Genomic DNA, 49,223 nt, shown 5'->3' with positions numbered 1-49,223 from the left:
CGAGGCATTAGCAAGGAATTCCTTCTTCCAATTGCGGAGGAGATTTGGTTGGATATCATTTTCTACGGCAAGAACATTTAATTCTTTCTCGCCTTTGAGCAATTGGAGAACTAGGTTGGTTTTAAATTCTGCACTGAAATTTCTTCTTGATCTGGACATAATAAGTACCTTCTTTCTTGGTTTGATTATAGTATATCAGATTCATTAAGAAATGTCTTTTTCAGTGTCTTAATTTATGAGACCATTATAGGGCATCTCGGCGAATGCCTTCTCCGGATATCCGTTCACGATCTGCGTTATCTGCTCAAACATCTCCGTCCGGAAGGACGCAAGCTTCCCTATCGCCTCTTCAAAGGTCGCTTCCTTTGTCAGCAGTTTCTGAATCTCCTTATTCTTTTCTGACCAAACTTTATCCATCTCATTACCCTCCTATTTCCCAATGCCCATATCGTTTTCCGCCAACAATCCGCCACATTGTTTTTTTTATTAGTCCGGTTTAGTTTTGCTCCTTGAGCATTTTCTTTACTGCCTTATCAAAATCTGATTCAATAGGCTGGGTCTTGTTAAATATCTCATATTCGGCATTGGCCTTATCCATCGCCTGCTTATGAGATATTCTTCCGTTATCCTTAAGAATCTTATACTGACGGAATTCAAGAAAAGCATTTACGCTCTTTTCAAACTCTTCCATCGTGAATACATTCTCACGCTCAATCAAATCCTCGATATAATCAAAATATCCTGTAACAGCACGTTCCAACCTTCGAATCTGCTTTTCGTCCAGATAGTTCTTTGCAACTGAAACATCTGATTTCAGTATTCTGCCATCCGGAGCATTCTTCCAGGTTGTAAGTCCCATATGCTCTTTTTCATGATCTGCTGATTCGTATACTATCTCTGCAGCGGTATGATTTGTGATTGCATAATGAAACTTGTTCTGTATCGTTGCATAAAAATGATAAGCCACTTCGGAATCCTTTGTGTAATCAATGCTACACTCAGCAAAAATATCTGTAATCTGCTGCCAGATACGCCGCTCGCTGGCACGAATCGAACGAACTCGCTCCAACAACTCGCGGAAGTAATCTTTTCCGAAAGCAGTTTTTCCTTGCTTCAGTCGGTCATCATCCAGAACAAAGCCTTTCGTCATGTATTCCTTAAGAACTGTAGTAGCCCAGATGCGAAATTTTGTTGCCTTAATTGAATTCACACGATATCCAACAGAAATAATTGCGTCTAGATTGTAAAAAATCGGAGTTCTCTTTACATCTCTGTTTCCTTCTCGTTGAACTATTTCCATTTTGGAAATAGTTGCCTCTTTCGTCAATTCACCTTCATCATATATATTGGAAAGATGTTTCGATATATCAGGCACATTGACGCCAAACAGCTCTGCCATCGCCTTCTGTGTTATCCAAATACTCTCGTCTTTAATGTATGCATTAACAGAAACATCTCCTTCATCTGAATGATAGAGAACCATTTCCATTTGCTTATCAAAATCTCTCATAGAAGGTTATCCTCCTTCCCTTTCACCAATTCCTCATACTTCAACTGGTAAGCAATAAGTCTGGGAATGTATTCCGGTGGTGTTCTCCTTCCCGCTTCCCAGTCTTCCAAAGTGCGAACAGGGATCCCCGTATGCTCTGAAAAGTCTTTACGCGACATCCCTGTGCTTTCTCGTAGTTCTTTTATCGATTTAGCTATATCCATATTCTCCCCCTCGCATTGCGTGTTTATATTCAAAGTATATCACATATTCATTCGAACCACAATATGCATAATCCAATGTCTGGGAAACGACATTTGGATAAGGCTGCGGATATCTTTATTGCACCAATAATCTATAAGCCCTATTGCCCTCTCTATAACAATCTGTTTCAAGAATTGATGACCCATTCTCCCTTCTTGTTTGACCCAATACGACGTATAACATTTTTCTGTACCATAGATCCTAATGCTCTCTTTATAGTCGCGTCGGAACACCCAAGAATTCCCGCCATCTTAGCTCTAGTCAAAGTCGGATCCTGTCTCAAGAGTTCAAGTATCTTTTTCTCTCTTTCACTAAGCTCAACTATGTTTATTGGGTCATTTATTGGGTCAATTCCCCGTTTTATTGGGTCAATCCCCTTCTTTTTCGAAAACATGCCACCCACATGCATTTCTCTGTTATGGAGTTCATTTTTCCCGTCAAGCAGCAGATTTTGCAGGAACAGCTCAAGGAAATCCGTCGTTTCGTAGATTCCTTTTTTAATATTACTGTAATTAGCGCGAACCAATGCATTTCTAAAATACCACGAATGCTCAGCAAACATATCATTATCCGCTTCAAACCCCAATTGCCTCAAATACTTTATAAAGAATACTGCTGTAGTTCGCGTATTTCCTTCGCCAAACACATGAATCTGCCAAAGTCTGGAGATAAAAACCGACAAATGATGGATTACTTCTGTCATTGTTAGCCCATTGTAACGGAAGTTCCTTTCCTGTGAAAAATCATATTCAAGAGTCTCCTTAAGATCAAGTGCATGCCCATATGACACAGTATTTCCATCCAGAACCCATTCTTTCTTAGTGATATTATAATCTCTGATTTTTCCTGCATGAGAATAAATTCCTTTGAACAGTTCTCTATGAATAGATATGTATTGAGCCGGAGAAAATACAAATGCCTTATCTGACAATAATTTTGCAATTCTCTGAGCCACCTTGTCGGCTTCTTCGGTCCCGTGCTCTTTTCTTCCCTGTCTGATCTCGTAATATGAATCAATTAGCTCGCCAGCCTCATCAATGGATATTTCTCCATCAATGTTTTTCCTGGCTGTAGCATAAAGGTATTCGGATGTTTTTAATCCGTCCACATCCTGAAGTCCTATTGCGGCAGACCAGGCCTGACCCATCTCCTTCCTTGAAGGAGGCAGATTCTTTATATATTCCTCAAAAGGATCTTTTTTTATATCATCCATTCGCTTCACCACCTTCTGCATCTTTAATCCGATAGTAATCTTCCATCTTCACATTCAGTTTCACATAAGAATCTGCTTTTCGGTTGTTCACACGCTCGAGGAGCACGCAGCTTTCGACGTTCGGTTCTGTGAGCAACAAAAAAACTATTGCTTTACAAGCGCATACATTTTCATATCGACGATGTTTCCGTTCTTGCCTGTTGCGTGAGCAAGAATTTAACAATATTGAATCAATCAAACATTTTCTGGCCAAGAATAAAATCTATGATATCTACATGTTTTATTCCATTTCTTTTTTGTATCAGATCTCTTCGTGTAATCAGATATTTCGGATAGCCGTCTGCTATGTTTTCAAGAGGCCTGTACTCTCTGTCTTCTGTATTTTTGCTATCCATGATCGTTAAGGCTACTTGTACATAAGCATATTCATTCTGTATGCTGCGCAATACAAAATCACATTCCAAGTTACCAATCCTTCCGACGCTCACCTTATATCCCATTGACCTTGCATATTGATAAACCACGTTTTCAAGCACCGGTCCATAATTTATCCTGTTATCAGTGTTGATCGAAAAGTAAATACTAAGATCAGCCAGATAATACTTCTTTTCATTCTTCATAGAACGTCTGGATTTCATGTCAAAGCGGGTACATTCACTGATGATCTTGGCATCACACAGCGCCTGTATATATCTGGTAATCGTAGGACGAGTAATCGCTATCCCTGTTTTCTTAAGATCATCGCATATGTTACTAATGCTGACAGTTGAACCAAAATTATTTATCACATAATTTCTTACAATATTGAAAGCCTCAACATTCTTGATCTTGACCCGCCCTTTTATGTCCTTATTGAATATGTCGTCAAGAACTGTTTTTACATACAACTGCCTATCATTCAGTTCATCATAAAATAGCGCTTTAGGGAAACCACCGCCAATCAGATATGAGTCAAATTCTCTTAGCATATCTGTGTCGATCATCTTTCCATAAAATGCCTTCATTGCTTCATACTCATCAAACCCAAGAGTCTGAATCTCAAATTCTAAATATCGTCCGGTAAGTTTGGTCGCCAATTCGCCGCTCAACAGGTAAGAGTTAGATCCTGTGATGAAAATAGAATAATCCTCTTCCAGTCTAAGCGCTTCCAATACCGGCTCAAAGCCTTCAACGTTCTGTATCTCATCGATAAAAACATACTTAATTCCCTCGGAGTGTTCACCACCAAACAGTAATTCTTCCAATGCTTCCGGAGTTTTAATATTTTTATAGCCGTATTTGTCAAGGTTATAAAAGAATATATTATTTTTACTCACGCCGCTTTCCATCAATTCTTCTACAACAGTTTGCAGCAGACTCGACTTCCCTGAGCGTCGTATTCCTGTTATAACCTTGATTATGTCAGTATCATGTAAAAAAGGTCTTATTCGTGATATATACTTTTCTCGCCTAAACAGTTTCATATAAAAATCACCTCACGTATATTATACGAGAAGTGATTGAAATATGCAAGTTATTGCAACATTTTTTCACATTTTTGAATTGTTGTATTGTTAACAGGTCTTTTTCTATGTGTGATTTCTGTCCGTCGGACCAGAGATTTGCTTACAGCTTCCTTCAGATTCCACTTCACGATGGACACCCTTGCTATTCGGTCGGCTATACACTTCCCACTATCTGGGCGTGTTCGGGACTTACACCCGTTAGAGCGCGCCCATGGCGCGCAAACGAAAAAGAGATTATCTCTCCAAGGGATAATCTCCTTTTCTTCGTTCTGGTGTTTTTGCAAAATTCCTCCGAGGAATTATTGCAAAAAGAAAGCACCTTAGATTTCTCTAAAGTGCTCCTAATCCTGCAACGTATTCATTTTCCTCATATATAAAATTTTTCAACAAACTTCTCCGGTTGATAAAAATACTCTATATTTTCTCTTATTTTTTCGTCTGTCCAATCCCACCACCGAATTGATAATAGTTTTTCTATCACGTCATCTGAATATCTTTTTCGTATTGGTTTTGCAGGCACACCACCTACTATTGTATACGGTGGGACATCATGAGTTACAACTGCTCCAGCAGCACAAACCGCTCCATCATGAATAGTTACACCTGGCAAAATAATAACATTTTGTCCAATCCATACATCATTTCCAATATTCACTGGGGGATTCTTTCTCGTTGGCTTGTCATAATAAGCCCAACAGTTATCATGGTGCTTTCCATATTTACTTACATATTCGCACTTTTTTTGATACTCCATTTCTGACTCCCATGCTCTATATTCTAATAATCCACTATGTATTGATATTAAATCTAATGAATGATTAAGCACTATTCTTGCCGTGTAATTTATGTTACAATAGCGTCCGATGTTTTCCGCAACTGCAAATGGTGTTAATAATGATTTATACTGTGAAGTTCTTTTACCAACCTTGCAATGCTTATAAAAAATATCAAAATCCATGTTATCTGTGAGACACTCTTCCCATACATTTGCCAAAGCAAAGGTTACTTGGTCAGACTTTATAAACGCTGGTAACGACTTTACTATAGATTTCATAATATTTCCATCTTCGGAAGATACAATTATAACACTTTCCGAGTTTAAGTCTTTCTCTTGTATATCCGATATCTTTAAAACATTATTTCTTATATATGATAACTTGTTATCTATTACACCTTTTTCTGTTATTCCATATCGACCATTCAGTATTTCTTTTACTTGTGTGCCCACAGCCCCAAAAGGGTATATGTAGAATTCTTTTTTTCCATGAAAAATGCAATCCTCTATCTCTGTACATATCATCCTAAATCTGTCATCTATATGCATAATCATCCTCTCCTTTAAAAATGTGTACCTTTTTGGATTTTTTTATTTACAATTACTATTGTATCAAATATCGTGAATTCATGCACATTTTTTCTTTATTTATATTAGTTGAATGCTACAAAAAGCATCATCTTAAAAGGTACACCTTCTTGGATTTTTTAAGTCATCTAAATATGTGGAATTCTTGTACACCTTAGCTTTGTAGTAGAATGTGGATCTTGGCATATTGCACTCTCTGACTGTTTCTGCAACAGATAGCTTCCCCGATTTCCATTTCTGATATACTTCATGGAAGTTCTCGGGCAATTGTTTTGGTGGTCTGCCAAACTTAAATCCCCTTGCTTTTGCTGCAGCGATACCTTCAGCCTGTCTTTGATGAATAGTTCTGTACTCGCTCTCTGCCACATATGAAAGCAAAGCGAGAATCAGATCACTGATAAAGTCGACGCCCGCTCGATCGCTATGATGTTAATAACCGATAGGACACTCAAGCCCTACTCAGGTACATCATACCACAATGAAGAGCTAAAGTCACTATCTCGTCACAGATTTGAATTGGTAAGACGTCGTGCGAGGCTTAAAACCGCTGTTTCAAGGCTGATAGATATTTTGTTTCCTGAGCTTGAAAACCTTGTTCCGACCATCCATATGTCATCTATCTATGCTTTGCTCAGCGAAATGCCCAGCGCTTCACAGATAGCAACGTGTCAACAGAATCCATTTATAAAGCATTTATGACACAAACTTTGCCAAATCCATATATCGCCACAGTATACTATCTGGAGAAGGTTCCTCATACTCCAGATTTTGCCAATAGTATCGTATAACTGTTTCTTTAAGCAAAGGTGCACACTTATCACACAAAACAGCAGGTTTTCTTCCTTTCAAATAGCCTAAATGTGCCGTATCTCCTTCTATAAATGGCTTACCACAATTTGAACAATTACTCCTGTGCTCATTATAAAAAATATCAAGTTCCCTTTTATTTCAGCATCAGAAGACAACTTGTATCTCTTTTTATTCGCATTGTTTTAGTTTTTCACAGTTTTCACACAACCCACTACAATCTTACATTTCAAATTGCGTTATTCCCATATTCCATTTTCAGGATTCCATTTTGCTTTTACTGCTCCTTCAAGCAACGGACAGACAAATTCTTTTACCCTAACCATCATATCTGTCATGGATACCTGGATAAGCGCCTTTTTCTTTTTCAGGAATGAATTCCATCTTGTCTGAAGCATCGGATCATTCAGGAACTCATCTCCGAATGCAGCAGAATCCATCGTCATCTTTGTTTTTCTGTTCTTAAAGGTCTCAACAACAGCATTTCGAAGTTCCTCATATGAGAATTCGTACTTTTGGGATAGAACATAGATGTCATAAAAATCCTTATATCTGCTGTTCAGATAACCGTTATGTATAATAGCTTCCAACTTCTCCGCAATAGATGATTCCAGCGAGTAGGCGTTTACTCGCGGCGGATCCATATTGAGTATAACGGGGAAGTCCATTTTCACTGCATCAGGATAGATCACATCCCCAAAACCGATATCAATGCCAACCGGAATCTTTGTTCGATCAAGATATCCAACGGCTGAGATGTGAAGACCGTGATATCCCTTAAACTCCGTTATGTCCTCCACAGCTATAGAATCTGTATCAAATACAAGCGCATCATCGATATCCTGAGAGAGAATATCTCGGAATACGCTCTTCATCTCTTCACCACTATTGGAAATACGCCTTGCAAGTAAATCCACATCCGTCGTTGCCCGTTCATATTTGCGGTTAAATATCGCATACAAGAAGATGCCGCCTTTTAAAACAAATTGATCCGCATATTTGGACACGGAAATGCGGTAAATTGTTCTCTCCAACCCGTAATAAGTAAGGGCTTCCTGAAAAGTACAGCCGTTTTTTACTGCGAAGTTCTTAAGTCTCGCCTTTACTGAATCAGCATTCATTACACAAGCACCTCCAGATACGTTCTTACAATCTTCTCGCAGCGCAGACGTTTTGCATAAGCATAAAGCCTGTCAATCTGCCTGTCCCTGCGTTTCAGGTAATTCCTGAGCACCTCAGCTGTCTCCTCAATACCGATTTTGTTCCTGTAGTAAATGATATCGACCACGGTTTTCTCGATATCGAAGATGTGGAAGCAGTTATCGCCATCCCTGACTTCAGTTACTCCGAGATCCATCCGAGATGGATCAAAATAAAAGAGCCTGATCACCGGCCATTCCGGTAGCGTATTAACCTTTTTCTTTCTTTCAATAGCAACATCCACGGCATCAGGAAGGAAATTGGTAAGTTCGTAATACCGTGCTGCACTCATCAGACATATAACACCATTCGGTACAAAAGCTTCCGCGCTGAAAAAGTCGTTCTCATCACCCGTATATGTGAGGTTTTCATAAGTGCTCCGGTTTACCCGTGACAGTATACCTTGTTCTTCAAGCTTACCAATCTTGTAATATGAATAGCCCAGATCCTTCAGTTCGCTAGTTGTGATAAACTTCTTGTTTTCAGCGAATATGTTCACATGAATCACCTCCGCTTATATTATACACGATTCGAAGAAATATTTCAACTAAATTCGGCAGTTATTTTTATTAGCCGAACTAAATCAAAGGTCATCAAAGTCCGGTAGTAAGATTAATGATATAAAATGAGCTACTGATAATTTTATGCATCAGTTATGCACCTTTGCATCCGCTTTTCGGTTGCTCACCCGCTCCAAAAGTGCGATACTTTCCACATGCCCACTCCACGGAAACATATCTACCGGCCTCACCTTTTTCACAGAATATGCCACTTCCCCCTCTCCCTCACACAAAATCTTCACGTCCCTAGCGAGGGTTGCCGGATCACAGCTAACATACACGACTCGTGCGGGTGCCATCTTTAGAATTGTGGCGAGCAGTGAAGCGTCGCATCCCTTTCTCGGTGGATCAACTACAACCACATCAGGATGCATAACTTCCTCGCCCTCGCGCTCTATTATTTCACGAGAGCCCACCACATCCTCTGCTGCCCCGCAGTAAAAAGCTGTGTTCTTGAGACCATTTAACCTTGCATTTTCCTTGGCATTTTTGATGGCATCCTCAACGATTTCCACCCCAATAACTTTTCCCGAAGCCCCGACTTTATCCGCCAGGAAAAGAGAAATAGTCCCGATGCCGCAATACATATCCCAGACCACCTCACCACCGCGGATTCCTGCGAATTCAAGGGCGGTATTATAGAGTTTTTCCGTTTGCACCGGGTTCACCTGATAGAAGGAGTGAGGGGAAATCTTATACTTCATATCTCCGATGTTATCAATTAGATTTCCGTCGCCATAGATTGCTCGCATCTCCCTGCCAAGCACCACGTTAGTGCGCTCTGTATTGGAATTCACCAGAATCGTCGAAACCTTGTCTGACATCTCCCTGACAATCGCCTCGCCGTACTTCTCAACAAATCCATCGATGTCACTGTTCACAACGATACAAGCCATGACATCCCCACTTATATGCGCACTTCTGATATATATATGCCTGACTATTCCCGTGTGGTTTTTCTCATCATAGGGAGCGATTCCCATATCCCTCATTATACTTATAAATGTTCCGACTACGGGTCTAAAGCTCTCATTCTCCAAAAAGCACTCATCCACAGGGATGACGTCATGTGTCCGACCTGCAAAGAAGCCCGTCACAATCTGCCCATCCTTTCCCATCCTAACGGGAAGCTGAACTTTATTGCGATAATACCAAGGCTCATCCATGCCTATTATGTTCTGGAACTGCGGAACATTTTCTACTGCCGTAGAACCACTTTTGCAATCCTCTTCTACCGGGGATTCAAAGCAAACTCCCCCGATTCGCTCTAGACAGTCTTTTACCTTTTTCTCTTTATATGCAAGCTGCTTTTCGTAAGTCATATGCTGCAGAGAGCATCCTCCGCACTGCCTGGCGACCTCACATCTTGGCTGAATTCTTCCGGCTTCGGCTGGGCTCTCCAGCACCTCCACCAGCCTTGCAAATCCATAGTTTTTCTTGCACTTCATTATCCCCACTCTCACTCGCTCTCCGGGGAGTGCACCAACTACAAATAGGGCATAGCCATCAATATGGCCAATGCCCTCTCCGTTAGTTCCTAAATCGTCTATATACAATTCAACAATCTGATTCTTTTTAAATGTCATTTCTCCACCATATCAGCTCTTGGTTCCTATTCTTCCCTAGAGGTCTGTCTGACATTGCTGTCGAGAACTCTGCTGAATCCAAGCCAACCCATGTTATCTCCGGCCTTCTCAAACATCTCAGTCATCGTCTGGAGTTTTGCATCTGTATTGTCCGCCATATGGAGTGCCATAGCCTCAACCAATGCCGGCACCTTTGGCGAGCCAAATTCAAGCTTTCCATGATGAGCCAAGATGCAGTGAATCAGCTCTGTCTTCAACTTTTCCGGAAATCCCGGTATGCTAGATGCCGCTGCGTCAACTTTCGAAGCACCTATGTAAATATGTCCCAAAAGCTGTCCTTCGTCTGAGTAATCATTCTTCGGAAACTTTGTAAATTCTTCAATCTTTCCGATATCATGGAACAATGCTGCTGCAATCAATAAATCTCTATTAATCACAGGATAATGTTCCGCATAATACTGACACATATTAGTCACGCTGAGAGTGTGCTCCAAAAGCCCACCCCAGAATCCGTGATGCACACTTTTGGCCGCCGAATTCTCGGAAAATGCCTTGACAAATTTCTGATCCTCAACAAAAAACATCTTCAAAAGCTTTGACAGATATGGGTTTGTGACGCTTTGAACGTATTGATTAATCTCTCCCAACATCTGACCTCTATCCTTCTTAGTTGTAGGAATATAGTCAGCGGGATCGAATTCACCTTCATCTGCCACTCTCACTCTGCTAATGTTTATTTGAAGATTTCCCTGATAACTAGTCACGAATCCCTCGCAACTGATATAATCAAGCTCCTCAAAATTATTAATGGCATTGGTCAGATCCCAAATCTTGCCATCAACAGCTCCTGTCTTATCCTGAAGCATAAGTGAATAGTATGTTTTTCCAGCCTTTGACTTCAGTATCTGCTTCTGCTTACACAGATATACTCCTGAAAACTTATCTCCTTCGCGGTAGTCCTTAATGTAATACATAAATCGCCCCTCCTATTTGGCCTTTGCTGTAACCTTCACAAAATCGCCGTAAACTTTCTTCTTGCCCACCTTGCAGTACCCTCTTACTTTGTAGCTGTACTTCATTCCTCGGACAAGCATCTTGCAACGATATCCTGTAATATTATTCTTCTTCAGAGTCTTCACTCTGTTAAAACTCGTCTTAAATCCTGAAACATGGACTTTCATATATACCTGGTAACCCGCCATCGACTTGTTGCGCGCCCACTTGACATAGATTCCTCCACTCACGCCGTAAGCCTTTACTTTCTTGAGTTTCCCGGGCTTTGTGGTATATGTGCCTGTCTTCGTCACAGTTGACTCGATTACCTCATCGTCCTCAGCCTTATACTTGGCTGCAACCTTGTAAGTATACTTAGCTCCAAGACCAAGCTTTGCATCGCTGTATGTCGCCGCTTTTACTGTGGCTATCGCGGAATATTTTCCCTTTCCTTTTTTTCTGTAAATAGCATAGCTAACTGCACCTTTTACCCCAGTCCAAGTAACTTTTGCCTTCTTCCATGAGCCATTTTTCTTGGTAGTCACCTTGGCCGTTGCCTGAAGCACGTGGTACTTAAGCCCCTTTTCTGTGGCGTACTTCTGCGCTTTATATCCGCTCTTGCCCCAGAACTGAATCTCTGTATTCTTGGAAAATGTTCCGTCACCGAGGATCTCCGCATCACTTGCCAGAACCAAGTTCTTCAAGAAAAGGCAGTCGGCGAATGTATTATCTGCGATTCCTGTGACTTTTTTCCCGTCAACCTTTGCCGGCAAATATAGGGTTGTCACATTTTTATCACCTGTATATGCAACGATCTCGCACGACTTCCCGTCAGTGCTCTTTGCCACTCTGTAGCAATCCTTGTCTTTGACAACTAATCTCTTACTTGGTGTCACAATTGGGGACACTGCCGGAGTAGCTGAACCGGGAACAATACTAGCATCCGGACTCTCTACTGATGGGGTCTCAGAATTCAAACCACTCTGTCCTATTGTGGGAATTTGTTCCGCTTTTAAATTTCCGGGCACATATATGCTAGAAAGCGCAAGTGCCACTATCAATAATGTTACGATTTTATCTCTCATTTTTTTTCTTCCTTCCTTTTACATCTAGCTTAACAACAAACTGTCAATACATTTTAACACAAACCGCAAAAAATGTAAAGCTGGGGGCAAAACGAGCCTTATTTTTCTTGACACTTTCCCCCTTATCATATATAATTTTAGTTAGATGTGAGGTGTGATGGAATGATTTGTAAACATAGTTTTTATGCTATATTTATGTCCATTCGTTGGCACCCAAAAAAGTATAGGAGGTCTTCGTAATATGAAGGAAAGAAACATTGCGGTATGTGTAATACTAAGTATTGTAACATGTGGTATTTACGGTATCTACTGGATGTATTGCCTCGTAGAAGAGAGTAATACAATGACAGGATGCGACGGTCCAGGAGGAGTAACAGTAATCTTGCTTACTATCGTAACATGTGGTATCTATGGTTGGTACTGGTTGTATTCTGTAGGTAAGAGAATCGACGAGCTTCAGGAGAGCGAAGGTTCAGCAGGTGGAAACAATGCAATTCTCTACCTCATCCTTGCAATCTTCGAGTTGGCAATCGTTGACTACTGCTTGATTCAGAATGAGATTAACAAGCGTGCATAATTACGCTTCTTACGTAAAAGGAGTTTTATGATGAAAAAAAGAGCATTACAAGTTATTATTTTTAACCTGTCTTTGCTCTTTTTTTTATTGCTATATTATAAGATTGCATCTATCACGGGATTCTACATCCCCTGCATGTTTAAAAAGATAACCGGACTCAAGTGCCCCGGTTGTGGAATGACGCATATGGTTCACAGTACACTCCACTTTGATTTCCACCAGGCTTTTCTTGACAATCCGGTTGTATTTATCATCTGTTTGATTGCCGTTCCATTTGTCATACGAAAAATCATAATCTACATACGCACCGGCGAGCTAGGAGAGACCAAATTCGACAAAATAATCATGTTAGTTGCCGTCATCATCCTGCTCATTTTCGGCGTTGTCAGGAACATAATTGGCATATAATTGGTTGCAAAATACTACTTAGATTTCTTCTTTTTCTTGGAGTTTTTCTCCTTTTCTCTCTTCGATCCACCATGTCCGGAGATAGCCGAAACACTAACCACCGGATCGATATACTTACTTGCATAATAGCGGTAAAGTGCCTTATACTCATCACTATGATTATCTGTGGCATGGCCGTGCATCTCGTCAAACGAGCTGTCATCTTTGGCTTTTTTGATGACATGAAGGGATACATTGGCAGCATGTGCTGAGATTCTCTCAAAACTATTAATCATATCAAAGAGCGAAACACCGCCCTCACTACTACAGATACCCTCCTGAAGACGCTCTATATGGCGCTCCTTGATGACTTCCTTCAGGTCATTTACTGCATCATACAGCGGCTCTACCCTCGTGGCAATAGCCATATCTTCATCTCTGAAAGCACTCATCGTAGTCTCTAATACATATTCCACTGCAGATATAATAACTCCGACCTCATCGTGTCCGCCCTTAGAAAAGCTGATTCCCTGCTCATTCTTCTCCTTGGCAACATATGCTATATTCATACAGTAGTCGCCCATTCGCTCGAAATCTCCGATAGAATTCAGTATCTCATGCATAAGGAGCTTATTCTCATGGGTAAGTCTCTTGCGATCGATTCGAATAACATATGCAGACAAAGCCGTCTCGCACTGATCTATAAAACTCTCATTTTCCTCCAACATCTCCATCTTGCTTTCATCATACTCATATATGAGTCCGACTGCCAGCTCGTAGTTGGCGATAATGGCATCGCTCATCCTTCCCATCACCTCGCGACACTGCTCTAGCGCAACTGTCGGTGTATTAAGAAGCATGTCATCAAGCGCAACAAACTCGCCATCTGACTTCTTGTCCACTCCGCCGACTATTTTCTCTGTGAACTTCGCGATGGTCTCCGAGAAAGGAATCAATACCAAACTGGCAATGAGGTTGAACAACAAGTGAACTGTCGCTATGCTTCCTCTGTTTGTGATATCGCTCATAAATGCAAGTCCAACCGTATTATTGAGAATCAAGATAATAGCTGAGAATATCACCGCTCCCGCCAAGTTAAAGAGAAGATGTCCCACAACTAATCTCTTGGAATTCCTGTTCGAACCAATACTTCTAATAAATGTGGCGGAACATTTTCCAAGATTTTCACCGATTATGATGGGAATAGCTACCGAATAGCTTATAATTCCCGTAACCGTAAGCGCCTGCAAAACACCCACTGACGCCGTTGAACTCTGAAGCAGGATAGTCACGATTATTCCCAAAACTACGCCAAGAATAGGATTTCTCAGATAGTCGACAAACACGCGAAATTGTTGGATGTCGCGAAGCATCTCAAAAACCTCTTCCATGAGGAGCATTCCGTAAAACAGCAAACCGAGCCCCACTAGCACACCCGCTATATTCTTCATCTTGTCGCTCTTGATGAAGAGAATGATAAATGCTCCGATACCCGCAAGCAATGGCGCAATGGCAATCGGGCTAACCAACTCCGCAGCAATACTTCCATCACCCACGTCTCCAAGACGCAGAATCTGGGCTGTCATAGTACTTCCAACATTAGCACCAAATACAGCCGGGAGAGCCTGAGCCACCTTCATGATACCCGCATTGATAAATCCAACCAGCATAATCGTCGTAGCCGCCGAGCTCTGAACCACAGCTGTCACGCCCATTCCAAGCCCCCATCCCTTTATGGGATTCATTCTTTTTTTCTTATCTGTCGTCACTCTCTCAAGTCGTCTCTCAAGAGCTCCTCCCGCAAATTTACCTATGGATGAATCTAGGAGATTCATACCGTATAAAAACATTCCAATTCCGCCTAATAGCTTTAATATCGACATTATATCCATGTCTATTCTCCTCAAATCTCTAGTCTGTAGGGCACATCACTCAGACTATCTCTTCACTAACCTAATCAAACTACAAACAACGAATATTCCTACATTTGCCGCCACTATAGTAGAACCGACAGGTGTTCCTGCTATGATAGAGATAAACATCCCCACCAATGCGCATATAATGGCGAAGATCCCCGAACAAATCGTAACTCTCTTAAAGCTGTTAAATATTCTCATGGCCGAGAGCGCCGGGAATATAATCAAGGCCGATATCAGAAGTGATCCAACCAGGTTCATGGCCAAGACAATGATAACCGCAATTATCACTGCCAATAGCAGATTGTAACTCCCCGTCTTTACTCCTGATGCTTTCGAGAAGTTCTCATCAAAGGTGATGGCAAAAATCTTGTTGTAAAACAAGACAAAAGCGATAATCACCACAACCGAAAATGATATACAAATCCCCACATCAATATCGCTCAGCGTCAGAATCGCCGATGAGCCAAACAGAGTAGAACACACATCTCCCCCTAGGTTCGACGATGTGGAGAAAATATTCATAAGCAAATATCCAAATGCCAATGCACTGACGGACAACATGGCAATTGCCGCATCACCCTTTATCTTAGTATTTTGACCGGGTCTCAGCAAAAGCACAGCCGCGAGAACCGTCACGGGCATAATTATCAACATATTGTTAGTCACTTTCAGCACACTGGCAATGGCCAATGCTCCAAAAGCCACATGAGACAGTCCATCTCCGATAAATGACAGCCTCTTGAGAACCAGCGTCACGCCCAAAAGCGACGCACAAAGCGCTATCAAAATGCCCACGATAAGCGCTCTCTGAACGGGCGGAAACTGCAAATACTCTACAATCTTATCCCACATCTTCCGCACCTCCATCCTGGTTCACACCCTCGAGAAAGTACCTTCCAATCTCACTGTTTCTATAGTCTTCCTTCGTTCCGAAGAACACGCGATTTCCCACATGAAGAATGTTGCTCGCATATTTCACGGCCGCCTCAATATCATGACTAATCATAATTATGGTGACACCCTCGTCATTCAGCGTCTTGATGATTTCATACATCTCCATAGTCACCTTGGGATCAAGTCCTGATACCGGTTCGTCTAAAAGAAGTATCCTCCTGGTAGCACATAGCGCCCTCGCAAGAAGCACCCTCTGCTGCTGTCCTCCGGACAAATGCCTGTAACTCTTTCCCGCTATGTCGAGGATCCCCAGCTTCTCCATGGCCTCTCTGACCATCTTTTTTTCTTCTCTATTGTAAAATGGTCTGATGCCCATTCTCGCCTGACATCCGGATTGAACCACCTCTTGCACCGATGCCGGAAAATCTCTCTGAACCACGGTTTGCTGTGGCAAATAGCCAATCTCATTCCGCTTCAGCCCGTCTCCCACTTGGATCTCTCCACTTATGGGCTCCTGCAACCCAAGCAATGTCTTCATAAGAGTTGACTTTCCGGAGCCATTCTCTCCAACCACGCAGAGATAATCTCCCTCTTCGACAGAAAAGCTGATATTTTCCGCAACAATCCTAGAAGAATAACCCAATGTTAAGTTGTCAACTTTTAACAATGACATCTCGTTCCTCCTATATCAAATCATAGAACCTCTCTGCACTTAGCCAAAACAGATTCTATAGTTGTATCCATATCATAGTACTTATACTCTCCCAGCCTTCCCCCGAAGATAACCTTTTCTTCGGCATCTGCCAGCTTTTTGTACTCTCCATACAGGCTCGAATTCTTCTCATCATTCACCGGATAATATGGTTCATCTCCCGGCTTCCACTCCGATGAAAACTCTCTGCTGATAATGGTCTTCGGAAGGTCGTTCCCCTCCTCGTCCTTACCAAACTCAAACCACTTGTGCTCAATTATTCTCGTCCAAGGAGTCTCTCTATCTGTATAATTCACCGCCGCATTTCCCTGAAAACTTGGCTTGTCATATGTCTCATTTTCAAATCTGACCGACCTGTACTCGAGAGTCCCCAATTTGTAATCAAAGTAGGCGTCAATCGCTCCCGTATATACTATATTCTCTGCGATAGAGCTGTAGTGTTCTCTATTTTCCAAGAAGTCCACCTCAGTTTCCACCTCTATCCCCTTCAGAATATTTTCAATCATCCTCGTATATCCACCGATTGGGATTCCCTGATACTTTGCATTAAAGTAATTGTTATCATAGGTCAAGCGAACCGGAAGACGCTTGATGATAAATGCCGGAAGGTCCTTACAATCCCTTCCCCACTGCTTCTCCGTATATCCTTTAATCAATTTCTCATAGATGTCGCGCCCCACCAAAGAAATCGCCTGCTCCTCGAGATTAGTTGGCTCATGGTCAATCTCCTCACGCTGCTTGGCGATGATAGCCTCAGCCTCCTCTGGCGTAGCCACATCCCACATCTTATTAAATGTATACATATTAAAAGGTAGCGAGTAAATCTCACCCTTGTAATTAGCCACCGGGCTGTTGGTAAATCGATTGAACTCCGCATATCTATTTACATAATCCCACACTTCCCTGTTATTTGTGTGGAAGATATGGGCCCCGTACTTATGCACATTTATGCCCTCAATCTTCTCCGTATAAATATTCCCACCGACATTGGGCCTCTTGTCAATAACTAGGACTTTCTTTCCCTTATCTGCAGCTTCTCTTGCAAAAATCGCGCCATATAGGCCGGCTCCCACAACCAAATAATCGTACATATTTCTATTCCTTTCACATAACATCTACTCAGGGGCCTTCTCCCCTAATGTTACATTATACCATACAAGGCAAGTTTTATCAATCAGCAAAAAAGGCCAGCCACATTGGCTAGCCTTCGATACTTATCTTTTTTATAAAATATTCTTTGTTAATATTATCATACGTCAACTCCAATGGAATAAAGCACTCATGTAAAGTATTCCTTATGACGCATATGTCCCTATCGAATGTCCTTGTAGAACAATTCATCCTATTACAATACTCTTGTTTCTTTACCCTTTTACCTTCCTGTAATTCAATATACAGGGAAAGTACTCTCGCTGCTTCGTTCAATGTATACAATTCTCCTCATAAATAACTGTAATATTTTAAACTAATGGGCCCTTACAAACAACAATACTATCAAAATGCCTCGACATAGCATGGCATTAATATTATCCATTGCTTAATTTCGCCCTTTCTTGCCTTATTATAAGCATACATTGAACCGAATATTTTTACTTTTTTCAGAAAAATGTTCCGTCACTTTTCTCGCTTTATACATGTGCTCACGCGTCAAAAAGTTCCGTAAAAAATACAAAATCATCTCGCTTGAAACACTCAAGAACCATATAATCAAACTCATAACGAGGATCTATCTCTCGCATGCCGCAGATATCTAGGTACTTATTGACAAAGTTCACAAAGTACTCCTTCGCCTCCTGTCCATCATACCCTCTGTCTCCACTTTCCCTCAAATACTCGCACTGGGAGATATAATGGGCAGGAATAATGATATCTCGGCGCTGCACAAATCCCATTCGCTTCCTCTTGAGCTGTAGCTTCTTTCTGAGCTCATCCCGCTCTTTTCCCCGTGCCTCGTGCATCTGCTTTATTATCTCCATCTCGTCAACCTTTTGATCGGAAATATGTATAATATTGGATATGTAGGTCGAGCTGAATTTGGACATTTCAAGACCCAGCTTCTCCACATATGCCTCACTTTCTCCCGTCATGTCTTCTCGATCCGGTATCAGTTCCCGGATCAACGTACTCACCTGCGTCTTGGGAGAATAGACAATATTGGCATACTTGCGACACTCGCGCAATATCTCCGCTCGCTCGCTATTTTCAAACTCCTTGGTTCTCAGCTTGTTCTTGACAAATCGAATAATCTCACTCCCATATTCTCCCTCGTCAACTTGATTTTCATGAACCCACTCATCAAATCCCACAAGTCTAAGTTCTCTGATCATCTGCTCGTAAATATTCTCACGAATACACTCATAAACCCTATCCATCAAATTCACAAAGCAATTATACGTCACCTTGCTATATCCCTTAAACATCGCCATGTTGCTACACATCCACAGCAAAAATTCCTTTTTATCCTTGTTCTTGGCCTCCTGATACTGTTTCTTGATTCTCGCCGTATGAGTGTCCTGACTAAACTCCACCGACATGTCATACTTCATCTCAAAAAACTCAATCATCTCTTCATACTCGTAATAACTCAGACCATTGTCCAAGCAGTATAGCGCCATGATCTCCCTGTAATCATTGAGCTGAATTCCTGGTTCTGATATCCCATAAACAAGGAATTCCTCTAGCTTCTCTCCGTCAAAGCCAAGGACAAATGCCATTCTAAACAAATGTCGTCTGGCAGGCTTCCCACTTCCCTTTATACCAAACCACTTTTTTATTGTGCTTACACTGGCAACTTCCGCATCCCCCAATGCCTTTATCGTTGCATTGCAGTACCTGTCAATCTCTGCATCATTTAGCTTTTTCGGTTCCGAAACTCCAAAGTATTCTCTTATAAAATAATCCGAAAATTTCCTGTGAAATTCATTCTTTATATCTTCATACTCTCTATTCATCTCTCACCATTCTCCGAATTACTACAAACTCCCATCAAGTCTCACATTGTCTCTTTTCTTAGAGTTTACTCTCGGCTTAGGCGTCTCCCTTGTGACTTTTGGTGCCGCCGTTGCCACCGATACTTCTCTTTTCTTCTTGACGCGAGCTTTTGTTTTCTCAGCTTTCTTAGGCTTTTTGGTCGCTCGGGGTTTGGTAATTTTCTTTGCCGGTTTCTCAGTTGCTCTCGGAGTTTCCGTAGGCGCAATCGATGCCACAGTTTCGGACTCCTCGCTTGGCTGTGGCACCGCAGTTACCACTGCCCTTGGTATAGAGTCGCCAGAGTAATTGGCATTACCTCTGCCAAATATGACATATATAATCCCCAACAACAAAACTATACCCAAAATCCCTACAACTATCTTGCCAGCTCCCCCTTTGCGTTTTTTTTCACCAAAAAAACTATCTATCTCGGCTCTCAACTCTTCCGTAGACTGTTTTCCCTCCGGAAGATTTGTCTCTGTCTTAGTAGTATAAATCTCAGGGTACTCACAATCTGTCGGAATCTGATTATATAAGCTTTCATAAAGCGCTTCCATTGTCTGAAGACGCTCCTCCGGCTCAAGCCTCATCCCCGCCATTATAGTCTTTTTCTGATTCGAAGAGAGCCCTATCCCCTGTACCTTTTCCAAATCAATTAATTTGTCATTAAATACTCGCTCCAGAGCATCCTCTGGAATTATTCCCGAAACCATGTAGTAAATAGTGGCACATAAAGAGTATACATCTGTCCAGGTTCCCTGTTTGGCATTCTCTCGGTACTGCTCAACCGGCGCATATCCCCTCTTAAATACAACGGTATTGTTGCCATTCTGCGCCTTCTCAAGGGACTTTGCAGCCCCAAAATCTATCAGCTTTAACTTCCCGTCCCCGGTTATCATAACATTGTCGGCACTAATATCTCTATGAATAATCCCTCTCTTGTGAACCTTGGCAAGTGACTCTATGATCGGGCGGACCATTTTCAAAGCGTCCGCTCCGGGAATACGACCTTTCTCGGCAATATACTGACTAATACTAATGCCCTTGACATATTCTGTTACAATATATGCTTTGCCGTCCTCCTCAAAAAAATCCCTAGCGGTGGCAATGCCGTCCAAGTCAAAAAAACCAGCTGCCATCTTGGCTTCTCTGACAACTCCCTGGCGCTCTGATTCGGTTCGATAGCTAATCTCCTTAATCGCAACAGCTACCTCAACCTTAGTATCAAGCGCCTTGTAAATCGTGCCAAAACCGCCGTGACCTATAGTTTTCTCAATCTTATATCTTCCGTCACACAAACTGCTCATATCTTCACCACCATATGCGCCGTAAAACCGTGTCCTAAAGCACTACTTTCTTGTACACTTTGGGACTCTCAATATTCTTCCCGCCGCTTTTTTGAATTGTATAAATCATCAATGTTGCCTTTATACCACTTCTATTATATGCCAAATTATAAATATGTTTATTCTTATTGATAACGCTGCTTTTCAGCTTAACTTTCCTGTATTTGGACTTGCCTTTTTTGACATAAATACAAATCCTATTTCCATCCCAACGCTTCGCGTTAATCTCAAGATATCTCACATTTTTCAGTGATTTGCGGTGCTTAATTGCAATTTTAGGTTTTCGCACCTTTACATTCACCTTTACAGGTATACTGTACTCCTTTTGCCCCTTTATGCGTATCTTGTAATAGTAAGCTCTTCCTCCCTCTGCACGTTTATCCCTGAAAACACCGCCGTTGATTGTGCCGACTTTCTTATACTTGCCATTTTTATGAGTCGATCTGTATACATAAACTTTCTTATTTTCTGTTTCCTTCTCATTCCACTTCAGCACCACTTCACCGGAGCTGTTTTTTGCCGACTTAATCTCCACCTCATCAGCGGTATTTGCCACATGGTTTTTAGACGTTTTCTGTACCTTTAACTGATTTCCCAAAAGCACAAACTTGGGAGTGTTCGTCGCAACTGCTGCCGGCGTAGACGTCGGTACCTCCGTTGGCGTCTCTGCAGATATCTCTGCGGGCGCTTCCGTAGGGGCTTCTGTTGACACAATCCTCATCATCGACACAGGCGCCTCTGTCGGGGCAATTGTCGGTGCCAAAGTTGGCTCTATAGTTGGCTCTGCAGTCGGCTCCTCAGTTGGTACTACTGTTGGCTCTGTCGTTGGTGCCACAGTCGGCTCCGCAGTCGGCTCCTCAGTTGGTGCCGCAGTCGGCGCCTTAGTTGGTGCCACAGTTGGTGCAAAACTGGCATTCCCCTCAAAATACGGCCTTCCTGCATTATTACTTGTCAAGTCAAATACAAATTTTCTGTCCATCGGAACCTGATCACAGTATAGAAGAAGCTCCAAGCTACTTCCATCTTCTGAAATCTGACATTTTTTCATGACCGGTGTGCCACTGCTATCGCACTCCAATATCCGACCATTTACATAATCAATGAGATACCTCGGGCTCTTGCTGCACCGGAATTCTATGATTCCATCCGAGTAAACCTTGTACTTTTCCACCAAATCCTTTTTCTCTAGCCTGCTCAAATCAAATACATACTTAGTATCTTCCGGTCTCTCATCAGACCAAACCGTAAGCTCAAGAGTCTTGCCATCCTCAGAGAGCTTTATATCCTTGATTGCGGCATCTCCACCGGTTGTACTGAGAACCTTTCCTTCTATATAATTGATGAAGTAAACAGGACCAAATTTGGTATCAAAACTAAGCTCACCATACTTATCTACCGAATACGTCTCCATAACGTCAAAATAATAGTATCTATGCCCAATTCTACTCACATCGAAAGTATATGTGCTATCTACCGGCAACTGAACGCCATTTACCGTCACGACCAACGTCTTTCCGTCCTCAGACAGCTGACAGGCCTTTAACTCCGCAGGGCTGGAACATTCCAAGATTTTGCCATTGATATAGTCTATCATATAATATGGTCCCTTGCTTGACTGAAACTCAAGATATCCCCCTTCGTAAACATAATAGTCCGACAAATAATCTCCATCCGGCTCTTCATCCACCACGCCAATTGGCACTTCAGTTACTGCAGCTTCCGCCACAGACAAATATTCGGAGCCACAACTAACACACATCGCCACAGCCAATGCAAGTGCGAACATTTTTCTCAAAAAATCCATCTTCTTCTCTCCTTAAAAATGGTGCTTTTCTCCCTAATTATCACTATATCACAGTTCATTTTTTCAGTCAATCAGCTATAAATTTCCCGCTTCATGTCTCGCCATAATATGTCTAATCATTTTATTGTTTTTTTATGGTTTTTTTCTTTACAAAACACTTCTCAGGTGGTAAAATATTAAAAAGTTTTAAAATTTCAAGCATCAGGTGTAGTTTATGAATTTAGAGAGAAAAGTCAATGTTTACGTGATGGGGCACAAGAACCCCGACACAGATTCAATCTGTTCAGCAATAGCATATGCCAATCTTTGCAATACAATTGGCAAGTATAGCAATATGGTTAGGGAATTTATACCGGCAAGAGCTGGACAGCTCAATCAAGAAACGCAATATGTATTAAAGTACTTTCAGACTCATGCTCCTCTATATGTCGAGGATGTTATGACAGAAGTGTCAGATATCGAGATTAGAGAAACCAAAGGAGTGTCAGGAGATATTTCTTTGAAAAAGGCATGGAACATGATGAAGGAGTACGATGTTGTTACACTTCCGATCACGTCAAGGGATCGTGAACTAGAGGGACTAATTACAATCGGAGATATTGCAACAGCTTACATGGACGTATACGATAACAGAATTCTCTCAACTGCAGGAACTTCTTATAAGAATGTCCTGGAGACGCTTGAAGCCAAGATGATCGTCGGTGATGAGAATGCATTTTACGAGAATGGCGAGGTACTTATAGCCGCAGCCAATCCGGATGTTATGGAAGAGCATATTCACGACGGAGATATGGTGATTCTTGGTAACAGATACGAATCGCAGCTTTGTGCCATAGAGATGGGAGCCGCTTGTATTATAGTTTGTATGGATGCTCCCGTGTCACTGACAATATGCAAGTTAGCCGTAGAACACGGATGCAGCATTATCGTCACACCATATGACACATTCACAGCAGCGAGAATGATCAACCAAAGTATGCCGATTGAGCACTTTATGAAAAAGGAGAGGCTCACGACATTTAATCTGACAGATAAAACTGAAGATATTAGAGGAATTATGGGAAAGAAGAGATATCGCGATTTCCCTATTCTAGATGAAGATGGAAAGTACGTCGGTATGATTTCGAGACGTAATCTCATCAATCTCCGAAAGAAAAAGCTGATTCTCGTAGATCACAACGAAACAAGTCAAGCCGTTGATGGCATCGAGTTCGCTGACATCATGGAGATTATAGACCATCATAGAATAGGAACTCTTGAGACTCTCGAACCTGTGTTATTTAGAAACCAACCAGTGGGATGCACGGCGACGATTATTTTCCAGATGTACAACGAGTATGGCGTTGACATTCCGAAGAACATTGCCGGACTTCTATTGGCAGCTATTCTCAGTGACACTCTCATGTTCCGCTCACCTACCTGCACCTCCTATGACAGGGATGCTGCAGAGACTCTATCAGAGATTAGCGGCGTGGAGATTGAAGAATTCTCAGTTGACATGTTCGCAGCGGGAAGCGACTTGAGCTCCAAGGAACCTGAAGAGATTTTCAATCAGGACCGAAAGAAGTTTGATGTGGGAGACAAGTCATTTATCGTAAGTCAGATTAATTCGATGAACAGCATCGAACTTGGCGAGATTCGCGATAAGATATCACCTTACCTAACGCAGAATCTTGGTACACTAAATGTAGACTATGTATACGTTATGTTAACAAATATCGTGAAGGAATCCACTGAGTTGCTTTGTTTTGGAGACAAGGCGCGAGAAGTTGCACTCGAAGCATTCCAACTTCACGGAAACCCGAAGGATATTCGTTTAAAGGGATTGGTTTCAAGGAAGAAACAATTAATTCCTAGCTTGGTAGCTGTTTTGCAAAGCTAAAAAAGGATGGATGCCTATGAAAAACGGATTTTTTAATGTGGTAAAAGAACGCAAAAGGATTTGCGCAAATAAAAACCGAATAAGATTCGTAGCTAATGCTGTAATCTTTGCCTTTGCTATAGGCACAATCGGTAATACTTCATTCTCCTCCGCCGCTACAAAGCGCGTTGAGGATAATGCTAATCTGCTCCAGACCGGGGGAATTATCTCTGTTTCCTCCTCTCTGAAAACATATCTGTCAGAGCGCACAGATTTTGAGCAGTTTCTTTACGAGCGCCTTTTAAGAATGGAAACTTCTATTGATACTTCGGATTATAATATCTCATACTCCGATTTCTTTAAAGCGCTTCAGAATGTCATTAATCACTGCCCAGACCTATTCTATGTGGGCACACACGTGAGCACTTATCAAAACTCAAAAACAAGCACGGTTATTTCCTACGTTCCTGAGTATCTCTACTCAGAGACGAAGGTTAGTGAAATGCGGAAAAAATTCAACTACCGTGTTGATTCGATCATCGATATGGTGGACCCAAGCTGGTCTGACATGGAAAAAGCACTATTTGTTCACGATTATATTATTTCCCAGAGTTCATATGATACAACACATGAAAAGAGCGATGCATATAGCTTGCTGGTAGATGGTACTGCAGTTTGTCAGGGTTATACACTCGCATTTACTTATATCATGGAGAAGCTTGGCATAGAGTCAAGAGCCGTTTCCAGCGCCTCTATGAATCACATCTGGAATGAAATCAAGCTTGGTTCCTCATGGTACCACGTTGATCTCACTTACGATGATCCTGTTCCGGATATGTTGGGAGCTGCAAAGCATGACTTCTTCCTCCTAAGCGATGAAGCCATGGAAGCATCTAGCGTTCACTACGGCTGGGAAGCTATGTACAAATGTACTTCAACAGCTTTTGATAATAGTTTTTGGGAAAACTCTCGCGCACCATTTGTCTATATCAACAATGAGTGGTTCTACTACAGAACTGAGGGAGACAATATCGGAATCTATACCTGGAATCCAAAAACCGGATCCAGAGTCAAGGTCAAAGATTTAAACGGATCTAAGAATAAATGGTATATCACCAATACAACCTACTATACATCCAACTACTCCGGACTTGTTGGATATGACAACTATCTTTTCTATAACACACCAACTTCAATCAAGTGTATTGACGTTACCTCACCAACTTACACAACCAAGACAGTTGTAACACCTAATATATCAGGAAAGATTTTCGGAATTCAATTCAAGGATGGTATAGTAAATTATACTGCAGGTACATCAGCCACCTCAGCATCAACTAATAAATCCGCCTTTAGACTTGAGGCATTTGATGCTGATGCATGGAAAAATGAGCCTGATGTTGACTATACTCCTGTGTCACAACCACAGGGAGATGATGTGCTAGACATATCCTCAATTAGCGATGACCCGGATGTGGATGAAAGCTCCGATGCTCCGGTTTCTACCCCAATCCAGACTGACAATTCAACCAACACAGATAAGACAGACACAACAAAACCAGTCGTGGACGACCAAAAGGTAGATAACACAGATACCCAAGAGTATAGCACAATCACAAAGTCAATCAAGCTCAAAGTTACCGCTAAAAAGGGAAGAAAAAAAATAACAATCAAAACCGTTAAAAAAGCCACAGTTAAGCTCACCTCCTCCAAGAAACTTTTCCTCAAAGGAAAGTCCAAAAAAGGAGCCAAACTTATAAACATAGCTAAATCCAAAAACAAAAAAGGAACCGTCCAAATCAAGACCCGAAGGAAGCTAGCTAAGTGGGACAAGTTCAAAGTTCAAGTAAAGTATAAGGGACTGTGGTATACTAAGAATGTAATTGTAAAGTAAAAAATGGGGCTGTCGCACTAAGACAGTCTAAAAACAGGAAGAGTCCAACCGACTCGAGACGCAATGCCTGCGCATTGAAGTCTCTCTCTGGTTGGCCTCTTCCTGTTTTATTATACTTATCTAGTGCTGACATTCCTCCCCAAAATCATGATTTACAGAGAAAATTTCACAGACTCTATTTTACAGACTCGGAAACTCTAAGAATCTAGCTTAATCCATAAAGCAGGGCGTACGCCAGCCACCGCACTTTGATAAAGACGGTTTATTTCATCGCCCTGGCTCCATGTGCACCATGCATCGGCTTTCAGATACTTTTCCTCTCTTAACCACCAGTCTCCCGTACATAATCTAGGCTCTCCAGCAATGCTGCCTTCACATCCCAGTGATTCTAATTCCACGAAGCCCGCTGGAAAATCTGGAAAGAATTTTTCTTTTACATATTGTGTCGGATAGGCATAATGTAGAAATCTTTCATCATGCAAAAATTCATGTACCTCACTTTCGTTTAAGCAGAATACTTTATCAAATGTACCGGAACTTTGTAAACTTACTTCTTTTATTTTTGCTTGTTCCTCTTTAGAAAATGTATCATTTATAAAATCACTATTTAAATATCTTCGCAAATCACAATTCTCCCACTTAATATCCCTTGATAATTTTCCTGGATTATAAGGCCTATAATCAATTATATTTTTTGAAAAAACAAGCATCTCATTTCCCCTATTTTGAAGAACTATCCACTCAATTGGGTTCCCACCCGGATCCTTACCAAACAGAATAGTTTTCTCAGATAGAAATAGATATTGTGAAGATAGAAATAATCTCCAACCACGGTATCCTCTGTCATTCATAACACCAGCTAATACGGCTATTCCATTCACATCTGTTAAAACATCTTCTCTTTTAGGTTTATACGATCTTATAGGCCTTTCAGGATAAATTGGTTCCTCTGAATCTATAGGACGTGGTGGTAACTTCAATGGCTCTAACTCGCTTGGTAACGCCATCAGCTTTCCATACGAATTTAATACTGGTGGAAGCATAGCTTTCTTTTTTGATTCTAAAACATCTATATCCTTTTTTAATGCATTCTTTTTCTTTATTTTTAACAAACTAAGTCCTGCAATTTCTTCTCGTAAGCCATCAATTTTCAAGTCTATTTTATTAATCTCATTGTCATAAGCATCTTTTGCATGCTTAAAAGCATTTTGCACATCTTTGTTATGCGCATCGACACGATTCCTCTCAATATCATACTCTGCCTTTTTTTGGTTATATTCTGCTGTTAATCTCTCACACTCTGTTTTCCAAGCATTTTGTCTTTCAATACGTATAGCCGGCCAATTTTCTCTAATATCACAACATTCATTCTCATAAGCTAATTGCTTTTTTTCTTCAGTTTCTTCCCAAATCTTTAAATCTTCCTGGTATTTTTTTTCAATCTGATTATACTCATCGCCTAATCTTTCTTTTACATATTCGTTTGCAATCTCTAAAATATCTTCCAAGCCTTCTTTAGAATATTCTTTCCTTATCTCATCATAACGCTCTTTTTCTTTCAGCAATATTTCTGTTTTTTGCTCATCTGTTGCATATTCCTTAAATCTTGCATAATAAGCTCTGAGCATTTCATTTAAAGTACAAAATGCTTCAACGAAATCTTTACTCCCATCAAAATTCTCATTAAAGTAATATAACGGTAAATATGGGATTACAAATGCAATATGAACTGCATCGATATCACTATCAGAAAATTGATTTGCAAGGATATATTTTTCTTGAATGATATCTTTAACGTCACAATTTAGTTTTGACAATACAAAGCTCCAGATGTCGTCCGGAATAAAATGATAATCATGTAAAATATCCGGACTAAGATACCAGCTATCTTCTTCGGACCCAAGAAGATAACGATCACGTGGGTAATCATAGAATCTTCTAAGTGCAAGTTTCACAAGTTCTGTTATATTTTTTGATTTACAATATGCCAATATTTTACCCATATATGCTTCTGCGCACTTAGGAGATTGATTTAATACACTCTCAAATAAATTATCTGCCTTATCAAATTCGCCATCCTCCAAGGTAATAAATCCACGTTCCAATAATGAATTAATATTACTTCCTGCATTGGCAGACAGGGCCTGTGATACTTCAACATTAATATCTCCCGACTTTGCACCATTTAGCTTTAGTATCTTATCAATCCCTCTTAACAAATCCTGATCCGCGCCTACTTTTCCCATATCTTGCGCCTGTAAATGCTTAAACTCGTTCGGTATATCATATGCATCAGTGCCTTTAAAACATGGAATCAGATGTTTTTCTTTATCCTTTACCATCAATTTTAAATAACGACTCCACTCGTTTTTCACCCATACAGCGTTGTAATTGTCATAGGATGTTCCAAAAACAAGCATAATTTTAGCAGATGTAAGTGCAGCAAAAATATAAGGCTCATATTCCCAGCCAAGCTTGTCTTCTAAGCTGATACGAGAAAAAAATACACGATATCCTTTTTCCGTCAGCATATCATACACATTCTGCGCCATTACACTATCTACGGTTCTATCACCATTTTCGTCGGTTTCTTTGTAACAGATAAATATATCATAAGGTTCTTCTTTTCCCGACACTTCAATAATACCTTTTCTAATTTCTTCTATCTGTTTTGCCTGTTCACGATATAAGTTTCTTGATATATTATCTGCATTCTCCATTACCATTTCAAAATCCGAGTCTTCCATAATTGAATCAAAAGAAGAGCGATGACAAGTCGGAACCTTAGCACCGGAAACTGGATCATCTACATATTCGATACCGTACTTACACAGTAACAGCCCCCAATATGCTTCTGCCTCCAGGTCTGACTCTGCAATAATGCTTTCATAAACTCCTGAAGCCTTATCAAATTCATTTGCCATACGAAGTCGATTGGCACGGTCATATAACTTCATCTTCTTTTCGTCATCTATAGTTGGAACTGTTTGCTTACTTCCACAATACTCACATTCACATACGCTTTGATCTTCAGTAACTTTTAATTCACCACCACACATTTTACATTTTAATGCAATCATAATTCGCCCTCACTTTCACCTTTTATTCTTTTTACTATCTCCTCAAAACACTGGTCAGAATAGTATTCAACCATATCATTCTCGCAAAACAATAATTCATTAATCTCTTTTTTCTTTTGTTTAATATATTGTTTTTGTTTCTCTTCATCTACATATTCACAATGAATAAAATAGAGAATTCTCTTTTTTTCTCTAATTCGCTTTCGTAGTATATTAACAATATGTTCATCATCCGAATTAACACCATATCCTAAAACCACCACGTAATCAGCTGTTATTAGCATATTTACTGCCTTTGATAATTCGTTAATTTGTTCCGCATTGACTATAGGCTTAATTCCACTTTGAACAAATATAAAGGGAATAATTGTATCATCTTCCTCAAATTCATCCATTTGTCCTATTTGCTTGGTTTTTAAGCTTTCAAATAAGTCCAATTTTCCATGAACATAAGATATATTACTATCCTCCAAACCTATAATCTCTTTTGAGAAATTGGTATAATTTGTTGTTACTACACTGACACAATCATTTATTCTTTTTCCAAACAATTCTCGAATTGTATTATAATATAGCTTCTTTCCAGAAGCTTTTAGTTCGTCAACTATTTGCTTTTGCAATTCATCAATATGATTGCAAAAACTCCTCCGCCTATCTGACAGACTACAATCTTTCATATCTTCATTTTTTAAAGAAAAATCGCATATTCTTTCTAAATCACTTAACATACATCCAAATGCTGAATAATACAATTTAACAACTTTATTTACCTCATTTTTATACTTTTCAGGTTCACTCAAATAATTAAATAATGAGTCTGCAAAAGAGTAAAAGCATCCATTTTCTAAAAAGAATTTCAAAACTTCACCATAATCTTTTTCAGCAATATCGTGATCTTTTAATTTATCGTAAATCTCTTTTTTATACATGTTCAAAAAACTATTACATATTGATTCCTTATCTTCAACTTTCTCATCTTTACGATAATCCAAATACTCATTAGCTATTTTTGTATGTTCTTCGCTCCATCCAAAATTATCCGGTGATCCTTTTTTTATTATTGTCTGATATAACACACTATAAGAATTCCATGTCAAAAAAATCCCATTGATTAGACTCATGTTATTATTTAAAATATTAGCTAGCTCCTTAGATCTTCTAGCTAATAATGTTTCCTTTTGAAATTCTGCTCCGGATGACAGGCCTATTTGTCCTTTCCCCTCACATCCTGCTCCCATCAAAAATGTTATCTTCATATGAATTCACCTATTTCTCATATTTACAAAGTTTGTTTCTCTCTGCCAAGCAAGCCTTTGTCAACATACAGAAATTTTCAACAGACTTTATATCTCCATCTTCGAGGCTTTCCTGAATATTATCCATTAACGAAATCAATTTCGTTTCTATCTCTTTCGTGGCCTCAGACGTAACCGGATCACTGTATTTTAATTCATCCGTTAGACTTTGAAGAGCCCTCTTAACATCTTCATCTCTACAAATTGATACAAAGGAAGCTGATTTAGCCTGTAACAATCTCAAGTTGCTTACATCTGATTTATTCTTCATATCCTGACGAGTAATTTCATCTCGCATCACTTCCGATGCGATGCATCCTATCAAGGCAAATGATAATAATAATATATTTATAATAACTGCAATCCACACAGGAATAATCGTTGCAAAACACATTTCAATCAAGCTCATTACAAGTTGCAAAAGCAAAAAAAATGCTCCAACTCTTGCAATTGGGAAGCCATAAAAATAGCTTTTTGGTTCATCCGATTTGCCAAATGAAATCTTAAAAACATATATCTGGTATAAGATTGCCATTATCCCAAAAATATAAGCCACAAAAAAGACAACATCTTTTTGAAAAGGGGGGACAAATGCAAGCACAGTAAACATCATAAATATGATCCCTATGACCGCATAAACTTTTGTTTTAGTATTCCCCATATCTACTCTCCTCTCTTCGCACCACAATTGCTGCAGAAATTCCCTACATTACCCATTTGTCCGCAACTACAATTCCATGAATCCCCAACAATTGAAACATTTTCTCCTTTTTGCATATTAACTCTACCTATATTTTCGTTAGACTCCATTTGTTCTGTCATATTAGTATTATTTGAAGCTCCTATATTACTAAAGCCCTGCATCATATTATTAAACTGTGGCGCCATAGCATTCATTGCTGCCATTCCCATTCCCATATTCATCATTTCTCCCATAATGTTTGAACCACCTGTTCCACCAGCAACCGAATCCGGCCCTATATTTCCAATGGCCTCAGCGTATGCTTTTTGAATTTCAGTCTGCATAACATCTTTCTGATCATAACCTTTTGCATGCATAATTTCGGCTTCAGTCAATCCCTCCATACGTTTTGCCTGTATAGCAGCTTTTGCAGCAATGACTTCACGCTCAGCTTGCATCTTAGTAACCTCCGTTTGTGTTTTCTGCCTTTGCATCTCTGCCTCTCTATACGCCATTTCAATCTCTGCTTTGCTCTGTTCTTCAGCCGTTCTATATGCAGCTTCACTATGCGCCTTTTCCATTTTAACTGTCGCCTCTGCCTGAAACACTTGTGCTTGAAGGCTCACAGTGTGTAAATCACGAATTCTTTTAAAATTCGGATCCTCCTCAGGAAGCACAATGCTCGTTACATAAAACTGCGGAATTGTTAATCCATAATCCTCAAAGCCCGGTAGAATTCTCTTTTTTAATTCTTCTGAAATAACATCAAGATGAGAATCAATTTCCAATAAATCAATTACCTTATCCTTGATTACTTGTGAAAGATTTGTTTTAACAGAACTTGTTATCAATGGTCTAAACGAAGACTGTAACGATTTTGCGAATCCCGCATCTTCTTCCCATGAAATTCCCTGCATAGTCCCAACAAGTTTAATCAGCAACTTTCTAGAATTCTCAACTGTGATATTCATCTCTCCTGATGCACCAATCTCTAATGGAGTCATTGTTAAAGGATCGATAAAACGTACTTTATCTGGAGTTCCCCATTTGATCGCCATTTGAACAGTCTTATTTATAAAATAGATTTCAGAATGAAATGTCCCCTCCGTGTTCGTAGGCAACTGGTATACCTTTTCTAGTAAAGGAAGCTTTTGAGATTCTAAGGTATATCGACCTGGTCCAAACAAATCTAGGGCCTGTCCATCCTTAAAGAGAATTGCTTCCTGTGATTCATGAACAATCAATTGTGAACCATAGTTAAAATCCTCGACTGGATGTTTCCAAATGAAAGTGGAATTATCCCCTTCATATTTGATAATGCTTGCAAGGCCATCCTTTTTAATATTGACCGACATGACTCTCTCTTTCACATCATTGTCAAAGTCACAAACAGGGCAGATATAGTGCCTAGCGCTCTTTGAAACGAGTAATTTCACACCACACTGATAGCAAGAAATCTCTACTGATGTCTGATTATCAGCAATAGTGTTCAATGTATTTTTACACACAGGACATTTTGCTTTTTCACCTTTTGCTTGATCGTAAAGCACCATATTCCCACAATGAGAACATTCTCTTGATGCCATATTATCTGTTCGTATATCAATAACATTACCACATGTACAATTTATTTTTTTCTTAGCAAAAAAACCAGTCTTTGCTTCCACATACTTTCCACAATTAGGACATCCAATTGCAAATTTAGACATCATTCCATCCTCCCTACACAGTTGATTTTATTCATTATTTTTATAGCATTGTACATACTCTTGCCCCTATGGAAAATACTCCTACTAATATTGACTCAATATTTGCATCTAAATCACAAGACCCTTTTTACATCAAAACGCCTGATGTCTGCAAGAATTATGTATCTAGTTCCTTTTTTAGTATAGCTGTTCTGTCAAGAACAGCTATACCTTGATATACTATAGTATATCGCGATTTCATTGAAATTCATATTCTCAAAGAGCAGGAGGCACCGCACAATAACTGTGCGATGCCTCCTGCATCCAACGTAATCGTCAATTTTTTCACTTACCCCTCCATACTCATCTACTGTACATTCACTATACAATAATTGTCTTACGAACGACGTGAGTAAGACCAGCAATATGCGTTTATTGTCTTACGAACGCCGCGAGTAAGACCAGCAGTATGCGTTTCCAACAAAAAGATCCCCGCCGGTATGGTGCGGCGGGGAGAAAGGATATTCAAAATTATTACTGCTACCGTATGGAAGAAAGTGGTGGATAGCAGTAATGTCTTATAAGCTTATTCGTCCTTGCTATATATTTTTTCCAGTGGTTTGTCTACCCAACCAGAAATTATATACATCAGACATCCCGGAAGCAAGAATGCAATTCCCGGTGCAAAATAAATCAAAAATAGACTTATCGTCAACAACATTACTATTCCAAGTGCAATTCTAAAATTACTACTGATAATGATAAATGCAGCGCCCAAGTGTGCAAAGAAACCAGCTTTCGCCCTTGCTATAGACGCATACATTAGGATTCCCACTGTTGTGAGCAAAACTGCTATAATAAGCCACACAAACGGCGGTAGAAAATGTTCCGTCTTGCCAAGCCATGCATTGCTAAGTTCCATGGCCATAACTACTGCATACAGAGCAAATATGATACTAGGCACGATAGATGGCAGAAAATTTTCCTTGAAATGCATAAAGTACAACTTTACTATTCCAGTCTTATCCTTCTTTATATCCTGACTAATTGTCTGGTATAAAGCAGCCGTCGATACTCCTACTGTGAGCAGTGGAATCGATGTAAAAAACCACAAAAATGAACAAATGATAACCTGTGAAGCATTGCTCAAAAAAGAATAGGCTTTACTATCATAAATATTCTTTTCCACCTTGACTCCTCCTTTGTATCTCGCTTATTATTGCTGTTCCTTAAAACTTTTCATCGTCTCGGTATAACTCTTGCCGGTAAACTTTTTAAAACATTTTCCGAAGTATGCCGGATCCGGTATTCCAACCTTTTGGGCTGTGACATACATCGGTTCGTAGTTCTCGGCGCATTTCATCGCTTTTTCCATTCTGCAAGACATTATATAGTCCGACAAATTGGTTCCGGCATCTTCCTTGAAAACTCGGCTTAGATAACTTGGATTATATCCAAATGTACTAGCCACCGAAGTTAGATTCAATGCAGGATTTTCAGAATTATCTCTGATAAATTCCTGCACTTTATCAATATCTATCTTCTGTCTTTGTTGCTTTAGTACTCTCGGATCATACCCCGAATCGTAATCATCTGGCGTATACTCCGACTCCTCCGGTACTATTTCATTAGCATTTATATCCACACCAGCCTCATCATATAACTGGTTGAATTCCTCGGCTATCTTGTAGCATGTATTATATATGTCCGTCCTGGCAATCGGTTTGAGAAGATAATTCGTCACACCGATTTCGACGCACTTTCTCGCGTATTCAAACTCATCATACGCCGTCAAAATCACTATCTTTATGTGCGGATACTGCTTTCTAATGATTCCGGCAAGCTCAATACCATCCATAAATGGCATTCTGATATCGATAAACATCAGATGAGGGCTGTATTTATCAATTATATTAATTGCCTCAACTCCACTAGCTGCTTCCGCAACAATATTAAATCCGAGCATTTCCCAATCAATGGATTTTCTCAAAAGTGCTCGAAGTGACTTCTCGTCATCAACTATCATCACTCTATACATGTATCATTCCTCTATTTTCTTACTAGTTGTCTCAAACTCCGCTGATATTGGTAGTTTCAGAAGAACCTCAAAATATTCTCCTTCCACTGAGTTTACCTCAAAAACATCCTCTTTCTTGTAATAATACTTTATCCTATCTATGGTACCCCTAAATCCAAAGCTTCCACTCAGATCACCTTTGACCAAGAGGTCACGCCTTTCTTCAGAAATACCTATTCCTGTATCTTTCACAGATACCAGGAGATTTTCCGCATCCCTGCATGTTTTAATTGTTATTACCCCAGGCTCTCCCTTCGGGCGAATTCCATGGTATATAGAATTCTCAACCAGGGGTTGTAACATCAGTCTTGGAACACGTATATTATCAAGTGTTTCATCTATTATATACTCATCTTCGAGTATTTCACCAAACCTGTTTTTTTGAAGTTTCAGATAGTCTCTGACTATCTGAACTTCTTCCCTCAATGGGATGTCTACGCTTCCTTTGCTAAGGAAATTACGATAAAAGCTTCCCAACGTCTCGAGCAAATCATATACTTGATCTGTTTCTCCCTCAAGCGCCAGGCATCTTATCATATCAAGGGTATTGTAGAGAAAATGCGGTTTCATCTGAGACAATAATGTCTCTAGCTCGACATCCCTGAGGTTTTTTTCTTTTTTTATTAATTCATCTATAAGATGATTAATCTCAATCAACATGGCATTGTAGCTGTTTTTCAGCTGGCCAATCTCGTCATTGCTTATGTCCATACTGACTCTGTGGAGCCATCCATCCTCAATCTCTTGCATGCTCCCAACGAGCTTGTGAATCGGCGTAATCACTTTTCGCGACACATAAGCGTTAATGAGAACGAGGAAAACAATCATAATGAGAATTACCGCTCCAACAACCAGTAACAGCTCTTCCGTCATCCCCTGGACAATCTCAACCTTCGACCTTGACGCCAAGACAAAGTCTCCACTGTCAATTGGGGCAATATTAAGCACGTCCTGTCTAAATATGCTCTTTTCGATCTTGCTCTTCGTCTCTCCCGGCTTAATATTCCGCTCGAACATATCCACATTGTTGGTACTTATCCTATATCCGTCTCCCGAATATATAGCAAAATTACTTGAATCATCATCCAGCCCTTCGTAGCTTGATTCCAGAAAATGACAAGGAATATTGATGGCTAGAATTCCGATTTCTCTCTGGGTGTTAATATCATTTATCACTCTCGAAAAAGTGATCACCCTTCCGATATTAGATGCAAATGCTCCAGAATTATCTGACTTTATCACATATGCACCCTTTTTATCTCTTATATCATCTAACCAGCCCGTGTCGAATATTATATCTGTATCGATATAAGTTATTCCCGGTCCGGTTGAAACATTTTTTCTATCTGTTCTAAATAGTGTTACATTGCACGATACCTCTGCGGCATTCAGCAAATGATGAATATCCCTAATTGTACGTCTATACTGCGCTGCATCCGGCTTCTCAGACTTGAGAAACTTTAGAACTTCATCTCTTAGCAGAAGCATCCTGCTGACAGTATTAATCTGTCCAATTATATTGTCTATATTTCTCGTTATAGCAACTCGATTACTCTTATCTTTTTCTATAGAATTTGTCTCCATCCTCGACTCAAGGATGACATAGAAAAGAGCAAAACAAAACAATATACACGCGCTCATCATCGTGATGAACATTATCTGCAATTTCCTCTTCAAACTCATAGAGGAAACATTCTTTGCTAGCTTGATCACCAAAATCACAACCTTTAATAATATTCTAGCATTAATATTATCATACTGTGCATAAGACTGTAAAGTCACACAGCATAAACAATCACACATACAGTTGCGTACAATGACCATCCATAACATATATTACCAAATTCCCTAACCAAAGTGAACAGAATATTTTTACTTGATAATGTAAAAAAATAGCTGCAAATATAAAGAAAAATTTATATTTGCAGCGGTATGCGTTTCCCAATTTAAAAAGGGATGTCACACAAGTGCGACATCCCCCCATCTTCATTTAATTCTATATATTTGAAAGTTTAGCCTTTAATTGCTCCAGCCATCAAACTTGACTGAATCTTCTTACTGATGAAACAGTAAATGATAAGTGTTGGGAATGTTGCGATTACGAGAGCCGCCCCAATTGGTCCCCACTTTGTTGTATAAGATCCTGACAATGTCTGGATACCTACAGACAGTGTTCTATAATCCGAATCACTGATAAATATTACCGCAAACATCAACTCGTTCCATGCCTGAAGGAATGTAAATATTCCAATTGTTGACAACGCTGGTCTCATAAGAGGGATGATGACCTTAAAGAAGATCCCATAAATACTACATCCGTCAATACAAGCAGCCTCTTCGAGTTCTCGCGGAATATTTTCCATGAAACTCTGACAAATCATAATTGCCATCGCCAATGCAAATGCTGTATATGGAACGATGAGGGCAATATATGAGTTAGTCATTTTTGCCTCGCGGAGTATGAGGAATACAGGAAGTATTGCCGCGTGAATTGGAACTGTAAGTCCCAACATGAAAATCGCGTTTACCGTTTTTCTACCTTTCCAGTTCATACGTGATAATGCGTATGTTGCCATGAGAGATAAAACAATGGTAATAACAATTGTGATGAAGGTAACAATCAAACTGTTGAGAAAATACTGTCCCATATTTCCTGCATCAACCGCTTCTTGGTAGTTCTCAAATAGCCAATCTTTAGGAAGTCCTATGATATTCGCTCCGAATATTTCATCATTACTTTTGAGCGAAAATGTGAGCATCCAATATAATGGGAAGAGGTTGATTAACGCCCATAGGCTCAATAAAATATACATAATTGTATTCTTTAGTGCTCGCATATTAATCCTCCTCCGTCTTAAATACTTTCTTAATTACAATTGCAAAGAAGAAGCACAAGAAAATAATAAACATAGCGATCGAACTTCCAAGTCCGTATCTACTTCTTCCAAATATCTGAGTAATCATCTCTGTACTTGGCACTTCACTGGCATGTGATGGACCTCCATTTGTCAAAACGTAAATAAGGTCGAATGCCTTGAGTGATCCAGTAACTGCGAAAATAACGCACATTCTCAAAACAGGTTTGAGCATTGGGATGATAACTCTCATATTGAGCTGAAAATCTGATGCTCCGTCAATCTTTGCGGCTTCTCTAACATCTCCAGGCAAGCTCTTGATTCCCGCATACATAAGGAGCATATGGTAACCAACGTACTGCCATAACATAGGAATGAAACATGCCATCAGGGCATACTCAGGTTCTCCAAGCCATGTGTGACAATATTTCTCAAGTCCAATTGCTTTGAGGAATACATTTACAATACCATACTCTGGATTGTAGATCTTAGACCACAACTGACCGATAACGGTTGTTGAAAGAAGAACCGGGATGAAATATACTGCTACGAAGAATTTCTCTCCCTTAATTCCCTTAGATAATGTCAATGCCAGAAGAAGTGCCAATGGCAACTGAAGAAATACTGACATTGCCGCAAATAAGAATGAGTTTCCGACAGTCTTCATAAAGTTTATACTGTCGCTTGTAAATAGTTCTTTGTAATTATCAATTCCTACAAACTTCCCGCTTGTAATTCCGTCCCAATCAAGTAAACTATAGTACCCTGACATAAAAATTGGGACGATAATAATTAGGGTAAATAGTATTGCTGCCGGCAAAAGGAAAACCGCAATTGCCGCTTTGTTGCTTCTTACTTTTTCCATGCTAACCTCCGTTACATGTGTTTTTATACATCTTTACAAGGATATCAGCGGGCCCGAATATGATTTGTGTATCGAACCCGCTGAAAATTCTCCTCATGTACTAACACGTTGTTTATGAGAAAAAAATGAAGATTATATATTAATTTGCAACTATTGTTGCACCTTAATAGCTTACTTCTTACTTAACTGCTCATCCATTCCCTGAACAAATGCCTGTGGAGACTTGTCTCCTGAGAAGAGTGCCTGAAGAAGTGTGAGGTACTCACCAGCATCGTCTGAGCTCATAAGAGTATCGAACCACAATGTGTATGATGTAGCATTTGCTGCAAGATCAGCAACCTTCTGTGTAAGCTGTGGAACATCCTTAGCATCGTAGTCAACCTTCCATGCTGGGATTCCTGCTCCGCTGAGGTATGCATACTTAGAAACACTACGTGTGATTTCGAATGCTGCTTTAGCTGCAAGATCTTTGTTCTCTGAGCTCTCTGATACCATAAGTGTATCAGAACCACCGCCCATGAAGTCAGTTACTTTTGCATTCTGATCATTGACTACAGGAATTGGAGCAACTGAGAAGTTCTCAGGCTTCTTAGCATCTGTCATGATAGATCCGCCCATCCAGCTTCCTGTGAAGTACATAGCTACTTTCTCTTTGTAGAACTCAGCACTTGCCTCGTCGTTTGAAAGACCAGTAGCACCCTTGATGAATGCTTTCATATCTACAAGTTCTTTGATACATGTAGCCGCCTTTACGAAGTCAGGATCATTGTATGACTGTCCCTGCTTTGTAAGCGCCTTAGTTACTTTTTCTGTACCTGCTGACTTAAGTGCAAGTCCGTCATGAAGCATTGCAAGTACCCAAGTGTCTTTTACAGATGTTCCGATTGGAGTAATTCCCTTAGAAATGAATGTCTGGCAAGCAGCCTTGAACTCATCCCATGTCTTAGGAACTTCAACACCGTTATCTTTGAAAAGTTTTTCATTGTACCACATAACTGATACAGGTGTACAAGTTACAGAACCGTAAAGTTTTCCGTCATATACGTCATTTGCAAGAGCTGCCTTTGGAATATCTTTCTCATATTCACTGTAGTAGCTATCCAAGCAATGAACCTTTCCTGATTCAACAAATGACTTTGAAAATCCGCCTGCCCATGTAAAGAATACATCTGGCAAATCGTTTGCAGCAACTGCTGCCTTAATCTTTGTCTTATAAGCTTCGTTTTCGAAAGTCTCCATCTCGATCTTTACTCCAGGATGAGCTTTCTCAAAATCCTTGATTGCATCGAGATATGGCTGATGGAACGAATCACTCTCTGTTGCGATTGTCCACATTTTCAATGTTGTTGTTCCCCCATCTTTGCTTCCGCTACCTGAATTTCCGCTTCCGCCGCATCCTGTAAGAACTGTTCCAGCCATCAAGATTGCTGACAAAAGAGCAACTCCTTTTTTCTTAAGTGACATAAATACATCCTCCTTTGTATTTTGATAAGATCATTTTGCCAAATCTGCGTGATTCGACATCTGAAGATATAATACTCTTTATTTTCGAAAAAGTGAACGGAATATTTTGACTTGATTAAAGTAAAAATTTTTCGAAAATTATAAACTTTTGTTTATATTTTCCGCAAAACGCCTGTTTTAGAGGGCTTACAGCTCGTTTTGATGCAGAGAAATAGTTTGCAAAAAAGACAAAAAATGGTTATAATATAAAAAGACACGAAAAATTGCGATTATTGTTGAATAAAGAGAGGGACAAACAATGACGGAAAGAGAGATTAATACTATTGACAAATTGAAAATTGAATATAGTAAGATATTTGGCTCCCAGCCAGATAGCGGATACTTTGCCCCTGGTAGAGTGAATCTCATAGGCGAGCACACAGACTATAATGGTGGACACGTTCTTCCCCTTGCCCTTGATATGGGTACCTATGGTTTGGCATCTGTGCGCACAGATGATATGATTCGTCTTTATTCATGTAATTACCCTGATGACGGCATAGTTAGCATACGTATAAGCGATTTATCCGGAATTTTCCCAGATCGAAGATCTTCTATAAAAGAGCAGGACGACAAGAAAGATCTCCCTAGCTGGACTAACTATCCACTTGGAGTCGTAATGACTTTTATAAAACAGGGCTACTCAATACCAAATGGCTTTGACATGCTCATATATGGCGATATACCTTCAGGTGCCGGATTGTCTTCATCCGCATCTCTGGAAGTTCTCACCGGAACCGCATTAAAGATGCTCTTCGGGCTAACTTACATATCTCCTATTGATATAGCAAGATTTTCACAGCATGCGGAGAATAAGTATTGCGGGATGAATTGTGGAATCATGGATCAGTTCGCATCAGCAATGGGTATTGAAGGACAGGCTATTTTCCTTAACACTAGTACGATGAAGTTCCGTCATATTCCACTTAATCTTTCCAATTATATGTTTATCTTGACCGACAGCAAGGTTAAGCATAAGCTTGTGGACTCCGAGTATAACAATCGTCGCAGTGAGTGCAACAAGGCTCTAGACGAGATGCAGAGAATAGTTGATATCGATAAATTGTGTGACTTGACGCCTGCACAGTTTACTGCATTTTCAACCAACTTGTCTTCTCCAGAACGCAAGAAAAGAGCCTATCATGCCATATCAGAAAACCGAAGAACACTTGACTCTGCAGAAGCATTGGAAAATGGCGATCTAAAGGCATTTGGTCTTATGATGAACGAATCACATATTTCACTGAGAGATTATTATGAAGTCTCATGCGAGGAAGTTGATTTGTTAGTGGAGACAGCTTGGAACACACCGGGAATTCTGGGCAGTCGTATGACCGGAGGCGGATTTGGCGGTTGTACAATCTCGCTAATTGAGAAGGATGCACTTGATGAATTCAAGAAAAATCTCACATCTTCTTATAAAGAAATGTATGAGTTAGAACCTTCATTCTATGAAGTGGTACCATCAAATGGCGCACATAAGCTGTTTTAATTTTTTCACTCTATATGATGAAGGAATATTTTATAAAATTGAGAGGTATTATATAATGAGCAAAATACTTGTAACAGGTGGAGCAGGATACATAGGAAGCCACACTTGCGTTGAGCTTCTAAACAGCGGTCACGATGTAGTAATTATTGATAATTTTTACAATTCAAACCCCGTAGTTCTCGAACGCATCGAGGAGATAACAGGTAAAAAACCAAGCTTTTATGAAGTTGATTTATTGGATAAATCTTCATTAAATTATGTATTTGAAAATGAACAGATAAAAGGAGTAATTCACTTTGCAGGATTAAAAGCTGTTGGCGAATCCGTTGAAAAGCCTATTGAATACTACCATAACAATATAACAGGAACACTGAATTTGGTGGATTGTATGAAGAATCACAATGTAAAAAACATTGTATTTAGTTCATCTTCAACAGTATATGGTGATCCACAATTTGTACCTATTACAGAGGAGCATCCTAAGGGAAGTCCTACCAACCCATACGGGTGGACCAAGTGGATGATAGAGCAGATTCTCACAGATTTAAATGTATCTGATGAGGCATGGAATGTTGTTCTTCTTCGCTATTTCAATCCTATTGGTGCCCATGAAAGTGGGCGTATCGGCGAAGATCCAAAAGGTATTCCTAACAACTTAGTTCCATATATCGCGCAAGTTGCAGTTGGACGACGCGAGAAACTCGGTGTATTTGGCGATGACTATAATACACACGACGGAACCGGAGTGAGGGATTACATCCATGTAGTTGATTTGGCAGATGGACATGTAAAAGCCATCAAGAAATTTGACGAAGAACCGGCAGTAAGAATATATAATCTTGGTACCGGAAATGGCTATTCTGTTCTCGATGTACTTCACGCATTTGAAAAGGCTTGCGGCAAGGAAATTCCTTATGAAATCAAGCCAAGGCGTGCCGGTGACATTGATGAGAATTACGCTGACAGCAGCAAAGCAAAAGAAGAACTTGGATGGGTTGCAACACGAACCATCGATGATATGTGTGCTGACTCATGGAGATGGCAGAGTAATAATCCTAATGGATATAATTAATTTCTTTGGAGTAAAATCAGTAAAGACAAGAAGTGGCCAACTAGCGAGAGACGTTGGCGCGAATGCGCCATGTCTCAAGTCGGTTGGCCACTTCTTGTTTTTAGACTACCTTAATATTTCCATGGGCGAATTGCTATCTTCATATTATCTAGCCATGTTGATCCATCTCGTCTTCGGATATCTAAAGAATTCACCGATACATTATATATGGATTTTACCCTAATATCTGCTTCTATATTAGAAGCTTCTGCCGCAGAACCCATATCACTTATAACATATTGTTTATCACCAGCTTTACCAATATACATAGTAATATGTCCCTTGAACATAAGCAATGCCCCGGGTTCCAAAGAATTAATTGCATTAATTTTTTCATCAGTTTTCATATTCTCGAGAACTATATTGTCCGATGGTATCTCCGCCTGCCAAGTCGTATTTCTTGGCAATTCAAATCCAAAACATCTATAAATAGCTCTTGTATAGCTCGAGCAATCCCATGCATCAAGCATTCCTCCCCAACCGTATCGCTCACCGAGGCACGAGAAAGCAACTTGCAAAATATTTCTCTGGGTGAATGGCAAATAACCAACACTCACGTAATTGTGCATTGGTATTAGCACAATCTGTCGGACCATTTTACCTGATTCATCGCGAGTCGGAACATATGCAACATAATTATACCAGGTGCCAAGCTCATTGATATTCTCAGGCATTTCATCCTTTGGAACCAGTGGAAGAACTGTTCCGAGCATGAGCTCGAGCTTTGAAGTATCCTTTGCGAAGTTTGATGCCGCGAGAGTTATTCTACTGGTTGTCACCACGATATTTTTGTCAGGATCACCGTTCCACATTTGGAGCCACTCATCCCTGTCCTTGCAAATAGCAATATTCTTCTTCTCTGTCCATCCAGTATAAATATTCGACATGACATATACATACTTGTCATCCGCAGTTGTCATCTTCACAATTACAGGTTCGTTAATCATCAACGCCGAATTATTAAATTCATCATCTGCATCCGTGGCAGACCAACCAATACTTCTTGACTCAGGTGCCATCTTGATATCGCACCTTTTTACACAAAGACCATATTGGATCTGTGCATCCTCCCTAGTCTCAGCGTCGATAATATTCTTCTTTAGTGACGCAAGGTACTCGGGGATGTTGTCAATCAGCTCTCCATCCGCATAGATTTTTTCTCTAGTTCCAAGTCGGTCAATTCCCACCTCAGAATCTATACATGCTGCTAGATTTTCCTTGAGTTTTGTCTGGTTAAAATGTTCCGACTGCGAAAGCAAATCAAACATTTTACATTCAGCTTTCGAGGTCATCTTCTGATTCATCTGAGCTATCCCCTGCGCATCTATCAATACTTTATCCGGGTTTTCAATCCGATTTATCCAGTAAGACGCCTTGGTCATATCCCCGGTTACATCTCCTTGATATGTGAGATTTCCCTTGTTATTATCGGGGATTGGAGTTGCAATAGGCGGTATGGTTGGCCTTGCTGGAGTAGGTGTAACAAGGACATATACGATTTTAGTTCGTGGTGTTACCGCAGGGTTGGAAACTTTTATGGTTGAAGAAGCTTTTACTTTTATCTTGCATGAAAGTATTTTCTTGGTCTTTTTATACTTATACTTCGCTATAACCTTGGCATTTCCCGGTTTCTTGCCCGATATCTTTCCCTTTTTATTTACGGAAACTATACTTTTGTTGGATGATTTCCATGATATTTTTGCTTTCTTACTGCCATTTTTTACACTCAATTGAAGTTTCTTGCCAACTGTAATTGTTGCCTTACTTTTGTTTAGTTTAATCTTTGTCGTTTTTGCATCTGCCTGAGTTACATTTTGACCTACATTGCCAAATAAAGTTGTTGCAACTATTGCAGAAATTGACATAATTGATACTAGTTTTTTATTCATATCTTGCTCCCTTCATACATTGTCTTACAAGCTTTGCTTGTAAGACAATTAATATGCGTTTCCTATAAAATGGCATAACCCGCATAACGCCGGCTATGCCATATTTTTCATTTCCAACAAGACTATACCGTCAAATCCATCTCATTCCCGGGTCTCACCAACTCATCCGGAATGTTGTTCCAATCGATCTTAGAAATCTTGTCCAGAAACTCCTCTTCTGAAAATGCTTCTATTCTAGCAGTCTTAACGGTATACTCTACATTTTCATTTTTCTCAGCCATTTTGGCTTCTTTCTCAGCCTTTTCTTCCTTGGCTTCCTTTGCTTTTTCTTCTTTTGCCTTCTTTTCGCGGGCCTTCTTGATGCGCTCGAACTGCTGCTCATTCACCTTTCTCATCTCGGCAAAGAACTTTGATACACCATTGTCATCAACTGTAACAGAAATGCTCTCTAGGCTCACTCCCTCGGAATTAAAGCCGTCTTCGCCTGCTCCGAACATTTCATTGATTTTCTTAGACATTCTCACAGCTGTTTCCATGGCATTGAGCTTGTCCTTGGCATACCCTTCATCCTTAGCCATCTTTTCTAATTCTTCCGCGGAAAAGTACACTGAGAACTCCTTGGTAGGCTGACTATTATCCTTATCCTCTTGAACAAAGATGTCATAATCAGCATACTTCTTCTTCAAGTTACTCAGGTATTCACTCGCCTCTTTGGAGAGCAGGCCACCTGTCACCTTGTCTTTGTCTGTAGCTTTCTCAACAGACTTTGCATCCTTAGCCTTGTCTGGCTTTTTTATGTTGCTCTCGTAGTAGTTTGATGCATTCGATACGATTCCATTTGTCGATATCATAGGCATCGCTCCTTTCATCCTTGAATTCTCCGATGGGCACTGACCCATTGGACCTTTAGCGCATCCATGCGCTATTATCACGTATCTAAGATATATATCGACAAATGTTAGAAAAAGTTTATAAATGTTCCGAAATAAAACAAGTCAAATGATTCTAAGAAAAAAGTAATAATATTGATAGCTAATGCCGATATGATATGTGAAGCTGATTGTTATTCACTGACTTTGTAAAGGAGATTTGCATGATTATTTCACATAATATTTTAGCTATGAATGCTGAAATCAGTCTTAAAAAAAACACAAATCAAAAAGCTAAGTCTTCAGAGAAACTCTCCTCCGGTTACCGAATTAACCGGTCTTCTGATGATGCCGCAGGACTTGCAATCTCTGAAAAAATGCGTTCACAGATTCGTGGATTAAAAAGAGCTTCTAACAACGTTCAAGATGGAATCAGTTATATTAGGGTAGCCGATGGTGCTCTCAACGAAGTTAGCAATATGCTTCAGCGCATGCGTGAGCTTGCTGTTCAAAGCGCCAATGGTGTTTACTCAGATGATGATCGTCAAAAAATCCAAACAGAAGTTGATCAAATCAAAAATGAGATAGATCGAGTATTCACTACAACAGAATTTAACACCAAGAAAATATGGGATCCGGACAATGTCATCGGAGAACCTGTATTAATTGGACACCACACAGAATCTGTTGTAAACTTCCACAACAATACGGTAATCACAAACATTACCAATTCTAACAAAACTGCTATTCCAAAAACAAATTTTGATCTAAATGCTAATACTTCAGGTATAACTGTTTCATGGGATGCTTACAACGGAAACCACTATACTTCCTCTACTGTCCCATGGCCATCAACCGGTATTACTTCTTCCAATAATTTTAATCTCAAAGATTACCTTGACACTTCAGCTCACCCGGAACTAGAGGGAATCGACGCAAACTTCTCCTATTCCGTTAATTCTCAAGCTGAGGACGATGATGTAATCTCTGCTCTCAACAGCGCTTCATTCCCTTATAGCGTTTCAAGCACTGAAAAAATCGAGTTATATGGAGCTGATGGAGCTGTTCTTAACAACGGAATATTTTCAAGCGTTGAGATAGATTATACTTCTGAGTTATCTCTAGGTAAAGATTTTAATGCAAGTGATACTAGTTTTATAGTTGGTTCTGCCAACAATATTAGCGCCCCAACCAACGATTCAGAAAAATGGTCCTTCAGTTTTAATATCATAAAAGACGGAGTTAATACTGTCGCGACTGCCACCTCCAAACAAGTACGCTGGAAAAGTTCTGACATGTCTCCCGCTTCAAAGAACGTATGGTGGAGCTCTCAGGATATAATAGATTCACATGGCAATCATTATACAAATATTTCTCAAAAAGAATATCAGCTTTCTGATGGAAACTTATCTGATTTAAAATACACAATGGAAAATACCTCAGGAGTGAATCTCCTAAATGACACACATGGTGCAGGAGGTATGGTTCAGATAGATTTTGACATATCAATATCAGGGAATAATGTGGGGAATATAACTCTTTATACAAATGTATCTTCCGACTCCGATATGAATGATATTTTAGATCGATTTGCCGAAATCAAAGGTGCTGACATATATAGCAATGCATCACAAAACACCGATGGTAGCAATAATTACACCAAATCTTCTTCTTATGCTTATAATAATTATGGAAATTTCGGAAGAATAACCATCGATGATTATGATTCCAGCGGACACATCGATTTGGTAATTCAATCTGGTCCAAATCACGATAACCAGACCACATTAACATATAATTATCTTAGTTTAAATAATATTGGAATCAGCAATCTCTCGCTATGGACAGCGGATTCTTCTCGCAATTCCATTAAAACTATCGATGATGCAATTGGCAAGATTTCAAGCGAGCGAGCTGTCTTGGGTGCTTATGAGAATCGTCTGGAATTTACATATAACAATAATAACAGCGCAGCAGAAAACATGCAGGCTGCTGAAGCATCCCTTAGAGATACAGATATAGCTGAAGAAATGATGAATTTTGCCAAATATAGTATTCTAGAACAGGCTGGTACTTCAATGCTAAGTCATGCTAATCAATTACCCCAAAGTGCGCTCTCACTGTTACAATAAGTCCACGGATATACTCATCTGTTGCAGTTCCGGCAAATATTCCGGCAACTCCAACTCCCATGGCAACGCCGACAACATATCCGGTAGTTAAGCCCAGTCCCCAATTACACCAAATACCTGCAATAAGTGGAAACACATATGCACCCGCAGCTTTCAAACTGCTGACAAAAGTCATATTAAGACATCGTCCCATCATATGCCGAGATCACCCCGACAGTTCACAGTCTTTAAACATATAACAAGCATAGAAAAACTCCCCTATCACTGCAAAAAACAGAATCATAAAGGCAAACAGGAATTCCTTTCTGGTTGTAATTATCTTTATTTCGCGTAGCATCGTTTACCTCCGTGTTACAGGGAAATCGCACCTTCATCTAAAAACATTTATGTACCTACATCATAGCATAAAAAACGCCTTGTGCGCCAATCGACGAATTCAACCCCTATCGCGTAGATGGCCGGGGACACCCCCGACCATCTCGAAACGCAAAATTCACTTAACCCTCACGAGAATCAAAACTTGAACTCCTTTATTTTTAAAGTCTTGCCACTCGCATAATCGTCTGCTGAACTATCCTTATTAATAACAATTTGTTTGTTTCCAACGGAAATAGACGCTACAAGTTTATCATTTTGATCATACAAAGAAAACATATAACATAAACTTCCCGCTGCAGCCCTTTTTGATGGATAATATCGATAAAATTTGCATTGATTGATTCGATCTTGGAATACCTGAATATCGTTCCCAACAAACTCTTTCGTCTTTCCATTTGACAAATTTCGAACAACCATCCGTGATGCCATTTTATAATCCGCTTTATAATACGAATTGCTCACTTTGACAATAAAAACTCTTTCTTTATTCTTTATCTTAGCAACAACACGCGCAGTACCTTTCTTTTTAGCTTTTATTTGTCCTTTCCTTGAAACAGAAACGATTTGTGGATTTCTACTTTTCCATTTCACCTTCACATTTTTAAAGGCATGAAGTTTCTTTGTTTTTCCAACCTTAATTACCACTTTTTTATCTCTTGCCAATGCAACATCCGTTTTTAAAAAAGTAAAACTCATTACCAATACAAGTACAAATAAAACATTATACATCTTAGTTTTTCTATTTATTATTTGGCTCAACATATCTATTCCCCCTTAATTATTTCTTCAACTTTACTGTAACCATTTGTCTGTACGTAAAAAAACGCCACCATAAGATGGCGTTCATATTCGCTTCCCGTTAACTTGTGGCATATGAT

40 protein-coding genes and 2 pseudogenes are annotated in these 49,223 nt (G+C 39.9%); 8 read left to right on the top strand and 34 right to left on the bottom strand.

Going from position 1 to position 49,223, the window contains the following annotated elements; all coding sequences use genetic code 11:
- From L877_RS14600 to L877_RS13100, 8 genes and pseudogenes are all read right to left on the bottom strand, one after another.
- A partial coding sequence (locus L877_RS14600; RefSeq protein WP_034785712.1) for a transposase occupies positions 1-159 on the bottom strand: 159 nt, incomplete at its 3' end.
- Between the two features lie 69 nt (positions 160-228).
- On the bottom strand, positions 229-417 hold the full coding sequence (locus tag L877_RS0110845; RefSeq protein ID WP_026836091.1) for a hypothetical protein: 189 nt from the start codon (positions 415-417) through the stop codon (positions 229-231).
- A 79-nt stretch (positions 418-496) separates the two neighbouring features.
- Complete coding sequence (locus L877_RS0110840) at positions 497-1,510, bottom strand: virulence RhuM family protein (RefSeq protein ID WP_026836090.1); 1,014 nt, start codon at positions 1,508-1,510, stop codon at positions 497-499.
- The gene (locus tag L877_RS0110835; protein WP_026836089.1) at positions 1,507-1,713 is read right to left on the bottom strand and encodes a helix-turn-helix domain-containing protein; all 207 of its coding nucleotides are present in this window, start codon (positions 1,711-1,713) and stop codon (positions 1,507-1,509) included. Before L877_RS0110835 ends, L877_RS0110840 begins: the two co-directional genes overlap by 4 nt.
- 167 nt (positions 1,714-1,880) lie before the next feature.
- Positions 1,881-2,966, bottom strand: coding sequence for a Fic family protein (locus L877_RS0110830; RefSeq protein ID WP_026836088.1), 1,086 nt, complete (start codon positions 2,964-2,966; stop codon positions 1,881-1,883).
- Positions 2,967-3,196: 230 nt separating this feature from the next.
- Positions 3,197-4,429 carry an ATP-binding protein gene (locus L877_RS0110825; protein ID WP_026836087.1) on the bottom strand — a complete coding sequence of 411 codons (1,233 nt, stop codon included), beginning with the start codon at positions 4,427-4,429 and terminating at the stop codon, positions 3,197-3,199.
- A gap of 552 nt (positions 4,430-4,981) precedes the next feature.
- Positions 4,982-5,120 (bottom strand): annotated as a pseudogene (locus tag L877_RS14595) (DapH/DapD/GlmU-related protein); the annotation flags it as partial.
- Between the two features lie 807 nt (positions 5,121-5,927).
- On the bottom strand, positions 5,928-6,212 hold the full coding sequence (locus tag L877_RS13100) for a recombinase family protein (RefSeq protein ID WP_051437832.1): 285 nt from the start codon (positions 6,210-6,212) through the stop codon (positions 5,928-5,930).
- A gap of 15 nt (positions 6,213-6,227) precedes the next feature.
- Here L877_RS13100 and L877_RS13990 point away from each other — a divergent pair.
- A pseudogene (locus L877_RS13990) lies at positions 6,228-6,497 on the top strand (IS110 family transposase); the annotation flags it as partial.
- Between the two features lie 383 nt (positions 6,498-6,880).
- Here L877_RS13990 and L877_RS0110800 read toward each other — a convergent pair.
- The 5 genes from L877_RS0110800 to L877_RS0110780 all read right to left on the bottom strand — a co-directional run bounded on the left by L877_RS0110800 (position 6,881) and on the right by L877_RS0110780 (position 12,065).
- Positions 6,881-7,762, bottom strand: a complete 882-nt coding sequence (locus tag L877_RS0110800; protein ID WP_026836085.1) for a nucleotidyl transferase AbiEii/AbiGii toxin family protein — start codon at positions 7,760-7,762, stop codon at positions 6,881-6,883.
- The gene (locus L877_RS0110795; RefSeq protein ID WP_034785709.1) at positions 7,762-8,340 is read right to left on the bottom strand and encodes a type IV toxin-antitoxin system AbiEi family antitoxin domain-containing protein; all 579 of its coding nucleotides are present in this window, start codon (positions 8,338-8,340) and stop codon (positions 7,762-7,764) included. The genes L877_RS0110800 and L877_RS0110795 overlap by 1 nt, the downstream gene beginning before the upstream one ends.
- Before the next feature lie 150 nt (positions 8,341-8,490).
- Positions 8,491-9,987 carry a 23S rRNA (uracil(1939)-C(5))-methyltransferase RlmD gene (rlmD, locus tag L877_RS13095; protein WP_034785707.1) on the bottom strand — a complete coding sequence of 499 codons (1,497 nt, stop codon included), beginning with the start codon at positions 9,985-9,987 and terminating at the stop codon, positions 8,491-8,493.
- Positions 9,988-10,013: 26 nt separating this feature from the next.
- Complete coding sequence (locus tag L877_RS0110785) at positions 10,014-10,961, bottom strand: 3'-5' exoribonuclease YhaM family protein (protein WP_026836083.1); 948 nt, start codon at positions 10,959-10,961, stop codon at positions 10,014-10,016.
- A gap of 12 nt (positions 10,962-10,973) precedes the next feature.
- A complete protein-coding gene (locus tag L877_RS0110780) occupies positions 10,974-12,065 on the bottom strand; it encodes a fibronectin type III domain-containing protein (protein WP_026836082.1) in 1,092 nt (363 codons plus the stop codon).
- Between the two features lie 241 nt (positions 12,066-12,306).
- On the opposite strand from L877_RS0110780, the gene L877_RS0110775 reads away from it, so the two are divergent.
- Both L877_RS0110775 and L877_RS13090 read left to right on the top strand, forming a co-directional pair.
- Positions 12,307-12,642 (top strand): DUF4234 domain-containing protein, encoded by a 336-nt coding sequence (locus L877_RS0110775; RefSeq protein WP_026836081.1) that lies wholly within the window; start codon positions 12,307-12,309, stop codon positions 12,640-12,642.
- Between the two features lie 27 nt (positions 12,643-12,669).
- Positions 12,670-13,050: a DUF2752 domain-containing protein gene (locus tag L877_RS13090; RefSeq protein WP_084554875.1), complete on the top strand. Its 381-nt coding sequence runs from the start codon at positions 12,670-12,672 to the stop codon at positions 13,048-13,050.
- 14 nt (positions 13,051-13,064) lie between these two features.
- Here the strand turns inward: L877_RS13090 and L877_RS13085 are convergent, their stop codons facing one another.
- The 7 genes from L877_RS13085 to L877_RS14140 form a co-directional block, all read right to left on the bottom strand.
- On the bottom strand, positions 13,065-14,921 hold the full coding sequence (locus L877_RS13085; RefSeq protein ID WP_051437829.1) for a Na/Pi cotransporter family protein: 1,857 nt from the start codon (positions 14,919-14,921) through the stop codon (positions 13,065-13,067).
- A gap of 45 nt (positions 14,922-14,966) precedes the next feature.
- On the bottom strand, positions 14,967-15,800 hold the full coding sequence (locus L877_RS0110760; protein ID WP_026836080.1) for a metal ABC transporter permease: 834 nt from the start codon (positions 15,798-15,800) through the stop codon (positions 14,967-14,969).
- Positions 15,790-16,515, bottom strand: coding sequence for a metal ABC transporter ATP-binding protein (locus L877_RS0110755; protein ID WP_026836079.1), 726 nt, complete (start codon positions 16,513-16,515; stop codon positions 15,790-15,792). Before L877_RS0110755 ends, L877_RS0110760 begins: the two co-directional genes overlap by 11 nt.
- A gap of 20 nt (positions 16,516-16,535) precedes the next feature.
- Positions 16,536-17,645, bottom strand: a complete 1,110-nt coding sequence (glf, locus tag L877_RS0110750) for a UDP-galactopyranose mutase (protein WP_026836078.1) — start codon at positions 17,643-17,645, stop codon at positions 16,536-16,538.
- 549 nt (positions 17,646-18,194) lie between these two features.
- On the bottom strand, positions 18,195-19,505 hold the full coding sequence (locus tag L877_RS0110740; protein ID WP_026836076.1) for a hypothetical protein: 1,311 nt from the start codon (positions 19,503-19,505) through the stop codon (positions 18,195-18,197).
- Between the two features lie 21 nt (positions 19,506-19,526).
- Positions 19,527-20,831 (bottom strand): serine/threonine protein kinase, encoded by a 1,305-nt coding sequence (locus L877_RS0110735; protein WP_026836075.1) that lies wholly within the window; start codon positions 20,829-20,831, stop codon positions 19,527-19,529.
- Between the two features lie 34 nt (positions 20,832-20,865).
- Entirely contained in the window at positions 20,866-22,674 is a 1,809-nt protein-coding gene (locus tag L877_RS14140; RefSeq protein ID WP_026836074.1) for a PT domain-containing protein, read from the bottom strand.
- 214 nt (positions 22,675-22,888) lie between these two features.
- Here L877_RS14140 and L877_RS0110725 point away from each other — a divergent pair, with 214 nt between their 5' ends.
- A complete protein-coding gene (locus tag L877_RS0110725) occupies positions 22,889-24,556 on the top strand; it encodes a putative manganese-dependent inorganic diphosphatase (RefSeq protein WP_026836073.1) in 1,668 nt (555 codons plus the stop codon).
- 16 nt (positions 24,557-24,572) lie between these two features.
- Positions 24,573-26,429 carry a transglutaminase domain-containing protein gene (locus L877_RS13705; protein ID WP_026836072.1) on the top strand — a complete coding sequence of 619 codons (1,857 nt, stop codon included), beginning with the start codon at positions 24,573-24,575 and terminating at the stop codon, positions 26,427-26,429.
- Positions 26,430-26,626: 197 nt separating this feature from the next.
- Here L877_RS13705 and L877_RS0110715 read toward each other — a convergent pair whose 3' ends face one another.
- The 10 genes from L877_RS0110715 to L877_RS0110670 all read right to left on the bottom strand — a co-directional run bounded on the left by L877_RS0110715 (position 26,627) and on the right by L877_RS0110670 (position 40,435).
- The gene (locus L877_RS0110715) at positions 26,627-29,509 is read right to left on the bottom strand and encodes a DUF6273 domain-containing protein (RefSeq protein ID WP_026836071.1); all 2,883 of its coding nucleotides are present in this window, start codon (positions 29,507-29,509) and stop codon (positions 26,627-26,629) included.
- Positions 29,506-30,765 (bottom strand): SIR2 family protein, encoded by a 1,260-nt coding sequence (locus tag L877_RS0110710; RefSeq protein WP_026836070.1) that lies wholly within the window; start codon positions 30,763-30,765, stop codon positions 29,506-29,508. The genes L877_RS0110715 and L877_RS0110710 overlap by 4 nt, the downstream gene beginning before the upstream one ends.
- Positions 30,766-30,775: 10 nt before the next feature.
- Positions 30,776-31,465, bottom strand: a complete 690-nt coding sequence (locus tag L877_RS0110705) for a hypothetical protein (protein WP_026836069.1) — start codon at positions 31,463-31,465, stop codon at positions 30,776-30,778.
- 2 nt (positions 31,466-31,467) lie between these two features.
- Complete coding sequence (locus L877_RS13700; protein ID WP_084554872.1) at positions 31,468-33,198, bottom strand: SPFH domain-containing protein; 1,731 nt, start codon at positions 33,196-33,198, stop codon at positions 31,468-31,470.
- 562 nt (positions 33,199-33,760) lie between these two features.
- Positions 33,761-34,363, bottom strand: a complete 603-nt coding sequence (locus tag L877_RS0110695) for a DUF624 domain-containing protein (protein ID WP_026836068.1) — start codon at positions 34,361-34,363, stop codon at positions 33,761-33,763.
- Between the two features lie 27 nt (positions 34,364-34,390).
- Positions 34,391-35,212, bottom strand: a complete 822-nt coding sequence (locus L877_RS0110690; protein WP_026836067.1) for a response regulator transcription factor — start codon at positions 35,210-35,212, stop codon at positions 34,391-34,393.
- Between the two features lie 3 nt (positions 35,213-35,215).
- Positions 35,216-36,934 (bottom strand): sensor histidine kinase, encoded by a 1,719-nt coding sequence (locus tag L877_RS0110685; RefSeq protein ID WP_169729794.1) that lies wholly within the window; start codon positions 36,932-36,934, stop codon positions 35,216-35,218.
- Between the two features lie 329 nt (positions 36,935-37,263).
- Positions 37,264-38,088: a carbohydrate ABC transporter permease gene (locus tag L877_RS0110680; RefSeq protein WP_034785703.1), complete on the bottom strand. Its 825-nt coding sequence runs from the start codon at positions 38,086-38,088 to the stop codon at positions 37,264-37,266.
- 1 nt (position 38,089) lies between these two features.
- Complete coding sequence (locus L877_RS0110675) at positions 38,090-38,971, bottom strand: carbohydrate ABC transporter permease (RefSeq protein ID WP_026836064.1); 882 nt, start codon at positions 38,969-38,971, stop codon at positions 38,090-38,092.
- A 171-nt stretch (positions 38,972-39,142) separates the two neighbouring features.
- The gene (locus tag L877_RS0110670) at positions 39,143-40,435 is read right to left on the bottom strand and encodes an extracellular solute-binding protein (protein ID WP_026836063.1); all 1,293 of its coding nucleotides are present in this window, start codon (positions 40,433-40,435) and stop codon (positions 39,143-39,145) included.
- 298 nt (positions 40,436-40,733) lie between these two features.
- On the opposite strand from L877_RS0110670, the gene L877_RS0110665 reads away from it, so the two are divergent.
- Positions 40,734-41,966, top strand: coding sequence for a galactokinase (locus tag L877_RS0110665; protein WP_034785700.1), 1,233 nt, complete (start codon positions 40,734-40,736; stop codon positions 41,964-41,966).
- Positions 41,967-42,021: 55 nt separating this feature from the next.
- On the top strand, positions 42,022-43,038 hold the full coding sequence (galE, locus tag L877_RS0110660; protein ID WP_034785714.1) for a UDP-glucose 4-epimerase GalE: 1,017 nt from the start codon (positions 42,022-42,024) through the stop codon (positions 43,036-43,038).
- 110 nt (positions 43,039-43,148) lie between these two features.
- Here the strand turns inward: galE and L877_RS0110655 are convergent, their stop codons facing one another.
- Both L877_RS0110655 and L877_RS0110650 read right to left on the bottom strand, forming a co-directional pair.
- Entirely contained in the window at positions 43,149-44,966 is a 1,818-nt protein-coding gene (locus L877_RS0110655; protein WP_026836060.1) for an NlpC/P60 family protein, read from the bottom strand.
- 122 nt (positions 44,967-45,088) lie between these two features.
- Entirely contained in the window at positions 45,089-45,835 is a 747-nt protein-coding gene (locus L877_RS0110650; RefSeq protein WP_026836059.1) for a DUF6033 family protein, read from the bottom strand.
- A 224-nt stretch (positions 45,836-46,059) separates the two neighbouring features.
- Here L877_RS0110650 and L877_RS0110645 point away from each other — a divergent pair, with 224 nt between their 5' ends.
- The gene (locus L877_RS0110645; protein WP_026836058.1) at positions 46,060-47,967 is read left to right on the top strand and encodes a flagellin; all 1,908 of its coding nucleotides are present in this window, start codon (positions 46,060-46,062) and stop codon (positions 47,965-47,967) included.
- Here the strand turns inward: L877_RS0110645 and L877_RS0110640 are convergent.
- Positions 47,927-48,163 carry a hypothetical protein gene (locus L877_RS0110640; protein ID WP_026836057.1) on the bottom strand — a complete coding sequence of 79 codons (237 nt, stop codon included), beginning with the start codon at positions 48,161-48,163 and terminating at the stop codon, positions 47,927-47,929. The two genes, L877_RS0110645 and L877_RS0110640, sit on opposite strands and share 41 nt — an antisense overlap.
- A gap of 317 nt (positions 48,164-48,480) precedes the next feature.
- Complete coding sequence (locus tag L877_RS0110630; RefSeq protein ID WP_026836056.1) at positions 48,481-49,107, bottom strand: Ig-like domain-containing protein; 627 nt, start codon at positions 49,105-49,107, stop codon at positions 48,481-48,483.
- Between the last annotated feature and the right edge of the window lie 116 nt (positions 49,108-49,223).

The organism is Eubacterium xylanophilum ATCC 35991 (genome assembly GCF_000518685.1).
GTDB lineage: Bacteria > Bacillota > Clostridia > Lachnospirales > Lachnospiraceae > Eubacterium_F > Eubacterium_F xylanophilum.
Note: the sequence above shows the minus strand (reverse complement) of the source record. Positions and strands in the feature narration are given on the sequence as shown.

Excerpts from the sequence above, each read along its gene's own strand:
- L877_RS0110845 (WP_026836091.1), bottom strand. The coding sequence starts at position 417 with ATGGATAAAGTTTGGTCAGAAAAGAATAAGGAGATTCAGAAACTGCTG.
- L877_RS0110840 (WP_026836090.1), bottom strand. The coding sequence starts at position 1,510 with ATGAGAGATTTTGATAAGCAAATGGAAATGGTTCTCTATCATTCAGAT.
- L877_RS0110835 (WP_026836089.1), bottom strand. The coding sequence starts at position 1,713 with ATGGATATAGCTAAATCGATAAAAGAACTACGAGAAAGCACAGGGATG.
- L877_RS0110830 (WP_026836088.1), bottom strand. The coding sequence starts at position 2,966 with ATGGATGATATAAAAAAAGATCCTTTTGAGGAATATATAAAGAATCTG.
- L877_RS0110825 (WP_026836087.1), bottom strand. The coding sequence starts at position 4,429 with ATGAAACTGTTTAGGCGAGAAAAGTATATATCACGAATAAGACCTTTT.
- L877_RS0110800 (WP_026836085.1), bottom strand. The coding sequence starts at position 7,762 with ATGAATGCTGATTCAGTAAAGGCGAGACTTAAGAACTTCGCAGTAAAA.
- rlmD (WP_034785707.1), bottom strand. The coding sequence starts at position 9,987 with ATGACATTTAAAAAGAATCAGATTGTTGAATTGTATATAGACGATTTA.
- L877_RS0110785 (WP_026836083.1), bottom strand. The coding sequence starts at position 10,961 with ATGTATTACATTAAGGACTACCGCGAAGGAGATAAGTTTTCAGGAGTA.
- L877_RS0110780 (WP_026836082.1), bottom strand. The coding sequence starts at position 12,065 with ATGAGAGATAAAATCGTAACATTATTGATAGTGGCACTTGCGCTTTCT.
- L877_RS0110775 (WP_026836081.1), top strand. The coding sequence starts at position 12,307 with ATGAAGGAAAGAAACATTGCGGTATGTGTAATACTAAGTATTGTAACA.
- L877_RS13090 (WP_084554875.1), top strand. The coding sequence starts at position 12,670 with ATGATGAAAAAAAGAGCATTACAAGTTATTATTTTTAACCTGTCTTTG.
- L877_RS13085 (WP_051437829.1), bottom strand. The coding sequence starts at position 14,921 with ATGGATATAATGTCGATATTAAAGCTATTAGGCGGAATTGGAATGTTT.
- L877_RS0110760 (WP_026836080.1), bottom strand. The coding sequence starts at position 15,800 with ATGTGGGATAAGATTGTAGAGTATTTGCAGTTTCCGCCCGTTCAGAGA.
- L877_RS0110755 (WP_026836079.1), bottom strand. The coding sequence starts at position 16,515 with ATGTCATTGTTAAAAGTTGACAACTTAACATTGGGTTATTCTTCTAGG.
- glf (WP_026836078.1), bottom strand. The coding sequence starts at position 17,645 with ATGTACGATTATTTGGTTGTGGGAGCCGGCCTATATGGCGCGATTTTT.
- L877_RS0110740 (WP_026836076.1), bottom strand. The coding sequence starts at position 19,505 with ATGAATAGAGAGTATGAAGATATAAAGAATGAATTTCACAGGAAATTT.
- L877_RS0110735 (WP_026836075.1), bottom strand. The coding sequence starts at position 20,831 with ATGAGCAGTTTGTGTGACGGAAGATATAAGATTGAGAAAACTATAGGT.
- L877_RS14140 (WP_026836074.1), bottom strand. The coding sequence starts at position 22,674 with ATGGATTTTTTGAGAAAAATGTTCGCACTTGCATTGGCTGTGGCGATG.
- L877_RS0110725 (WP_026836073.1), top strand. The coding sequence starts at position 22,889 with ATGAATTTAGAGAGAAAAGTCAATGTTTACGTGATGGGGCACAAGAAC.
- L877_RS13705 (WP_026836072.1), top strand. The coding sequence starts at position 24,573 with ATGAAAAACGGATTTTTTAATGTGGTAAAAGAACGCAAAAGGATTTGC.
- L877_RS0110715 (WP_026836071.1), bottom strand. The coding sequence starts at position 29,509 with ATGATTGCATTAAAATGTAAAATGTGTGGTGGTGAATTAAAAGTTACT.
- L877_RS0110710 (WP_026836070.1), bottom strand. The coding sequence starts at position 30,765 with ATGAAGATAACATTTTTGATGGGAGCAGGATGTGAGGGGAAAGGACAA.
- L877_RS0110705 (WP_026836069.1), bottom strand. The coding sequence starts at position 31,465 with ATGGGGAATACTAAAACAAAAGTTTATGCGGTCATAGGGATCATATTT.
- L877_RS13700 (WP_084554872.1), bottom strand. The coding sequence starts at position 33,198 with ATGATGTCTAAATTTGCAATTGGATGTCCTAATTGTGGAAAGTATGTG.
- L877_RS0110690 (WP_026836067.1), bottom strand. The coding sequence starts at position 35,212 with ATGTATAGAGTGATGATAGTTGATGACGAGAAGTCACTTCGAGCACTT.
- L877_RS0110685 (WP_169729794.1), bottom strand. The coding sequence starts at position 36,934 with ATGAGTTTGAAGAGGAAATTGCAGATAATGTTCATCACGATGATGAGC.
- L877_RS0110680 (WP_034785703.1), bottom strand. The coding sequence starts at position 38,088 with ATGCGAGCACTAAAGAATACAATTATGTATATTTTATTGAGCCTATGG.
- L877_RS0110675 (WP_026836064.1), bottom strand. The coding sequence starts at position 38,971 with ATGGAAAAAGTAAGAAGCAACAAAGCGGCAATTGCGGTTTTCCTTTTG.
- L877_RS0110670 (WP_026836063.1), bottom strand. The coding sequence starts at position 40,435 with ATGTCACTTAAGAAAAAAGGAGTTGCTCTTTTGTCAGCAATCTTGATG.
- L877_RS0110665 (WP_034785700.1), top strand. The coding sequence starts at position 40,734 with ATGACGGAAAGAGAGATTAATACTATTGACAAATTGAAAATTGAATAT.
- galE (WP_034785714.1), top strand. The coding sequence starts at position 42,022 with ATGAGCAAAATACTTGTAACAGGTGGAGCAGGATACATAGGAAGCCAC.
- L877_RS0110655 (WP_026836060.1), bottom strand. The coding sequence starts at position 44,966 with ATGAATAAAAAACTAGTATCAATTATGTCAATTTCTGCAATAGTTGCA.
- L877_RS0110650 (WP_026836059.1), bottom strand. The coding sequence starts at position 45,835 with ATGAAAGGAGCGATGCCTATGATATCGACAAATGGAATCGTATCGAAT.
- L877_RS0110645 (WP_026836058.1), top strand. The coding sequence starts at position 46,060 with ATGATTATTTCACATAATATTTTAGCTATGAATGCTGAAATCAGTCTT.
- L877_RS0110640 (WP_026836057.1), bottom strand. The coding sequence starts at position 48,163 with ATGATGGGACGATGTCTTAATATGACTTTTGTCAGCAGTTTGAAAGCT.
- L877_RS0110630 (WP_026836056.1), bottom strand. The coding sequence starts at position 49,107 with ATGTTGAGCCAAATAATAAATAGAAAAACTAAGATGTATAATGTTTTA.